44 protein-coding genes and 1 pseudogene (1 of these 45 running past the window's edge) are annotated in these 48,222 nt (G+C 58.0%); 13 read left to right on the top strand and 32 right to left on the bottom strand.

Annotated elements, in window-relative coordinates:
• Positions 1-111: 111 nt before the first annotated feature.
• Positions 112-675 (top strand): recombinase family protein, encoded by a 564-nt coding sequence (locus GO988_RS21385; protein ID WP_157569463.1) that lies wholly within the window; start codon positions 112-114, stop codon positions 673-675.
• Here GO988_RS21385 and GO988_RS21380 read toward each other — a convergent pair.
• Complete coding sequence (locus GO988_RS21380; RefSeq protein WP_317164948.1) at positions 672-1,781, bottom strand: Fic family protein; 1,110 nt, start codon at positions 1,779-1,781, stop codon at positions 672-674. The two genes, GO988_RS21385 and GO988_RS21380, sit on opposite strands and share 4 nt — an antisense overlap.
• A 971-nt stretch (positions 1,782-2,752) precedes the next feature.
• On the opposite strand from GO988_RS21380, the gene GO988_RS21375 reads away from it, so the two are divergent.
• On the top strand, positions 2,753-3,238 hold the full coding sequence (locus GO988_RS21375) for an SMI1/KNR4 family protein (protein ID WP_157569458.1): 486 nt from the start codon (positions 2,753-2,755) through the stop codon (positions 3,236-3,238).
• A gap of 73 nt (positions 3,239-3,311) precedes the next feature.
• The gene (locus GO988_RS21370; RefSeq protein WP_198172987.1) at positions 3,312-3,827 is read left to right on the top strand and encodes a GNAT family N-acetyltransferase; all 516 of its coding nucleotides are present in this window, start codon (positions 3,312-3,314) and stop codon (positions 3,825-3,827) included.
• A 262-nt stretch (positions 3,828-4,089) separates the two neighbouring features.
• On the opposite strand, the gene GO988_RS21365 is transcribed toward GO988_RS21370, so the two are convergent.
• A complete protein-coding gene (locus tag GO988_RS21365) occupies positions 4,090-4,350 on the bottom strand; it encodes a hypothetical protein (RefSeq protein ID WP_157569453.1) in 261 nt (86 codons plus the stop codon).
• A gap of 185 nt (positions 4,351-4,535) precedes the next feature.
• On the opposite strand from GO988_RS21365, the gene GO988_RS21360 reads away from it, so the two are divergent.
• Positions 4,536-4,856, top strand: a complete 321-nt coding sequence (locus GO988_RS21360) for a hypothetical protein (protein ID WP_157569451.1) — start codon at positions 4,536-4,538, stop codon at positions 4,854-4,856.
• A 115-nt stretch (positions 4,857-4,971) separates the two neighbouring features.
• On the opposite strand, the gene GO988_RS24300 is transcribed toward GO988_RS21360, so the two are convergent.
• From GO988_RS24300 to GO988_RS21335, 6 genes are all read right to left on the bottom strand, one after another.
• Complete coding sequence (locus GO988_RS24300) at positions 4,972-5,499, bottom strand: SDR family NAD(P)-dependent oxidoreductase (RefSeq protein WP_262885713.1); 528 nt, start codon at positions 5,497-5,499, stop codon at positions 4,972-4,974.
• Positions 5,439-5,585 carry an SDR family NAD(P)-dependent oxidoreductase gene (locus tag GO988_RS24505; protein WP_198172985.1) on the bottom strand — a complete coding sequence of 49 codons (147 nt, stop codon included), beginning with the start codon at positions 5,583-5,585 and terminating at the stop codon, positions 5,439-5,441. The genes GO988_RS24300 and GO988_RS24505 overlap by 61 nt, the downstream gene beginning before the upstream one ends.
• A gap of 110 nt (positions 5,586-5,695) precedes the next feature.
• Positions 5,696-6,202 carry a cupin domain-containing protein gene (locus GO988_RS21350; protein WP_157569446.1) on the bottom strand — a complete coding sequence of 169 codons (507 nt, stop codon included), beginning with the start codon at positions 6,200-6,202 and terminating at the stop codon, positions 5,696-5,698.
• A gap of 173 nt (positions 6,203-6,375) precedes the next feature.
• On the bottom strand, positions 6,376-6,855 hold the full coding sequence (locus GO988_RS21345) for a DUF1772 domain-containing protein (protein WP_157569443.1): 480 nt from the start codon (positions 6,853-6,855) through the stop codon (positions 6,376-6,378).
• Complete coding sequence (locus tag GO988_RS21340; protein ID WP_157569441.1) at positions 6,852-7,286, bottom strand: DUF4267 domain-containing protein; 435 nt, start codon at positions 7,284-7,286, stop codon at positions 6,852-6,854. Before GO988_RS21340 ends, GO988_RS21345 begins: the two co-directional genes overlap by 4 nt.
• A 161-nt stretch (positions 7,287-7,447) precedes the next feature.
• The gene (locus GO988_RS21335) at positions 7,448-7,951 is read right to left on the bottom strand and encodes a Crp/Fnr family transcriptional regulator (RefSeq protein WP_232341634.1); all 504 of its coding nucleotides are present in this window, start codon (positions 7,949-7,951) and stop codon (positions 7,448-7,450) included.
• Positions 7,952-9,366: 1,415 nt separating this feature from the next.
• Between GO988_RS21335 and GO988_RS21330 the strand changes: the two genes are divergently transcribed.
• From GO988_RS21330 to GO988_RS21320, 3 genes are all read left to right on the top strand, one after another.
• A complete protein-coding gene (locus tag GO988_RS21330; protein WP_157569439.1) occupies positions 9,367-10,128 on the top strand; it encodes a ParA family protein in 762 nt (253 codons plus the stop codon).
• Complete coding sequence (locus GO988_RS21325) at positions 10,125-10,556, top strand: hypothetical protein (protein ID WP_157569437.1); 432 nt, start codon at positions 10,125-10,127, stop codon at positions 10,554-10,556. The genes GO988_RS21330 and GO988_RS21325 overlap by 4 nt, the downstream gene beginning before the upstream one ends.
• Positions 10,557-10,886: 330 nt before the next feature.
• Positions 10,887-12,083 carry a replication initiation protein gene (locus tag GO988_RS21320; protein WP_157569434.1) on the top strand — a complete coding sequence of 399 codons (1,197 nt, stop codon included), beginning with the start codon at positions 10,887-10,889 and terminating at the stop codon, positions 12,081-12,083.
• A gap of 199 nt (positions 12,084-12,282) precedes the next feature.
• Here the strand turns inward: GO988_RS21320 and GO988_RS24500 are convergent.
• The 9 genes and pseudogenes from GO988_RS24500 to GO988_RS21275 all read right to left on the bottom strand — a co-directional run.
• Positions 12,283-12,441 (bottom strand): annotated as a pseudogene (locus GO988_RS24500) (hypothetical protein); the annotation flags it as partial.
• Positions 12,442-12,456: 15 nt separating this feature from the next.
• Positions 12,457-12,663: a hypothetical protein gene (locus GO988_RS21310; RefSeq protein WP_157569429.1), complete on the bottom strand. Its 207-nt coding sequence runs from the start codon at positions 12,661-12,663 to the stop codon at positions 12,457-12,459.
• A 344-nt stretch (positions 12,664-13,007) separates the two neighbouring features.
• Positions 13,008-14,657: a glycoside hydrolase family 32 protein gene (locus tag GO988_RS21305; RefSeq protein WP_157569427.1), complete on the bottom strand. Its 1,650-nt coding sequence runs from the start codon at positions 14,655-14,657 to the stop codon at positions 13,008-13,010.
• Between the two features lie 171 nt (positions 14,658-14,828).
• The gene (locus tag GO988_RS21300; RefSeq protein ID WP_157569425.1) at positions 14,829-16,340 is read right to left on the bottom strand and encodes a glycoside hydrolase family 32 protein; all 1,512 of its coding nucleotides are present in this window, start codon (positions 16,338-16,340) and stop codon (positions 14,829-14,831) included.
• A 25-nt stretch (positions 16,341-16,365) separates the two neighbouring features.
• The gene (locus GO988_RS21295; RefSeq protein WP_157569423.1) at positions 16,366-17,256 is read right to left on the bottom strand and encodes a carbohydrate kinase family protein; all 891 of its coding nucleotides are present in this window, start codon (positions 17,254-17,256) and stop codon (positions 16,366-16,368) included.
• Positions 17,257-17,288: 32 nt separating this feature from the next.
• Positions 17,289-18,614, bottom strand: a complete 1,326-nt coding sequence (locus GO988_RS21290; RefSeq protein ID WP_157569420.1) for a sugar porter family MFS transporter — start codon at positions 18,612-18,614, stop codon at positions 17,289-17,291.
• 83 nt (positions 18,615-18,697) lie between these two features.
• Positions 18,698-20,419: a RagB/SusD family nutrient uptake outer membrane protein gene (locus tag GO988_RS21285; RefSeq protein WP_157569418.1), complete on the bottom strand. Its 1,722-nt coding sequence runs from the start codon at positions 20,417-20,419 to the stop codon at positions 18,698-18,700.
• A gap of 22 nt (positions 20,420-20,441) precedes the next feature.
• Positions 20,442-23,645, bottom strand: coding sequence for a SusC/RagA family TonB-linked outer membrane protein (locus GO988_RS21280; protein ID WP_157569415.1), 3,204 nt, complete (start codon positions 23,643-23,645; stop codon positions 20,442-20,444).
• A gap of 317 nt (positions 23,646-23,962) precedes the next feature.
• Positions 23,963-26,740: a substrate-binding domain-containing protein gene (locus GO988_RS21275; protein ID WP_157569413.1), complete on the bottom strand. Its 2,778-nt coding sequence runs from the start codon at positions 26,738-26,740 to the stop codon at positions 23,963-23,965.
• 1,498 nt (positions 26,741-28,238) lie between these two features.
• Here GO988_RS21275 and GO988_RS21270 point away from each other — a divergent pair.
• A complete protein-coding gene (locus GO988_RS21270) occupies positions 28,239-29,216 on the top strand; it encodes a site-specific integrase (RefSeq protein ID WP_157569410.1) in 978 nt (325 codons plus the stop codon).
• A 247-nt stretch (positions 29,217-29,463) separates the two neighbouring features.
• Here GO988_RS21270 and GO988_RS21265 read toward each other — a convergent pair whose 3' ends face one another.
• Both GO988_RS21265 and GO988_RS21260 read right to left on the bottom strand, forming a co-directional pair.
• Complete coding sequence (locus GO988_RS21265; RefSeq protein WP_157569408.1) at positions 29,464-29,940, bottom strand: DUF1330 domain-containing protein; 477 nt, start codon at positions 29,938-29,940, stop codon at positions 29,464-29,466.
• Between the two features lie 81 nt (positions 29,941-30,021).
• A complete protein-coding gene (locus GO988_RS21260) occupies positions 30,022-30,618 on the bottom strand; it encodes a Crp/Fnr family transcriptional regulator (RefSeq protein WP_157569406.1) in 597 nt (198 codons plus the stop codon).
• Between the two features lie 334 nt (positions 30,619-30,952).
• On the opposite strand from GO988_RS21260, the gene GO988_RS21255 reads away from it, so the two are divergent.
• Positions 30,953-31,747 carry a 3-keto-disaccharide hydrolase gene (locus GO988_RS21255; RefSeq protein WP_157569404.1) on the top strand — a complete coding sequence of 265 codons (795 nt, stop codon included), beginning with the start codon at positions 30,953-30,955 and terminating at the stop codon, positions 31,745-31,747.
• A 192-nt stretch (positions 31,748-31,939) separates the two neighbouring features.
• Here the strand turns inward: GO988_RS21255 and GO988_RS21250 are convergent, their stop codons facing one another.
• Positions 31,940-33,241: a glycoside hydrolase family 28 protein gene (locus GO988_RS21250; protein ID WP_157569402.1), complete on the bottom strand. Its 1,302-nt coding sequence runs from the start codon at positions 33,239-33,241 to the stop codon at positions 31,940-31,942.
• 639 nt (positions 33,242-33,880) lie between these two features.
• Between GO988_RS21250 and GO988_RS24810 the strand changes: the two genes are divergently transcribed.
• Entirely contained in the window at positions 33,881-34,144 is a 264-nt protein-coding gene (locus GO988_RS24810; RefSeq protein ID WP_157569400.1) for a BLUF domain-containing protein, read from the top strand.
• A gap of 487 nt (positions 34,145-34,631) precedes the next feature.
• Here GO988_RS24810 and GO988_RS24495 read toward each other — a convergent pair whose 3' ends face one another.
• The 12 genes from GO988_RS24495 to GO988_RS21185 form a co-directional block, all read right to left on the bottom strand.
• Entirely contained in the window at positions 34,632-34,937 is a 306-nt protein-coding gene (locus GO988_RS24495; RefSeq protein WP_198172984.1) for a T9SS type A sorting domain-containing protein, read from the bottom strand.
• 28 nt (positions 34,938-34,965) lie between these two features.
• The gene (locus GO988_RS21235) at positions 34,966-35,877 is read right to left on the bottom strand and encodes an NHL repeat-containing protein (protein ID WP_157569396.1); all 912 of its coding nucleotides are present in this window, start codon (positions 35,875-35,877) and stop codon (positions 34,966-34,968) included.
• 128 nt (positions 35,878-36,005) lie between these two features.
• Complete coding sequence (locus GO988_RS24685) at positions 36,006-36,245, bottom strand: SBBP repeat-containing protein (RefSeq protein ID WP_198172983.1); 240 nt, start codon at positions 36,243-36,245, stop codon at positions 36,006-36,008.
• A 614-nt stretch (positions 36,246-36,859) separates the two neighbouring features.
• A complete protein-coding gene (locus tag GO988_RS21225) occupies positions 36,860-37,537 on the bottom strand; it encodes a potassium channel family protein (protein WP_157569392.1) in 678 nt (225 codons plus the stop codon).
• A 107-nt stretch (positions 37,538-37,644) separates the two neighbouring features.
• A complete protein-coding gene (locus GO988_RS21220; RefSeq protein ID WP_157569390.1) occupies positions 37,645-38,292 on the bottom strand; it encodes a PepSY-associated TM helix domain-containing protein in 648 nt (215 codons plus the stop codon).
• The gene (locus GO988_RS21215) at positions 38,279-39,808 is read right to left on the bottom strand and encodes a DUF2271 domain-containing protein (RefSeq protein WP_157569388.1); all 1,530 of its coding nucleotides are present in this window, start codon (positions 39,806-39,808) and stop codon (positions 38,279-38,281) included. The genes GO988_RS21220 and GO988_RS21215 overlap by 14 nt, the downstream gene beginning before the upstream one ends.
• A 71-nt stretch (positions 39,809-39,879) precedes the next feature.
• Positions 39,880-41,064 (bottom strand): HupE/UreJ family protein, encoded by a 1,185-nt coding sequence (locus GO988_RS21210; protein WP_157569386.1) that lies wholly within the window; start codon positions 41,062-41,064, stop codon positions 39,880-39,882.
• Positions 41,061-42,203 carry a DUF3500 domain-containing protein gene (locus GO988_RS21205; protein ID WP_157569384.1) on the bottom strand — a complete coding sequence of 381 codons (1,143 nt, stop codon included), beginning with the start codon at positions 42,201-42,203 and terminating at the stop codon, positions 41,061-41,063. The genes GO988_RS21210 and GO988_RS21205 overlap by 4 nt, the downstream gene beginning before the upstream one ends.
• A 198-nt stretch (positions 42,204-42,401) precedes the next feature.
• Positions 42,402-43,691, bottom strand: coding sequence for a DUF3570 domain-containing protein (locus tag GO988_RS21200; protein WP_157569382.1), 1,290 nt, complete (start codon positions 43,689-43,691; stop codon positions 42,402-42,404).
• Between the two features lie 33 nt (positions 43,692-43,724).
• Positions 43,725-43,949: a DUF4266 domain-containing protein gene (locus tag GO988_RS21195; RefSeq protein ID WP_157569380.1), complete on the bottom strand. Its 225-nt coding sequence runs from the start codon at positions 43,947-43,949 to the stop codon at positions 43,725-43,727.
• Between the two features lie 176 nt (positions 43,950-44,125).
• Positions 44,126-45,220: an FAD:protein FMN transferase gene (locus tag GO988_RS21190; protein ID WP_157569378.1), complete on the bottom strand. Its 1,095-nt coding sequence runs from the start codon at positions 45,218-45,220 to the stop codon at positions 44,126-44,128.
• Entirely contained in the window at positions 45,217-45,681 is a 465-nt protein-coding gene (locus tag GO988_RS21185; RefSeq protein WP_157569376.1) for a thioredoxin family protein, read from the bottom strand. Before GO988_RS21185 ends, GO988_RS21190 begins: the two co-directional genes overlap by 4 nt.
• 721 nt (positions 45,682-46,402) lie before the next feature.
• Here GO988_RS21185 and GO988_RS21180 point away from each other — a divergent pair.
• The 3 genes from GO988_RS21180 to GO988_RS21170 all read left to right on the top strand — a co-directional run.
• Complete coding sequence (locus GO988_RS21180; RefSeq protein ID WP_157569374.1) at positions 46,403-47,578, top strand: cytochrome-c peroxidase; 1,176 nt, start codon at positions 46,403-46,405, stop codon at positions 47,576-47,578.
• Between the two features lie 192 nt (positions 47,579-47,770).
• Positions 47,771-48,082 carry a hypothetical protein gene (locus GO988_RS21175; RefSeq protein ID WP_157569372.1) on the top strand — a complete coding sequence of 104 codons (312 nt, stop codon included), beginning with the start codon at positions 47,771-47,773 and terminating at the stop codon, positions 48,080-48,082.
• A 22-nt stretch (positions 48,083-48,104) separates the two neighbouring features.
• Positions 48,105-48,222, top strand: partial view of a T9SS type B sorting domain-containing protein gene (locus GO988_RS21170; protein WP_157569370.1) — the 5' portion only. 1,814 nt of this gene lie beyond the right edge of the window; only the first 118 of its 1,932 coding nucleotides appear in the window; it begins with the start codon at positions 48,105-48,107; its stop codon lies beyond the right edge, outside the window.

Genomic DNA, 48,222 nt, shown 5'->3' with positions numbered 1-48,222 from the left:
CACCCCCTCCCCCACCCTACTCTCCGACCAAAAAAGGCTGTTTTTAGGGGGTCAAGAAGTGGGCTCCGAAAGTTTGGGCGGGTTAGCTTTGTGACCCATACTTCCTGAGCCATGCAACATACTTTCGGCTACGCCCGCGTTTCTGCCACCGACCAGAACCTGGCCACCCAACTCGACGACCTGACCCGCGCGGGCTGCGCGCGCATTTTCCAAGAGAAAGTGTCGGGGACGCGCACGAGCAGCGCTGCCCTTAGCGAACTGCTAGCGGCCGTGCGCGCAGGCGACGTGGTCGTGGTCAACCCGCTGGCGCGACTGGGCCGCAGCACGGTGCACACAATTCAGCTGGTGGAGGAGTTCAACCGCCTAGGCGTACACTTTCGGGCCCTGGACCTGGGCATCGACTCCCGCACCCCGGCAGGCAAGATGATTATTGGCGTCTTCTCTAGCTTCAACCAGTACGAGCGCGAGAACAACCGGGAAAAGAGCTTAGCCGGCATCAACCTGGCCAAGCAGCAGGGCAAGCACTTGGGCCGGCCCGCGGGGCGCGATACCGATAAACTGGCCAAGGTGGCCAAGGCACTGGCCAAAGGCTTGTCCGTGGCTGAGATTGTCACGCTCACCGGCATCAGCCGCGCGAGCGTTAAACGCTATCGCCACGAGCTAGCGGGGGGTTAGCGCTCCCTCGTTTCCGCCAGCCGATAGCTCGTGCTGCGTCCGCCGGCCGCTTCTTTGACCAAGATAGCCTGGTCGAGTAAGGCCTGGATGTCGCGGGTGGCCGTGTCCTGCGAGCATTTAGCAATCGTGGCCCACTTGGAAGACGTCAGCTTGCCCTCGAAGCCGTCGAGCAATTGGTTAAGCAGCCGTTGTTGCCGCGCGTTGAAGGCGAAGGTGGCGTGCTGCTCCCAAAACCGCGCTTTCGTCAGCACCTGGGCTAGCGTCTGCTCCGTAGCCTGCAGCGCGCGACTCAGGCAGGCCACAAACCAGGCCAACCAGGCCGTGATGTCGAGGGCCCCTTTTTGAGCAGCCTCTAAGTGAGCATAGTAGGCGTTGCGCTCGAGGCGCATCTGGGCCGACAGGCTGTAGAAACGTTGGGCCGAGGCATCGGCGCGGGCCAGCTGCAACTCCGTCAGGGCGCGGGCCACGCGGCCATTGCCATCCTCGAAGGGGTGAATGGTGACAAACCAGAGGTGGGCAATGCCGGCTTTGAGTACGGCATCGAGGGGGGTATCCGTATTGAACCACGTAAGAAACTGGGTCATTTCTGCAGCCACGTGAGCTGCCTCAGGCGCTTCGAAGTGCACCTGCTCCCGGCCTAGCGCGCCTGACACGACCTGCATGGGACCTTTGGCGCCCGTACGCCAGGCGCCCACTTGGATGCGCTGCAAGCCGCTACGACCGGTGGGAAACAGTGCGGCCTGCCAGGCACCTAGCCGCTCGGCGGTGAGCGGTTGGGCAAAGCCCTGGGTCGCATCGAGCAGCATGTCGACCACGCCCTCCACGCGGCGCTCGGCCGGCACGAGCCCGGCCACGTCGATGCCCAAGCGGCGTGCCAGTGAGGAACGCACTTGCTCATTGGGCAAGAGCTCGCCCTCAATTTCGCTCGACTTGAGGGCTTCCAGGGTAAGTGTTTGTAGCAGGGCCTCGGCCTGCAGGGAAAAGCCCAGCCCCTCCATGTGGCCCAGCACGCGCCCTTGCTGATGGCGGACTGCGCCTAAAAGCGGTTCTAAGCGCTCGTGCTGCCACGTGAACGCCGGCCAGGTAGGCTGCTGATAAGTATACACATTAATCTCCGCTAAGTATGCGGCGAATATAACCCCTATTCTCCGCATCTCCCCTTGTCACGTTTTCGCAGGACCGTTTAAAAAAGGTGACAAAGCCCCAAAACTTGGCTGAACTCGGAAAAGGGGCCTCTCGCTTTTTAGCCCCGTCGGGTGAAAGCAGTGCCCTGCCTTTCTATTTGTTCCTCAGCGACCGCTTAGCCGCAAGCGCATCCCTCCGACTAGCCCCCGGGGGTAGGGTAAGCCTATAGGCCATACCTTGGTTGAGCCAGCGTTCGGTTGCACTTCGCGTCTCTGCCTCTAATCCCGCTTTGTCTAAATTCAACTTAATCGGCGGCCTCCTCCTGCTCGGGCTGTGTGGGGCTGTTTTCCCCGGGAAAAAGGCCGAGTATGACGTGGCTCGGACTGGGCCGTTAGTCGCTGTCCAGATTGTGCGCACTGCGTGCAATGGCTCGGCCGCCTTGCGATTCGTGCACTTTTCTTTCCAAGGTCGGGAGCACTCGATAAAGGTCGGTCAGCAGGATTGCGAACACTTGCGGTCGGGACAGACCTTGCAGCTGCAGCACTTGGCCACGCATCCCGATGTCTTCCTGTTCCCCGGCTCTTACCATCTAAGCGAGGGTGTTGCCTGGGGTGCGCTCTTTCTCTTGGGGTGCTACGCTGTCAGCAGCAGTGTATGGCGCCTGCGAAAAGAACAGCCTTAATACGGTGCAGGGAACAGCAAAAATGCATGTCCGCATTACGGTGGTGCCAGGCACTACCGATTGGTAGCGAGCCACAATTAACGGCTTGATTAGCACTAGGCAGATTCAACACGAGAACTAGACGTTTGTCACCTTTGACGAGGCTCGTTTAAAAAAGGTGACAAGCGACTGGGTGAACACTTTTTAGTCACTGTACTAGGTAATCGGTAAGCCACTGTCCACTTTGTGACCTGATGCCGAGTGGTTGGTATAACGCCTATCTTGCTGCTTATGGCAATGGACCTGACCACCTTTTGGGACGAAACGGCGACGGTACCCCCCGCTTTGACCCAGGAATTTATCCAGCAAGCTGAGCAGCAACTAGGCGTGCGCTTACCCGCGGACTTGCTTGCGCTGCTGCGGCAACAAAATGGGGGGTATACCCGCGGCTTTGTGTACCCCATGACCCGCCCCACCTCATGGGCTACAACCCACGTACCCTTCGACGAACTTTTTGGGCTGCTTCCCAGCGATACGGGGGCCACGAGTATCCTTGATAGCGGCTATCTGACGCAGGAAGGGGGAGTACCAGAGAAGCAAGTGCTGCTCAGTGGCGATGGCCACTGGTTTATTACGCTGGATTATCGCCACGGCTCGGAGCCCCGAGTAGCGTGGATTGATACCGAGATGGACGAGGATGTGCCCGTAGCGGACAGTTTTCCGGCTTTTCTAGCGGGGTTGATTGACCGCGACGATCTCCCGGACGACGAAGACTAAACACACTTTTAGCCCCCGCTTCTGCGCAAGCAGGTAAACTCTCCAACATAAGGCGATGGTCAAGCTAGCTCCTTTGCACCCAGAACAGGTTACCCCCTTCTACTCCTGGCTTCAAGACCCCGAAGTCATCGAGTATTCGCTCTCGGCTTTCCAGCAGCTGAAGACCACGGCGCAGATTGACCAATGGTTTGCCGCCACCTTAGTGCAAGCTCATACCCTGAACCTGGGCATCTACTTAGCCGAGACCAATGCCTTGATTGGCTATGCGGGGCTCACGGGTATTTCCACCACCAACCACGCGGGCGAATACTTTATCTTCCTCGGCGAGAAAACGCAGTGGGGCAAGGGCCTGGGCACGGCGGTGACCAAGCAAATCCTACAGCTGGCCTTCACTGAGCATCAGCTCAATCGGGTGATGCTCACGGTGTCGGAAGGGAATACCGGCGGCTTGCGCGCCTATGCCAAAGCAGGCTTCGTTGTGGAAGGGCGGCTGCGAGAGGCGGCGTGTCGGCAGGGCGTATTTCACGATAAAATTGTCATGTCCGTATTGAAAGCAGACTGGCAGCGGCTAGGCCTAGTGGGGTGCTAGCCACGCCTTTCGGCAGGGGTAAGGAACTTGCCACCAGCTAGCGAGCAGTTCCACAGACGCCTTAGGGAGCTGAAGTCCGTTCCCTTCTCATAGTAGCTCCTACCAGCTAATAATCAGTCAACCTGTCCGAGAACGAATGTTATGTAAAGCAGGCCGCTGCTTTGCTGGAGTCTAACACGTCAAAGGGGTATTAAAGGGTAAGGGGCGGAAAAGCTAATGCGAATGCGACCGGTTATTAGTTGCGCTCGGCTGCTGTGTTGGGCTAGTTGGTGAAGCAGTTCCGAGGTGTGGTTAATAATTCGCGGGGGACTAGCCGCCCGACGTGTTGGAGCACAATTAGGTCGATTTTCACCCATTCCAGCTCTCGAGTGGTGACGGGCCCGTAGGCCGAGGGTTCGCCGTAGCCCGGTACCGGAACGAAGAACCAGCCCCAGCCGGAAGGCAGGACGCTTCGCTTAAACTTGGGCCGCGTAGTCAGGGAGAAGCGGGTAGTGAGCGTCTCAATCACTTCGTCGACTTTCATCAGCTCAACGAAAGCAGCTTGCCTCGTTTTCCGGCTAGTCCCGAGTGGTTCCGCGCCCATTTAACTCCTATTTTAGCGGGATGAATCCGGTTTTTCGCGCTGGCTGGGTACTTAGTCTAGCCGTTGCCTGCACCCCCGCCAGCCCACCCGTTCATGTGCCGCCCAAGCTAGCCTCCTCGCAGTAGATGGCCGTCATGCAAACGAATGAACTGCTGGCTGACCATCAGCTTTTCAGCCAGGCCTTGTGGGCCCGCCCGCTGTTCGCCCAGGTACGCCCACTTTATGTGCGCTTGCATAGCCCCGCCACGCGGGAGGCCGAATTCGAGGTACTCTTGGCCGATTTACTGCACCACCCCCACCTAGTCCAGGGGCAGCGCCTGCGCTTTTTCGCGCCGCCCGATTCGAGCGTCCTGCTCACCCAACCGTATGCCGCCCCCCGGCGCTTAGATAGCACGTCGTTTGCTCCCTGCGACCTGTTAACGCCGGCGCACTACCATCAGCTATAGCAGCGGAACGTCGGGAGTCACTACCATGGGCGCATCACGTATCACCTCTTTTCACAAGTAGTTTCTCTAGCGTAGGAACAGAAAGCCTCGCTACCGAATTTTGAGTTGGTACTTACTAGGTAGTTGGGTTACGCAGCAGGTTTTCTAACAGGCTACGGTCGTGTAGGCCAAAGCAGGCACGGCACCTAGGCCCACACGGTGCAAGAACGCTGCACCCACGCCGGCTTTTGCCTTGGTTAATAGGTTGGGCACTCTCCATAAAGTCCTCAAAGGCGAATTTGGTGGCGTTGTAGAGCGGGAAAGCGATGTGCCCACCCACGGAAGTAGTGGTCAGAATAAGTCCCTGCTTCTGTTCGCGGAACTGGGGCAGCACTGCGCGCGTCACGTTCATCACCCCGTACACATATGTGTTAAACTGCTTCTGCACCTGCGCGGGGGTAATGGCTTGAAAGGCGCCGGCCAGGGCATAGCCCGCATTATTAAAGAGCACACCAGGCCGCCGAATGCGTGTTGCGCAGCCGCCACGGCGGCCGCAATGCTGGCCACGTCGAGCACGTCGAGCGGCAGCACCAGCACATTGGCCTACGTATGCAAATCGACGGGCGCCTTGCTGGGAGTGTGCATGGTGGCGACGACCTGCCAACCGCGCTGGGCAAAGTAGCGGGCGGTAGCCAGGCCAATGCAAGTGGAAGCACCGGTAATGAGAATCGTTTTGCTGGAAGTAACCATCGTATATAAAAGCAATGAGTACACGAAGCTGGCCACCCTGTTGTAAAAGACTTAACAGCCAGCGAGCTTAAGCTCGCTGGCTGTTAAGTCTAATGCTAGACAAGAGCCGCTTATTGCTCCTTTTTGGTGAGATAGTCCGGCGGAAATACTTCCTGGCCGCGTCGGGTGGCTAGGGCCTGGAGTTTTTGCAGGTCTTCTGGACTTAGGCCGGGCTTGGGCAAAAACTGGCCAGCCGCTACTGGCTGGCCGATTTCGGCAAAGCAATTGTCTAACCCCGCTGGTACGACCACGCACAGCAGATGCGCCAGCGTGTCCGATTCGTTGCGAAAGCTATGGATGGCGCCGCCCTTGGGAATCTCTACCACAGCCCCTTGGCGCGCGGTGTAGGTTTGCGTTTCCGACCGGACTACTATTTCGCCCGCTAGTACATAGAAGGTTTCCTGAATAAGTGCGTGGGCGTGGGGCCCCGGTCCACCACCGGGCGGCACCAACATGTCGATAATGGCGTACGCGCCAGCGGTCTGGGCCCCGCTAGCCACGATGCGGTACGTGTCGCCCATCACCGATAACTCGGGGCCATCTTGCGGGTCAAGGGTTTGAACGGAAGTAGGACGCATAAAAAGAGAAAAACGAAGAAAAAAGAAAGGGGAATGCGAGAGGACCTGCCTTTGCAACTAGCTCGGCAGCCGCTAACTGGAGCTAATATTACTTTCCTACTACCAGCTAGCTATGCCGACCTGCGGAGCTTGCTCGCTTTCGGGGTGGTTGGGCTGGGACGAAGACGGCGAGCTTACCGGGGCAAGTGCAGGGCGACCCCGATTAAAGCCGCTACGGCGAGCGTAAGAGCCCCGGCCCGCAAACCAATCACACTGTCCCACCGGTCTTGCAGCGCGCGGGCATCAGGTGGGGTGTGGCGGTGGATTGCCGCGGCAGTCTGGCGCTTGTTGACGGGCTGGGCGACCAGCCCATACGCGGCCAGCTGCGTCAGCAAACCGACCGGGGCCAGCAAGGCGAGGCGGCCGGCCAGCGTCGGCCAGCCCCCTGCTACGAAAAAGAGCCCGCCGGTCGTGAGCAGGGCCGTGGCGCCGAAGAGGGGCATGCGGGCATCGGCCACAGCGTGCAGGTGGCCCAGCACCTGCGTGAGACTGGCGTCGTCAACCCGCCGCAGGGCCGGGCGGGCGACGAGCGCAAAGAAGATGTCGACGCCGTACACGCCGCCGCTGCTGAGTAAGGGCACGGCCCCCAGCCCGGAAGACCAAGACAGGCTCATGATGCATGTCGGGTAAACGGCTCTGGGCGCTGAGCCCCCGCCAGGGTGGCCGGACGGGGCATGGTGAAGAAGGAGGCTGCCAGACTCAGTAGCAGGACAATTGCCAGCAAATGGGGCACTTGTAGGGCTAGCGAGGCAATGGGCTGGGCCCGCACGACGGTCAGGTCTACGCAGGGGATTATGGTGCCGAGTAGCAGCACCCAGGCCAGGGGTCGGTCGTAGCCCAAGTCGGCGAATAGCGCCAGCAGCAGGCCGGAGAAAACGTCGCGGATGCCTTTGGCGTAGTGGAAAGTATATTGCGTGTCGGTCGGGGGCAGAAACACGCCAAAGCCTTCGGCTCCCGCGCGCGGTGCCAGCAGGAAGCGCAGGCCAATGAATATCATGCCCAGGCCAAGGAGCAGACTCAGGCTGCGGGAGAGGGTGCGACGCATCGGGGAAGAGAAGATTGGTACGGCACAAAGGTCCGGTCGCCCTCCCCTCCCGGTTATTCACCCAGGTGCATAAATGCTGCGCCGGCTAACCCCGCCGCGCGGCTCCGAATCCGGCTCAGCGACTGCGGCTTGACCCCGACGTAGGAGGCAATGTAGTACTGCTACTGCGGAATACGCTGTACTAAGTCGGGGTAGGTGCGCACGAAGCGGGCATAGCGCTGCGCGGGCGGGTCTTTATAGAAGGAAGTGAGTTGACGCAACAAATCCACGAACAGGGTCTCCGCAACGAGGCGGCCCAGATGCTCGCCTTGCCGCACCTCGCGGTACAGCCGCTGGAGGTTGTCGGCAGAGATGGTCAGTAGGCAAGCCTCCTCCAGGGCCTGGATGCCGTGGGTGGCCGGTTGGGCCGAGAGGAAGCTCTCGTAGTCGCCTATAAACTCCTGCTCGCGGCTGAAGTAATACGTCAGCCGTTGGCCGTCGTCGCCTTGAAAATAGTGAAACACGCCTTGCAGCACGAAACCAATTTTGCGGCTCACCTCCCCCGGCTGCAGGAAGAAGGCGCCCTTGGGCACAGTCTCTGGTACGAACCACTGCCGGAGCAGGTCTTCCTCGGCCAGGCCCAGGGTAATAAAGCGGCGAATGGTGACAAGTAGCGAGTCGTGCATGGATGAAAGAGCTGGCTCCTGCCCAGAAGCTACTACCAGGCAGCGTGTGGGCGATGCCGAGGCAGCAAAAGGAGAGCGTCAAAAGTAGCAAATGGCTCCCGCACCGATTTGGCGAACTTGGTAGTTCAACGTGTAGCGGCCCAGCGACCCGCGCACCACTTCTAGCTTCTCCGAGTAAGAAGCCGTGACCTGGAAATGGTTGAGTTGCTAGCTAGGCCAGCTTACCGCTTCTAATTCTACAGCCTGCCAGAGGCAGTACCAATTTTAGTCGGCCGGCGCGAGATGGTGGCGCAGGTGCCAGTCGCGCACGTAGAGGCGCCAGTTCGCGTAGAGGCTGCTGCCAGCGAACCGACTAGCTATGGCCAGCCCCTGACGGTAAGTCGAACAGCCCCCGCGCACCCAGTTTTGCCGCAGGTAGGGTTCCAGATATAGCGCAAACGCCGAAAAGCCCGTGCGTAGAGTTTAATGCTTAAGGTAATACTTTATTGAAGGTTATGGATAGAATAGTGCACATAATAAGTTGAATAATTTTAGTAAGTAAAGTAATTAGAACAAGTTAAATAAGTAATTTTACTTGACTAGTCGCATTGTTCTACACCAATGGTGATACTAAAAATAGTAGTTATCTATTCACATGGAGAGTAGTTCTTTGCTTACCCCACAGTATAATAAGCTCCTTGAGTACCACTTGATAAATTGCAGCTACTTCTGGTTAGATTCATACGGGACTATCCTTACTGCCCACTGCTACGCCAACAAATCCGAATGCATGATGCACTACAGATGGTTTTGTAGCTTAGATGGTTTTGTAGCTTACCAAACTTATTTAGCTTATTAAGTTTGCTATACTTATTATAAGTTCAATCTTGGTTACCTAGCTAGTTGAGTGGTTTATCCTATACGCCACATTATAGATGTCATAGAATTTACACGAAACTTTTAAATGTGGATTTGATAAACATAATAAATTAAACTTATTAAGGTAGGCATAATGAGTTAACTGGAACAGTATTAAACAGGCCAGCCATTTTTTTTAAGTCAAGATGTTGCGCTATTAAGAGCCTTAAGAACTATTAGTTAGCACCGGTCTTTGCTGACAGAATTGGCTAGTGTAGCGCTTTGACAATGGACTAATCAGTAATGAATAGGAGTAAACGTTTTACTATAAAGCAAATAACATAGATGGCATAAGCTTAACTTATGTAAGTAATACAACTTATCATGCTTATTCAGTAATCTGAACAAACTCAGTAGACTTTTTTTTATATTTGAACCTGAGCATTAGGAAGTTACATAAAAACTTATTTTTTTCTTTTATACTGGCTCATCTAATAAGTTGAGATTGCCTAACAAACATAGCAAGCTCATTACTACTTTGTGCGTATTATTGCGAACTGCTAAGCAATTGTTTGTCTATGAAAATTATCACCTTTGCTAACCACAAGGGAGGAGTTGGTAAGACCACTTCAACCTTAAACGTGGCCCAAACACTCGTGCGGGATGGCCACCGAGTCCTGCTAGTTGATTGCGACGCGCAGGGCAATCTCACGCAGTCACTTCGCTTACCAGCGACGTATCCCGACCTTGGCCTGGTGCTGAGTAAGAAGGCTACATTATCAGAAGTAGTGGTGCCCTTGAACGATAAACTAAGCCTAGTTGCGGCTACCGCTGAGCTAGACTTTCTGGAGAAGGTGCTGGCCCAGCAGTTTGGCTACGAGCACATCCTACGTACCGGACTGGAGCCTTTACGCAGCCAGTTCGACTACTGTTTGCTCGATACGCCGCCCCGGCTCTCTGCGCTGACCTACGCTGCGCTGGTTGCCAGTGACCGGGTGTTCATCCCGTGTCAGCCCGAATTCTACGGCTACACCGGCTTAACGAACTTGCTTGACGCCTGCGCCCGAGTAAGCGAGCACTTCAATCCCCAGCTGCAGGTAGGTGGATTGTTCTTCACAAAGTACTCGCCCAAGTACCGGCGGCGGTTGCACCACGAGATAGTGGAATTGATTGGGGAACGCTACGCGGCGGAGCAGTTGGTGCTCGATACAACTATCCGTGAAAACGTTTCCTTGGCTGAAGCGCAGATTCAGCAGGAAAGCATTTACCACTGGGCCCCGGCCAGCAACGGAGCTCACGATTACGAAGCCCTCACCCGCGAAATTCTTGCCCGTCTATGAACAGCAAACCTAAGCGCCCGCCGCTGACTGCCCTGCTGCGGGAGCAGCCCCTTGCTCCTTCGCTATCACCCGAAGAGCAGCAACGCATCCAGGCCGAAAACGACCAGAAGCTGTACGGTACTCGTTTACCAATCGTACCAGTCTTACCGCCGGCTCCCTCAGCCACTACGCCGCCGGTAAGCGCAGGCAGTAGGGGAGAGCAAGGTATAGTTGGGGACCGTTGGATTCCCTTTGGTACTTACCTGCATGACCAAGTGTATCTGGCGCTTAAGCAGGCGGAATTCTGGGAGCCCGGCTTTGAGATTCGTAAATTTGTGAATAAGGTCGTCTCAACTGCCCTGGCCGAGTTACCCAATTCGCAGCAGCCTCTGCCCGACGAGGAACTAGCAGCAGTTTTGAAGAAGATAAACCGTACAAAATTCAGATAAACATAAGTATAAAAAAGTATAAAGCGCAATTTTTTTTAGTGCTTTATACTTTTTTATACTCTAAAGACTAACTAGGTTGCAACAAAAAAGACGTCCTTTTAAAAGCTAGCTTTTTATTATTATTACTTATATTATATAGTATTACAGCTGGCGTAACTGATTGATTAACAAATTAATCAAGAGACCAGCTGCAACACAATAGACGTGAGGGTGCAACAAGAAAGACGTAGGGGTGCAACAAAATAGACGTTAAGCTGCAACAAAAAAGACGTTGACTAATCATTAGGGTGCAACAGAAAAGACGTGGGTGCAACAAAAAAGACGTTAAGCATGGAAGAACCTGATAAGATTGTCGCCCAGCACAATGCACTAATTAACGCACGGTTTAGCTTTCTGCCTTTGCAGATGCGCCTGTTCCTAGCACTGCTGGCTCGCATCGAATTTGAGGACGCAGACTTCAAGGAGCACTTCGTGCCGGTCAGCGAACTGGTGTTTGACCGTCGCGGCGGGTCGGCCTACGAGCAAGTGGATGAGATGTGCGAGAAGCTAACCCAATTCACCCTATACATCGAGGACCTGGAGGATGGAACCCGGCGGCGGCGTAAAAAACCTAATTACCAGTACTTGCCCCTCATGTCCAAGGCCGAGTACCGAGGAGATTTGGGCGGGGTACTGGCAATCTTCAATCCACTCATCATGCCCTACCTGCTGCAACTGCGGCAGAGTGGCAACTTTACGACCGCGGCCCTAGCGCAGCTACGTAAACTCAAAAGTCCCTATTCACTACGTATCTACTGGCTCCTAAAGGAATATGCTGATTTTGGGCGGCGTACGATGAGCGTTGATCAACTACGCTTCGTGCTCAACATCGCTGAGCACGAGTACCCCCGGTTTAGTTCTCTCAAGGCGCGAGTACTCGACAAAGCCCAAGATGAACTAGCTGGTACTGACCTGCCCTTCACGTTCGAATTGGAAAGAGAAAGCCAGGTAGTAAAGCGTATCAAGTTCTTGCTGCATCTAACGGAGGGTGCAACAAAAAAGACGTTGACCGCCGAAAATAATGCTCCCGATGACAACCCAGCGGATTGGGGTACCTCTCTGCAACAGGTCGGAGTGAGCAAACGCAGCATTACCCAGATTGCTCGGCAGCTGGAAATAGGTGAGTACGACCTAGGGTACGTGGACTTCGTCTTAACGCGGATTCAGCGGCAGCACAGCCTGGGCAAGGTTAAAAAACTGGCCGGCGCTATTTACAAGGCCCTAATAGAAAAATACTTACTCGAAGAGTATCTGGAAAGCCAAAAACAAGCCGAGCCTAAGAAAAAGCTTCTACTAGCATCAGTAGTTGCAGAGCCGGAGATAGCCTTTAGCATGAGTGAAGTCAGAGATATCTACGACAACCCCGGCCCCTTTTTGAAAAACAGACGTCAAGGAGAAACCTTCGCGCAGCATATCGAACAAGTGTACTTAGCCGATGGCTTCGTTGTCGAACTGCGCGCTGGCGAGGAGTGGTTGATTAAAAAATAGTTAGAATGAGTTGATTGTCTAATAAGCTACTCAGCTAAGGCAACCGAAGCACTACCATTAAAAAGACCCAGTTGCACATCATCACTTACTTGCAAAACCTCAATCTTCTACTGATTCCGATAGCTTTTTCTTCGCAGCGGCCAGATTACAGCAACTCATCGACCGTGTTTTGGTACATGAGCAGGTGCACCGTGGCCGTCTAGTCGGGATTAAGGCGCAGCAGCCAGCCGATGCGCTGGGCGGCCTTGCGTTCGTTGCCGAAAGCGTGCCAGATGATGCCTACCCGCAGGTTGGGGATACTGATGCCCTCCGAGAGCTGGGCCACGCAGGCCAGGCGCTGGATGACACCAGTGTTGAACTTGTCTAGATTGGTTTAGCTGTGCTTGTTTTTGGAGTGGTACGTGTGGGCCGCCTGCTCCTCAGCCTGTTGCTGGTTGCAAGTGAAGAGCAAGCCCTTCTCCGTCTGCTGGTCGGCCAGGTAGCGCATGTAGTGGCCCTTGCCAGGATAGTTCATCAGGGCCTGCATGCGCAGGATACGCAGCGTCTCGATGAGCAGTTGGTCCTGGGCGGCGTTGGCCAAGCGCTTGCTCCAGTAGGGGTAGTTCTCACGCTCGCTGGTGGTGAACTGGCGGCCCGACTTAGTGGTGAATACGTAGTCCCGGTCAGGAGACAGGAAAGAGCAAAAGGGGTGGTTAGCAGCTTTTAATACGCTAAAGTAATTAATTATTCTATACTACGAGACGGTTACGGCTATTCATCAGCAGGCCAACCTGTTCTCGGAAGCAGAATGTCGGTGAGTTACTGAATTGATAGAGGCGTTCAAAGTTGGAGCTTTTTCCTACTTGGTACAGTAGGAAATCACGGAGTGTATCGGGTAAAGAAGGACAAAACCCTTTTTTCAACTTAGTACCGATAATTAAGGTTTTAATTCCATATAGACTTTGCGTTATATATCTCTAAGTCTTTAATCTCAATAGTATTACCCCAGAATTTAAAGCCTTCCGTATTCCTCGCATCAGGCTTTCTTTCCATTGAGTAGGAATATACCCCACCATCAATGAATACCTCAATAGAGGTACGGTCAATGTAAATGTCAGCCGTGATCGTCATACTGGTCATATCCTGCGGTGAGTAGAAAGTGCCGTTCAGTAGATTCGAGTTTAAATCATAATCGATAAGGTGCTGCCCAAATAGATTAAGTCCGGCCCTTGTCGCGTGCGAAAGCTTAATAGTTGTTTTAATACGTAGGCAATCGGCTCGGTTATATTCTGCCAGCTTCGTATCGGCGTCTTTTCCCGAGAGACTGTTCCATTGGTTAATTTTCGTAAACAGCTGGTCGGTTTCTTTCACGGGTACACTCAGTAGCCGAATACCCTCTTTCGTTGTTTTTAAGGTAAGCTCAGTTGGCATGAGCATCATACCGTTGAACGGCATGCCCGGGTGGCTCACTCTACCCCAGCCAATTTGTATCCGTCTGCCATCGGCTTCGGGCACGTTAGCGATGGTTTGAGCAGCATAAATTGTTCCCGTAACAAATTGGTGTTTGCCCGATTCAGGCGTGAAAGCTTCCCCGTCAAACGAGCCGACCATGTACGTAGCCGATGCCCCGTACATTACCCATTTTGTTTTGCTTTTATTTCCGTCTATCGGTAACTCAAACAAATCGGGGCATTCCCAAAAACTGGTTACGTGGCTTTTAAACGTCCAGTCTTTCAAGTTTTTTGAATTGTAAATGGAATGGCCATCCCGCTCATTCAATACCAATACCCAATGGTTGCCAGGCTTATACCAGAATACCCGCGGGTCCCTAGTATCGCTGCTATTCCATTTAGCTTTAGAGTCAATGAGTGGATTTTTACTGTATTTTGTCCAAGTACGGCCTTTATCTAAGCTATAGGCCATACATTGCACTTGCTTTTCCTCACTGAAGACGGTATAGGTTGCAATCATGGCGGGCGTATTACCCTTATTAAACCCGGCGGTGTTATCGTAATCAATTACTGTTGAACCTGAAAACATTGTGCCCATTTTATCCGGACTTAAGGCCGTTGGCAGTTCATTCCAGTGCAGCATATCCTTGCTAACAGCGTGCCCCCACGACATATTCTCCCATTCCTTTTCGTAGGGATTATGTTGATAAAAAAGATGGTATTCTCCCTCGTAAAAGATTAGGCCATTTGGGTCATTAATCCATCCTCGGCGGGAAGTGAAATGAAACTGCGGTCTATTTTTCTCTTTATATAGAGAATCCTGCCCAGCGATTTTATCGTCCTGATAAATCTTGCTCAGACCAATGGATTCACCATCATACGTGATGTGAATAGTTTTCCCTTTTAACGGGGTCATATCGCAAAACACCCAGTATTGGGGTTCAGCCGCAGCAAGACGTATTTTGAAAGACCGCTCCTGTTTACCCGCCACTTCAAACCGCATGGTCCCTCTAGCTTGTGCTTGGGATACTGGAAGGTTGAGATACCGTTTTGTGATTTTAAGCGTGATATCACCAGCCCATGCCGGCGCTGACCAAGCCAACACTAAAAAGGCGATAATACTTATTTTTAGTTGGGTGCTCATTGCGGCTAACCGTATTAAAGTTTTGGGTATTTAAGGGCGCTGCAGTGGATCGTGGTCACAAAGCCGGGGCTCTACAACTGACCTACTAGCGCCCAAATCTGTTTAAAAGGCCGCTAAGAAGCGTAATTGAACTGCGGGCCCGGCATGACCTAATCATTTAAAGAGCCAGAGCTATTTGGTTGCCACAGTTACTTTTGAGTAAGTCAACTCTTGGAGCGTCAAGCCATCTGTAGCTTTGAGTGTAAGCTTGGTCAGGGGCGCGGTGGGGAAGAACAGCTCGGTCATTACCGTTAGGCCGTGGTCGGCGAATACTTCCACCGAAGTAGCGTCGAAGAGCAGCCGCATATCGGCTGCGGGCACGGTGGCCAGGCGCGGCGCCGTGTGCCGCCCCGCGAACATGGGACTGAAATTCGTGAGACCAGCCTTGCGGCGGTCAATGAAGTAGTTGTTTGCGGCCTTGTCGTAGCCAATCATCAGTTCCTCACCCTTACTATTCGACACGACTAGCGAGAAACTAGCCAACTGGCGGGTGGTTAGTTTCAGCTCGTACTTATCGCCCGTATTTTTGAGCTTGGCGCTCAGGTCATAGGTGTTGCCCACGTTGAAAGCGCCTAGGGTGGTCGGTTTCGGGAAGAGCTTACTCACCTCTTTGGCCGGCTGCGAGGCCAGGTAGATTTCGGCTCCTATCCGCTGCAAGGCCAGCTCGCGGGGCACGGTTGTGGCGCTGCGCCAGGGCGAAGTGGGTGCCTGGTTGGCGTATTCCCAGTTGCTCATCCAGCCCAGGAATAGACGCCGCGTGCTGGTGTTGTCCCACGTCACACCGGCGTACTCATCGGGACCAAAGTCCGCCCATTTGGTTTGCTCATTGAGCGGGGTAAAGGCGTGTCCGTCGAAGTTGCCCACGAAGTACTGCGTGGCCGAGCCGCCGTTGGGGCCGCCGGGGTTAACGTTGACAATCAGCACGTAGTACGTTTGGCCACCTAGCATTAGCGGAAATAGGTCGGGGCACTCCCACACGCCGCCGTGCGCGCCTAGCTTCTGGCCAAACTCGCTTTCCTTCGTCCAGTCCTTGAGGTTGGGTGAGGAGTAGAAGGTAATGTGGTCGAGCGTGGCCAGCGTCATTACCCACTTCTTGGCTGCCGCGTTCCAGCTCACCTTCGGGTCGCGGAAGTCCTTGATGCCAGAGTTTTTTAGTACGGGGTTGCCGGCGTACTTGGTCCAGGTTTTGCCCGCGTCGAGGCTATAGGCCAAGCTCTGGTTTTCAAACGTGGTGAGGCCCGCCTTTTCGGCCTTGGGGTTGTGGTGAGTGAAAATGGCGACCATAGCATTCGGGCCAAAGCCCGCCGTGTTGTGGGCGTCGATGACGGCTGAGCCCGAAAAAATGTACCCTAGGCTGTCGGAATACAGCGCAATGGGCTGCTCCTGCCAGCTGACTAGGTCGGTCGTGGTGGCGTGGCCCCAGTGCATGGGTCCCCACGTCATTCCGCCGGGGAAGTACTGAAAAAACAGGTGGTAGGTGCCTTGATAGTACACCATGCCGTTGGGGTCGTTCATCCAGTGGGCAGCGGGTGTGAAGTGGTAGGCCGGGCGGTACTGGGGCGTGGCCGGTGGCACGGACGCAGTCTGGGCGTGGACTAAGGCGGTCAAAAAGAAGCTGATCGGCAGCAAGCAAGCTTTTTTCATGGGTGGGGAAGAGGAAGCCGGGGAATCAGCTAGGAATGGATTGTTGACGAAGCGCTGCCACGTCGGCGGGCCCAATGGTTGGGGTGGCCCCCTGGTAGGTAGCCACGAGCGCCCCGGTGGCGCAGGCCAGGTTCAGGCACTGCTGCGGGGGCTGGCCCGCCAGCCAGGCCGTGAGCAGCGCCGCCAGGAAAGCATCGCCGCTGCCAATCGTGTCCGTTACCTCCACTGGAATGCCGGCGCTGCGGTAAAGCTGGCCATCCTTCCAGAGCAAGGCCCCATCGGCGCCCAGCGTCACGCAGGCGGCTTGCAGGTTGTAGCGCTGGGCCAGCCACGGCAGGGCGGCTTCGTCCTCAATCACTTTGCCAAACCAACCTAATATTTCGGCTAGCTCGTGCTCGTTTACTTTCACCAGGTCGGCGTGCTGCAATAAGTACTGCACCACCTGGCGCGAGTAGTGCGGGGCGCGCATATTCACGTCGAATACCCGAAACCTGGCGTGGGGCAGCAGCCGGTACAGGGTTTCGCGGGTGGCGGGGGTGCGGGCAGCGAGGCTGCCAAACACGAGCATTTCCGCGTCGGCGACGAGCTGAGTTAGGGCTTCGCTGTACTGAATATAGTCCCAAGCCACGGGCTGCACTATCTTATACACGACCTCGTTGCGGTCGCCTACGTTGGCCTTTACCACCCCCGTCAGGTGCGTTTCGCCGCGCTGCACGTAGTCGGTACCTAAGCCCCGCTCGTGCAGAAAATCGAGCAACTCGGTACCTAGGTCGTCGCGGCCCACCCGACTGATGAGCTGGGCGGGTTGGCCCAACTGGTGCAGCTGCACGGCCACGTTGAAGGGCGCGCCACCGGGCTGCTTGCCGCTAGGTAGCACGTCCCAAAGAATTTCGCCAAAGCAAACGACGTTGTTCATAAGGAGTTATGAAATAATGAATGACAAGCACCTCAATGCAGTACCAGCGCCTTATCGGCGGCTTCGAGGGTGGTGCCCTTGGTTTCGGGCATCATCTTGAGCACGTACAGCAGCTGTAGCACCATCATGGCGGCGAAAAAAGCAAACGAGTTGCCACCGCCCAGCTTCTCGGTGAAATAGGGGAAGGTGAAGGTGATAATGACCGCCATTACCCAGTGCGTACTAGACCCTAGGGCTTGCCCCTTGGCCCGCACGGCGCTCGGGAAAATTTCGGAGATAAACACCCAGATAACCGCGCCCTGCGAGAAGGCAAAAAAGGCGATGTAGCCAAACAGCAGCAGCGGCACCAGCAACCCCCCGAATTGCTGCAGGTAGAACGCCCGCGCCACCAACGCCAGCGTGACGATGAGCCCCACCGAGCCCACCAGCATGAGCTTGCGCCGCCCAAATCGGTCGATGATATTGACCCCTAGCAGCGTGAAGATAAAGTTAACCATCCCTACCCCCGCCGACGAAAGCAGCGCCGCGCCCTGGCCGAGGCCCGTCATTTCAAAAACGCGCGGCGCGTAGTAAATGATGGCATTGATACCCGCCAGCTGGTTGAACATGGCAAACAAAATGGCCAGCACCACCGGCCGCCGGTACTGCGGCGCCCACAGCGACTCGCCGGGGCCCTGCTCGGCGGCGTTGGATACCAGGATGGTTTGCACATTTTCGGCGGCCGTGGCCGGGTCGATACGCTCAAACACGGCGCGGGCCTCGTCTACCCGCTGGCGACGCAGCAACCAGCGCGGGCTTTCGGGGATGCGAAACAACAGCAGAAAGAAGGCAATGGCCGGCACTGCTTGCACGCCCAGCATCCAGCGCCAAGCGTCGGGGCCGATGTCTCTGAGCAGATAGTTAGACAGATACGAAGCCAGAATGCCGAATACCACGTTGAACTGAAACATGCCTACCATGCGCCCCCGCGACGCGGGCGGCGACACTTCTGAGATGTAGAGCGGGGCCGTAACCGACGAGGCCCCTACCCCCAGCCCGCCCAGAAACCGGAACATCATAAACGGCACCCAGGCCGGCGACAGCGCCGCGCCGAGCGCCGACACCAGGTACAGCACGGCAATCCAGCTCAGGGTGGTGCGGCGGCCCAGCGCGTCGGACGGCACGCTGCCGAAAATAGCCCCTATCACCGTGCCAATGAGGGCGATAGAGATAGTAAAGCCGTGCTCCCAAGCACTCAGGCCCCACACCTGCTGGATGGCCTTTTCGGCCCCCGAAATCACGGCCGTATCGAAGCCGAACAGGAAGCCGCCCAGCGCCACGACAATAGACCAGAAAAAGACGTTGTTTTTCACAAGCATATAGAAATAAAGATGAATAGCAACCGGCACGGCGCCAGCGGCTACCCGGCGAATCAGGTAAGCAGCCGCTGGTGCCTAGTGAGTTACCACCCCGGATTTTGCTGATAGAGCCCTTTACTGAAGTTGATTTGGTTGAGTGGAATGGGCATGTACTCGTCGCGGCCGGCCGTGAAGTGGGCCGTAGTGAGGTACTGGCGCTTCGTTTTTTCCACGTTGAAATAGGCATTTAGGTAATCAGCCGCAATGCCCCAGCGCACGAGGTCGTAGAAGCGGAAACCTTCCATGGCAAACTCCATCCGGCGCTCGTAGCGCAGAGCTTGGCGAGCGTACTGCTGGGTAAAGCCCGCGGCGGGGTAGAGGCCAATTTTGTAATTTGAAATGGCCGTGCCCGCGCTGGTTTTCAACCGGCCCGTGCTGTTTTGGGCCCGTTGCCGAATCTGGTTGATGAGGGGTAGCGCCTCGGCTGGGCGGTTCAACTCAATCAAAGCTTCGGCCTTCCACAGCAGCACGTCGGCGTAGCGAATGAGCGCCCAGTTTTTGGAAGAGCTCATGAAAGGCGGGTTTTTCTGAAAGCTAGGGTCGCTGGGCAACACGCTCTCCTTCATGGACATGTAATTGCCATATGTGCCCTGGTCGCGCAGCCACGAAGCTTGAAACAAGAACGTGGGGCTGTACTTGTATGGGTGCCCGAAGATGGCCACCGTGTGGTCGATGCGGGGGTCAACGGTATTGGCCAGGAAATCGGCCGCCGTCGAGATGTCACTGTTGTTGAACGTAGTGAACAGAGGGAGGCCGTTGGCGTCGGTCTTGAAAGAGTTGACCAGGTTTTGGCTAGGCTGGTGAAAGCCGCAGCAGCCGTAGTCGGGGTTCATGGGGTAGTTCAGCTCATTGCCGCGGTCGGTGCGTCCCTTGGGAGTACCGTCGCTGCGCGAAAACTGAATGGCGAACACCGACTCCACGCCGTTGTCGCCGGCGGTGAGGAAGTTGGTGGCAAAGTCGGCGTGCAGCGAGTATTTGCCCGAGCTGATGACCGCGTCGCACAGCGAATTCACTTCCGCCAACTTGCCGGCATCCACACTGGTTACGGCATTGTTATCACCTTGCACATACGCCTGGTAGAGCAGGGTTTTGGCCAGGTAGGCTTGGGCCGCCGATTTGTTGGCCCGCCCGATTTCGGGCTGCGTGTCGGGCAGGTTGGCCACGGCAAAGCGAAAGTCGTCGGCAATCTTACCCCAGAGCGCATCGTTGCTGAGGGCGGTGTTCGATACGGTGGGGTAGTCGTCGGTGGCCAGCGTTTCGTCGATGTACGGCACGCGCTTAAACGTCTCCTTAAGCAGGAAGTAGAAGTGGCCCCGCAAAAAGCGAGCTTCCCCCTGGCGCACGGCCTTGTTGGGCATGTCGGCCGTGCTCACGGCATTGAGGCGGCGCAGCGCGTCGTTGGCGCGCGAAACGCCGACGTAGAGCAGGAACCACAGCTGGTCGGTATTGCCAATATCGACCCGGTTAAAAGTGAAGGTTTCGTAAAAGTGAAACGCGTCCACGTCGCCCGTGCCGTTACCGCCCTTGTAGGCATCGCCGCCGCGCACGTTGCCGTAGGGCCACATCGAGGTGTAGGGGGTCGTGTACACGTCGTTGCCGAGTTGCGAATAGGCTGCAATTACTTGCTTTTCAATGTTTGCGGGCGTGTTGAGCTGGCTGTCTTCGAGGGCGCCGGTGGGGCTCACGCTCAAGAAGTCCCGGTCGTTGCAGCTGACGGAAAGCGTGAGGAGCGAAGCGGCCAGCACGCAGAATTTGAGGATTTTCATGGGAAATAGCGCTAGCGTATCGTTAGAAAGAGACGTTGAGGCCGGTGGTGAAAATGTGCGGAATGGGGTACTGGTAGATAGTTATCTCAGGGTCGGGGCCGGTAAACTGTTTGCTCTTGACAGTGAATAAGTTCTGCCCCTGCACGTAGATGCGCACGCCTTGCAGCCTGATTTTGCTCACTAGGGCGGTCGGCAGGTTGTAGCCTAACTGCACGTTGCGCAGCTTCAGGTAAGAGGCGTTTTCGACGAAGTAGGAGGAGGAGCGGGCCTCGTTGTTGGTATTGATGAGCGTGAGGGCCGGGATGGTAGAGCCTGTGTTGGTGGGCGACCAGGCATCCAGGGTGCGGCTACCCAGGTTTTCGCCCTGCACGAAGGCGAAATCCGTCCGAAACTTCGAGTTGTTGAAGGCATAAATGCCCTGCACGCCTTGCAGGAAGATTTGCAGGTCAAAGCCCTTATAGGAACCCCCTAGATTGAGACCGTAGCTAAAATCCGGTACGGCTTCCGTTATCCACGTTTGGTCGAAGTTGTCGATTTTGCCGTCGCCATTTAGGTCCTTGTAGCGAATGCGGCCGGGGCCGGCCCCGGTTTGGGTAGGCCCAGTAGCGGCCTCAGCGGCGGTTTGGTAGAGGCCATCAGCCACGTAGCCGTATACCGCGTTCACGGAGTGACCCAGGCGCGTCACGTCCTGCCCGTTGCCGCCGTAGGCGTTAATAACCTCGTCTGGTAGAAAGGTGAGCGTGTTGCGGTACGTAGAAAGGTTGCCCGAAATGTTGTAGGTCAAGCCATTGGCCAGTCGATTCTGGTAGCTGAGTAAAAATTCCCAGCCCTTGTTCTGCACCGAAGCGCCGTTCACAAATTTGTCGCCGCCTTCGCCCACTACGCCTAGGTAGGGCAGGTTGACCAAGATGTCCTTGGTGTTCTTCACGTAGTAGTCCACTGAGCCCGTAATCTTATTGTCAAATAAGCCGAAGTCAGCGCCCACATCGGTTTGCGTAGCCGTTTCCCACTTCAGGTTGGGGTTGGCTTGCTGCACGCGCCGGTAGCCCGAGGGCAGGTTGGCGTCGTTGCCGTAGATGTCGTAAGCCGTACCCACATCGTAGGTGAAGTTGGGGTCAGCAATGCCGAGCACCGACTGGTAGAGGCCCCGCGAGGCGTAGTTGGCAATGTCCTGGTTGCCCGTCTGGCCCCAGCCGGCGCGCAGCTTCAGGTCCGAAATGGCTTTCACATTGTCCTTTAAAAAGGCTTCTTCACTCAGGCGCCAGCCGCCCGACACGGCTGGAAACAAGCCAAACTGGTTGTCGACCCCAAAGCGTGAGGAACCGTCGCGGCGCAGCGTGGCCGAGAGCAGGTAGCGGTCGGCAAAGGAGTAGTTGACTTTGGCGAAGTACGACGCCAAGCGGTAGCCCGAAGCCACGCCGCTGTTGCTGACGTTGGCCGTACCGGCGTCGAGGATGATGTAGTTGGGGTCCTCGCTGGCGAAATTGGTGCGAGAAGCCGTCGTTTCGTCGAAGTGGTAGCTGATGCGCTCGGCGCCGGCCAGGAAGTCGAGTTGGTGCTTGCTTTGGCCTAGGTCCAGGTGGTAATTTAAAGTATTCTGCCACACCCAGTTGCCAAAAAAGCGATTGGTGTTAGTAACCTGATTATTGGCATTCGACAGAAAGCCCGCCGTGTACGTTTTGTAAAGGTTAGTAAACTTGAAAATGCTGTAATCGACGCCGATGCTCGTGCGTAGGTGCAGGCCTTTGATGACCTCTAGGTCAGCAAAGGCATTGCCGAAGGCGCGCCCGGTGTTCGAGCGGTTTTGCTGGTTGTCGGTGAGCAAGCGCAGCGGGTTGTCTCGGTCGCTCATGCCAGCTACCGGGCCGCCCCAGCCTACCCCATCCACCGTGTGTACCGGCACGATGCTGAGCAACTGGCTGCTGCGGTCGCGCACGAGGTTGAGGTCAAACTCCGTCTGCTGCGACTTCACGAGGGTAAGGTTTTCGCCAATTTTGAGCTTGTCGCCAAACAAGCCGTAGTCGGAGTTGAGGCGAGCCGTCATGCGGTTGGCACCCGTGTACTTCAGCGTGCCGGTGTTGTCGTAATAGTTCAGCGAAAAGAGCACGCCGCCGTGCTCGCCGCCATTGCTCACGTTCAGGTTATACGACTGAATAAAAGCGTTTTGCTGCGTTTCCTTAAACCAGTCGGTGTCGGCCGAGCGCTGGGTTTTGCCCGCGTCGATGAACTCCGGAATCACGACTTGGTCAAGCACCGGCCGGCCATCAGGCCCTAGGTGCGACTGGAAGCTGTAATACGGCAAATTGGGGGTATTGCCGTCATTGACGGCTCCCTGCCAATACACCCGGCCATAGTCCGCAGCATTGAGCGTCTTGAGGTGCGCGCCCGGCGTCTGGAGGGTGAAGAAGGTGGAAAAGTTGACTTGCGTTACCCCTTTCTTCGCCTTCTTGGTGGTAATGATAATGACCCCGTTGCCGGCCCGAGAGCCATAAATACTGGCTGCTGACGCGTCTTTCAGCACCTGAATATTCTCGATGTCGTTCTGGTTGATTTGGTTGATACCGTCCTTGGTCGGAATGCCGTCGATGACGTAGAGCGGGTCATTATTGCCGGAGAGCAGCGTGCCGTAGCCACGAATGCGCACGGTCGCGTTGCCGGTCGGCGAGCCATCGCTGGTAATCTGCACGCCCGGTACCCGCCCTTGCAGGTTGTTGGCCACGTTTTGCGAGGTCATTTCCTGAATTTCGCTCACCTTCACCACCGATACGGCGCCGGTCAGGTCGGCCTTGCGCTGAGTTTGGTAGCCCGTCACTACTACCTCGTCGAGGTCTTGGGCCGAGGGCACGAGGGCAATGGCGATGGTGGTGCGGCCCGCGATGGCCACCTGCTGCGTGATGTAACCCACGGAGGAAACGACCAGCGTGGCTTTATCATCGGCCATGAGAGTAAACTTGCCCTCGGCGTCCGTCGTGACGCCGTTGCTCGTGCCCTGCACTAGCACCGTTACGCCAGGTAGGCCTTGGCCTTTTTCATCATTTACTTGGCCGTTGACGCGAACGTCGGCCAATACCCCGGGGGTAGGAGGCGCCTTGCGGAAGGTCGCCGACACGCGCAACCCGCTCAACGCAAGGTCAGCATCGGTGGGCCGGGCACTGGCCAGCAGGGGCCCGGTGGCTAGCAGCGTGGGCACCAAAAAGCGGTGCGCTAGCAGTACACTTGGTCGCATAGGAAGAAGGAATAGGGGTGGGAACTATGGCAGCAAACCAGCGGCTGACTGGGCGGCAAAGCGCCCACTATTTCTGACCGTAGGTCGCTCCTACACGGGTAGGGTAGCGCTACGCGGAAAACAAGTCCAGCTGGTTGTTAAGCCAAAGGTGCGGGCCGGCTAGCCCCATCTCCTATCACAATCCTTGCAAATACTATCACAATTCGTTCATGCTGAACGGATAATTTACATCCCTATTAATCAGATACTTATTACTAAATGCAGTTCTTCGCTGGCTGTTCAGCTAGCACGCATGTTACCACCCTATCACTTTTGATTCACGCGTTTGGGGTGGTGTGTAGCGCCCGAAACTCGGAGGGGGAAATGTGGTACTTGGCTCGGAAACTGGCCGAGAAGTACGAGGGCGATGCGAAGCCCAACCGGTAGCCAACCTCGGCAATCGTGAGTTCAGTATCGAGCAGCTGCTGGCGGGCTTTGGTGAGCCGGATGCCCTGGATAAAGTCGGTGACGCTGGTGCCCAGTACGGCCTTCACCTTGCGGTAAAGCTGCACCCGCGAGATACCTAGGCGCGCGGCCACGTCCTCCACACTCAGGCTCGAATTGTCGAGGTTGGCCTCCACAATGGCCAGCAGGTCGGATAGAAACTTTTGGTCTACGCGTAGCGGCGCTACGGTGGCCGTATCCACAGATAGCTCGCGGCGGAAGTGCTCGCGCTGACGCTCGCGGTTGTGGAGCAGCGTGCGCAGGTTTTCGAGCAAAAAGGTGGGGTTGAAGGGCTTGGTAAGATAAAGGTCGGCGCCAGCCTGCACGCCCTCTACTTGCTGCTCGGGCGCGTGGCGGGCCGTGAGCAGTACCACCGGAATATGCGAGGTACGCCAGTCGCCCTTAAGCCGGGCCACCACTTGCAGGCCGCTTACCTCGGGTAACATCACATCGCACACGATGAGGTCTGGGATAAGCTCGGTCGCCAGGCGCAGCCCCACCACGCCATCGGCCGCCGTTTGCACCCGAAAATGAGTGCGCAGCTTTTGCACCAGAAAGGCATTGACTTCTGGATTGTCCTCAATAACCAGCACCAGCGCCTCGTTTTCGGGACTGCCCAGCGCGCCTAGGGTGTCGGCCGAGTCGATTGGTAAGTCTTCTATTTCCTCAGCTAGGGCTAGCGCGGCAGTGGGCAGCACTGCGGCCGTGCTGTGTAGTGCGGCGGGTAGTACGGTGGGCAAGGTCACGACGAACGTGCTACCCTGGCCGGGCAGGCTCGTAAACGTGAGCTCGCCTAGGTGCAATCGCGTAAGGCCCAAGGCCAAAGCCAATCCCATACCTGAGCCATTGGACGCACCCTGCTGCCCTTGGTAAAACCACTCGAAGATGTGCGTCTGGTCGTGTAGGCTAATGCCACGGCCCGTGTCTTCGACGCTGATGCGCACGCGCTGCTCGGCGGACACTAGCTGAATACTAACGGTAATTTGGCCGTGCTCAGGAGTGAATTTCAGCGCATTTGATAGTAGGTTGAATAATACCTTGTCCAAGATATTGATGTCGAACCAGAGCGTAATAGTTGGCTCGGCCGGCAAAAACCGCAGCCGAATTCCTCGCTGCCGGGCCGGCTTCTCAAACACATCCATGATTTCGCGCACGAAAGCAACCAAGTTGCCCTCGGTGGCGCGCACGGGCATTTTACCCACGTCGATTTTGCGAAAGTCAAGCAGCTGATTCACCAGCTGCAGAAGCCGCTGCGTGTTGCGGCGCATCAAGTTCAGGTCGTGGCGCTGGCCAGCCGACAGGTCGGCCCCATTAGTAAGCAGTTCCTCTACCGGCCCCATGATGAGGGTGAGCGGCGTGCGCAGCTCGTGCGAGAAGTTGGTAAAAAAGCGCAGTTTGGCCTCCGTTTCCACGCGAGCTTGCTCGGCCAAGGCCTGCAACTGGTTGCGCTGCGAGCTGATTTCCTGGTTTTGGCTCGTCAGCTTGCCCGTGATGAGGCGATTGTGGCGCAGCGCCCGCCAGATGACAACGCCCGATGCAATGGCCCCCAGCAGCGCCAGCGCCATTACATAGAGGGCCATGCGCTGGCTGGTGTAGAGGGCCGTTTGGGCTTGCAAGAGCCGCTGCTGCCGCTCAATGTCCTGCTGCTGGCTGGCGAGCTTTTCGGTCTGCATCTTGGTCGTCAGCACGTTGGTCGAGTCGATGACCATCGTGCCCAAGGTATTTTCCTTGCTGAATGGCTGCTTCAGCAAAATCTTCATGGCGGTACGAATCGCCTCGTCGCCGCCCGGCGAGTACAAGAGGGTGGCGGCCAGTATTTTGTCCTGCACCAATTGCAAGCCACCCAGCGCGCCCGGCAAGCCATCAACGCCCATCACGCGCACGCGCTGGCTCAGGCCTAGTTGGTGGCATACTTGGTAGGCGCCCAGTGCCATGCGGTCGTTGTGGGCAAAAATCAGGTCTACCTCGGGGTGGGCACGCAGCACGGCCGGCAGCTGGCGCAATACCGATGGGCGCTCCCAATCAGTCTGGACCGTGGCGGCTAGGTGCAGGTTGGGGTAGGCGGCCAGGGCCTGCACAAATCCTAGATGCCGGTCCACCGCCGGTGAGGAGCCCGCCGTACCTAGTATCTCCAGCACGTTGCCGTTCTGGTGCAGCAGGCTACTAGCATAGTTACCGGCCGTTTGGCCTACTTCGCGGTTATTACCGCCTACGTAAGCGGTGTAAAGTTGGGAAGTAGTACGCCGGTCCAGTATTACTACCGGGATGCCCCGGTTGTACACCTCCTCTACAATGGGCGTCACCGGCCCGGCCTCGTTGGCCGATACAATCAGCAGGTCGATGCCCTCCTTCAAAAACTCCTGGATGTGCTGCTGCTGCAAGGCGCTGTTGTCACGCGCATCCTTCATGCGAAAGCTCACCTGCGGGTAAAAGCTCAGTTCCTTCTGCATGCCCGCAAGCATGGCCAGGCGCCAGGCATCGCCGTTGGTGCACTGCGAAAACCCGATGCGGTATACCGGCCGGCTCGGCGCCGCGCAGCCGCCTAGCAGCAGCCAACACAGCAGCCCAAGCACCTGGGCCGCAGAGCAGAGTCGCGCTCGCAGGGCACTCACAGTTAAGACAATATGGGTGGGAATGGAAGGCAACGCAGTCGTGTGGCGCCGCAAGCTGTCACTAGCTTAGCAGTCGCGCAGCCTTGCTAAAGTAAGCAAGCTAATTGGTATTAACCTTACCACCCAAATAAGCCTGTCCTCTGTGTGGTAGTAGCTAAGCTGCACAATAAATACAGATACGCTTCGAATCCAGCCGTACAGCTTCATTATAAATAAGAGTACCTGCCAGAAACAAATACCTGCTCAAAGTGGGTGTAAGGCTAAGCACGAGCCGTGTTGGAATGCAGAGTGAAGAGGCCGTTTAAGCCGTAGTAACGATTTAAATACTTTGAGCACACCGTATACACCTAAAGAGGCGGGTGAAACATTCTTGTCGAGCTGTCGCGGCCTCAACCAGCTACTACTTGAGTTCAATCTCTACGTTTGGCAATTGCTCTTGCTTGCCCTTTATAGCTGCTAATATGCCATCCAGTAATTTTTAAATGCTGGTGAGCTCTTTCATTAAGCTGCTAATTAACTTTTTCTTTACGAATTAAACTTTTACAAACTTCTTTCTCGTTTGCTGCCATCACCGCAGCGTGGTTTATTATACTTTGTTATTTAACTCAAATAAATTGAATTCATTACTATTACAGGATTTGCAAAGAAATAAGTGCGAAGGCAATAATACGATTATTTTATACAATGAAATAATTTATCTTTACTACTACCACAAATTACAAGTATCATCTTGTACAATCTAATTGTTTATTAGGCAATTTAATTATAATTTTATTGCGCTGTTGTCAAATAGGATAGATGTTTATGCATTGTTAAAGTTTTTAGAAAGTGATTATAAATAAAGCGGATGGGGTAATAGTAGCGCTGCTCGATGATTAATTGACTATCCTTATAGGGAATGCAGAGGCATTATGACACTAGACTATGCTCTTTGTGATACAATCCAGTTCACCCATTAATCAACCAATGCTAGCTTTTGGTATGTTCACCCTATACTCCCTGCTCCATCAATCTCACGCGTACTATGCTTAGTAACTCTCGCACTGGCAGCGCGTGCTAGTGGCTGTAAATGCGGAGTGCAGATCCAGCTACTAGCACGCGCTGCCAGTGCGTTAAAAAATAGTGAGTACGCTAATGGAATGCCTGCAAACCCGTTTTTAACTTGTTATCAATAAGTTAAGTCACTTCTTATCACTACCAAGCTACGGGAAGTGAGTAGCTCTCGAAGTAGTTGCTCTGTTGGCTGTTCGCTACTCCTATTTATTATATAAATGAGCTGACGAACTCCTCATGGTAGCTGAGTGCCAAGTTGCAAAATATAATTTAATGAATGCATAGCATAACTTTTCAAATATCATTGAACAAAATAGACAGCAGTTGCTTTTTTTAATGATTACCCTCGATAATCCTTACTTATCGAGGGTAATCATAATGTATATTTGGGGTCACTACTTGCTATTCATTCTAGGTAGCTTCCCGATTTAGCCACAGCTGCCTCATGTCCACGCTGCCGAAATTTGTCACCTCCCAGGCTATCGGCGCGGTGCGTCACATCGACGACTACGCCGAAGCCGGGGCGCGCTACCTCAACACGGGGCAACAAGGGGCCGTCAATACCCAGCGCGCCTACTCCGGCGATTGGCGGCGCTTCACTACCTGGTGCCGCGAGCACGGGCGCGAGGCGCTGCCGGCCGACGTGCCGACGCTGGCCGCCTTTGTCACCTCCCTTGCCGAGGCTGGCAAAAAGGTGGCCACCATTCAGCGCCATTGCGCCACCGTGAGCAAGGCCCACCAACTGGCGGGGTTGCCGACGCCCACTGACGACCGGCAGTTCAAGACCCTACTCGAAGGCATCAGCCGCGAGAAAGGCGTCAAGCAAAAACAAGCGCCCGCGTTTACGTTGGTCTACTTTAAGCGGGCCGTGCAAGGCATTGATACCGAGCGGCCGGATGGCGTGCGCGACCGCGCACTGCTGCTGCTCGGGCTGGCGGGGGCGTTTCGGCGCGATGAACTGGCTAGCCTCGACCTCGCGCACCTGCGCTTCGACGATGATGGGCTGGTGGTAGAACTACCCAAAAGTAAAACCAATCAAAAAGGAGAAGCGGAAGAGAAAGCTATCTTCTTCGCCCCCGACCGGCGGAGCTGTCCGGTACGGGCCGTGAAGGATTGGCTGGAGCTGCTTCACCAACACGGGCGCACTAGTGGGCCCTTATTCCTTTCCTTCCACAAGGGACAGCGCCTGAGCCGGCGGCGGCTGAGCACCTTTAGTCTGAACGAGATTGTGCAACTGCGACTGGGGGCGCCCTACACAGCGCACTCGCTGCGGGCTTCGTTCGTGACCATTGCCAAGCTCAACGGGGCCGACGATGCCGAGGTCATGAACCAGACCAAACACAAGACGACGGACATGATTCGGCGTTACACCCGCCTCGACAACATTCGCCAGCACAACGCCGCCCAAAAGCTAGGCTTATGAGGCAAATTCGATGGGACCATATAATAAGGAGTGGTTAGGGTAAAAAATAAGGTCAGATAGGTAATCAGACCGTTTCCTTAGCGCTGCCTAACTGCGTTGAGTGAAAGATGGCACCTCACCGACCAAGCAGATTTTTCTTTCATGCCAACTGGTACGCTTACTAGGTGAACGTACAGTAGGGAGCGTCATCCGTCAGTGCGACGACGTTCCCTAGCTTTGTCGCTTGCCAAGTAGGCTTCGAGCAGCCTCAATAATTCGTCTCTTGGGCCATCAGCCCGCGCAGATAGCCCGTGTCCGCCGCGCCCAGGGTGCCCGGCCGGGTGAGCAGCAGCAGGCGCCAATCGGCCAGGGCCGCCCGGCGGATGGGTGCCACCTGACTCGTGTAAATGTCGCTTTCTACCCAACGTCGAAAGACGTTTAGGTTCCGGTATTCGACCAGGGCGACCGCGTCCCACTGCTCGCCGGGTAATCCGGCTAGTTGCGCCTGGGCGGCACCCTGAAAGACGATAGTGAACTCGGCCGGGTCGTTGTACTGCAGAAAGGCTGCTATATACGCCTGATATGCTTCGTGGCCGGTACGTGGCGGCTGAGTGGTAGGGTCGTCGTAGGTGGCTTGGTCACGGTAACGCAGTAGATTGAGCATCACCACGGGCTGCTCGGCGGGCAAGGCCGCGGCGGCGGCTACTACCGCGTCAAGGCGTAAGTTGGGAGGGGTGTCCAGCATGGCAGAAAGTAGGGGGAAGAGTACTTGTAAAAGGAGGCCGCAAAGCACGCCTCCCGCCCCCTGCACCCTACTTAAACTACTTTAAGAACGCGCTTGCGATGTGTGCTTGCGGCGCAACATGCTCAGAAACTCGGGCGTGATACCGAGGTACGCCGCAATATGCTTTTGCGCCACTCGGTTCAGCAGGCGGGGGTACTGCCGATGGAAGCGGATAAAACGTGCCTCGGCCGTCAGGCGCAGCATCGCGACGAGCCGGCGCTCAAGCAACTGGTAGCCCTTTTGGGAAAGGAGTCGAAAGAAGCGCTCGAACGTAGGCACCTGGGTGCACAAGCGCTCCAAATCGGACAGGCTGAGCGAGAGCAGGCTCGTCTCTTCCAAGGCTTGCAAGGCCAGCGTGGCCCTACCCCCGTCGAAAAAGCTGGTTGAGTCGGTGCACCACCACCCTTCGGTGGAGAAGGCCAGGTTGTGTTCGCGCCCCTGCGCGTCGGTGGTATAGGTGCGCACGCAGCCGCTGACCACGAACCAGAGGCAGGTAGCGCGCTCGCCCGCCACCAGTAGGTGGTCGCCGCTCACCACCTGCTGCGTACCCAGCAGATGGGTGAAACGGGCAGCTTCCTCGGGTGTTAGGGTGATGTCGCGGGCGACATTGGCGAGTATCTGCTGGTAGATAGGGGGCATGATGGGTAAAGCGGGTTTTCGACAGGGGTAGGGCCACGAATGACCGCCACTCTAGCGTTAAAGGTGCCATACAGACTAAGCCATTAAGCTAACTCGTTTTTCAACTTACTGTCGATAAGAAGCAGCTTAATTATCGACGGTAATTATTTCTAAGTGTGGAGGAGCAAAAATAGGGTGTTATCAGTCCTTACGTTTGGGTGTGAGAAGTGAATAGCTTGCTGCCACTCGCTAGTCTTTCGTACTAGCAGGCTAGTCGTACTCCTTCACTCACGCGTCGCAGGGTCGCCCTCGCTAAGAGAGCTGCTACTTTCGTAGCCATTCCCTCCTCCGTACTATGCTGACTATAGTTTACCCCGCCCGTCACCTTACACACTACCTATTGGGGTCCATCCTCCTGCTGGGCAGTCCGAACCTACCGGCCAGGCCACAGGGGACAAGAGTCGCCGAAGACCCGGCCCCGAATACATTGACGGCGGCTGAGCGCCGCCAGGGCTGGCACTTGCTCTTCGATGGCAAAACGGCGGCCGGCTGGCGCAGCGCAAAGGGGCCAGCTTTTCCTACCCACGGCTGGCAAATAGCGAAGGGGGAGCTAACCACGCTTGCAGCTGACGGCAAGGAATCGGCCAACGGCGGGGATATTATCACGACGGCGCAGTACCGAGCTTTCGACTTCTCGTTTGAATTCCAGCTCACGCCGGGGGCCAACAGTGGGGTCATCTACTTCGTGACCCTGGCCGAGCAAACGCCCGGCTCGCCTATTGGCCTGGAATACCAACTGCTCGACGATACCCGGCATCCCGACGCTAAGCTCGGCACCAACGGCGACCGCACCCTCGCTTCGCTCTACGACCTGATTCCGGCCGTCAAGCCGGCGGTCTGTCAGCGGCCCATTGGGGCGTGGAATGTCGGGCGGGTGGTCGTCTACCCCACGAATCACGTCGAACATTACCTGAATGGGGTGAAAGTGCTCGAATACGACCGCGGTTCGCCGGCCTTCCGGACGTTGGTAGCCGGTAGCAAATACCACGTCTGGCCGCATTTCGGCGAGGCCCCGGCCGGGCATCTACTACTGCAAGAACATGGCAATCAGGTTTCCTTCCGTAGCTTGAAAATCAAGAAGTTACGCTAGTGTAGCGAGCAACTAGTTCCCTCTTGTTAAAGCAGAGTCCTCTCAAATAGGTAGCGACACTTTTATTTATCGCTACCTATTTGACCCCGCCAGTATGATGCTATAAGTGAGGGTTCGGCAAGGTGTGATGATTACAGCATAGAGTGCCTCGCTTGCAATCGAGTACTTGGTAGGGTCGCTCTTCGGCCGCAGCTAATCGGGCCGCAATGGGGTCGCTGCCGGGGCTTGTTGAATTTCCTGCGTCGCTTTCAGTGGGGTCCCGTTGAGGGTGACGTTTTCAAATTTTACGGTTGCATACTTATTGGGGAAAGCTGCTTTTTCAGCCGTGGCTTCCACCTGCTTAAAGACGATGTTCTCCACTTTATCGGTTGGATTGCCCTCTAGCACCGCGAACTGCTTGCAGTGTACCTTGACGTTGGCGATGGAAATGTTACGGATGATGCCGAAGGGTTTCTGCGCGCTGCCGGCCATGTTGAAAAACTGCGTCCAGGGCGAGAGCGTGACAAGGGTGCCGCACCGGCCGGTAACGTTTTCTACGGTGATGTTTTCGTAAAGCTGATAGGTATCGGGGCGCATCTTAAATAAGAGCAGCGGCCGATCGTTGTCGACCCGGCAGTTTCGCAGCGTGATGCGGTTGGCATGGATGCACTCGCTGCCGCAGGTCAGGGCCGCGTGTACTTCGCCGAAGGTGCAATTCTCCACCAGGACATCTTCAATGGGGCCGTTCTCCGGGAGCGACTGCGCATCCGGGCCTTTACCTCCTTTCAGGCAGATACCGTCGTCATTCACGGAGAGGTAGCAGTTGCGAATGGTGACCTTCCGGCACACGTCGATGTCCACGCCATCGGTACTCGGCGCTTTTACCGGTCGGAAGGGCGAGCGGATATCGCACCCCTCCAGCAGCACGTTGGTGCATTGGTACAAGTGCGTGGTCCAGAACCCCGCGTTGCGCAGCTTCACCTGCCGAATGGTGACCTGGTCACAGCCCCAGATGAAAAGCAGCCGGGGCCGGTGTACCTCTAGGTTAGTGGAGGCCTTACCCACTTGCTGCAGGGAGTCGCGGTGCGCCCAAAAGGCTTTCCAGAACCGCAACCCGTTGCCGTCGATAATGCCCGGGCCGGTGATGGTGAAGTTATTGACCCGGTACGCATTGACGAGCGCGGCATAATAATCCAGCTTTTGGCCCTCCATCCGGGACGGTACCAGCGGGTAGTCGACAATATTGTCGGAGCCTTTCAGCTTGGCGCCTTCCAACAGGCGTAAGTGCGTGTGAGGCTTGAAAAATAAGGCCCCACTCAGAAACACGCCTTTCGGAATGACAATTGTGCCGCCCCCACTGGCACTCGCTTTATCAATAGCACCCTGAATAACCTGGGTATTCAGCTTGGTACTGTCGGTGCTGGCGCCATACTGAGTGATAAGATACTCTTTGGCATGAGCCAACGGAACAAGTGCACCTAGGCAAATGAAAAGTAGCAGCAACATTTTAGGCATAGCGCAGGGCAAGTAAGGAGCGAGCGCACAAGGTAGAGCTTGCGCTTGAACGCAAGCTGCCTAAAGTCTTTACAATAGCAGATTCCTGCTGTTTAATGCCCCCTATTAAGTAGTAGCCTGCTGCCCGTGACACGGGCCTTAGAACCAGTGGTAAGCTTCCCGTGAAAGAAGACCAGTCTAGGCAGAAGTAAGCAACCTCAAAACCCTTGAAAGGCGCGCTTGATACCGTTAGTCACGTGGCAGGCTTAGCGCAACGTTCTTCACATGCCACCAAGGAGTTTCATTATCACTGGCAAGCCATACTTGGCTACCTGATAATCACCTAATACATAAAAAAGCTACCCCCTTCTTACGCGAGGCTCAAACGGGGTAGTCCTAGCTAAGACAAGAGGTAGCTAAACACTGTCCTAATCGTGACGGCGCCGTCCGTCGACCCCTGGCTCCTTAGCCGTGCTCGCGCCGAACAAGCTTAACGTACGAGAACCTCTTAAAACACCGCGCACCACTACTTCCGTAATCTCCAGTCGGCGCGAGGGCTACTACGTGTTAAGTCGGCTAGTTAGCGCGAGTCGCACCTAAAAAGAAGGTGATGTGGTCTAGTATCTTTGCGGTCCTGTTTTGAGTGGCTAGAAGGACTCTATGCATCACCTTATCTACCTAAGTCAGGCAACACGACCGCTGTCGGCCAAGGCCTTGACATGCTTACTAGAACAAGCCCGGCAGGCGAACGCTCGGCAGCACCTCACGGGGGCCTTGTATAATAACAAGCGCTTTATCCAGCTACTGGAGGGCGAGCAGACCGTTCTGGAAGCAGCCTATAGGCGCATCAGCCAGGACCCGCGGCATCAGCATCTGTGTAAAGTTGCCCACCACCCCATTGCGGCTCGCCGCTTCACCCAGTAACCACTGGCTTTTCAGTCCCTCTCGCCGGCCCAGTTCACTTATCTAGCTGGCTACCTAGCCCCGCCTAAATCAGGGCAGCCCTTCCTGGGCTCCGGCGCCATTACGACCTCGTTTGTGGAGGCGATGCAAGCCCTCGTGCAGGTGCCCGCGGCTCACTACTAACGGTCAACCGCTGGCTGGTCGGCCTGCCTGTTTCGTGAGCCAGTTACCAGCGGAGCTAACCAACTTATGAACTATCCTGCTAACATGGTGCGCGCGACTACTCCACTAGCGGTCAGCTAGAAAGGTCCCAAAAGTGCTTCTACGTGCTGGAGTCGCTCTTGCCAAATTATTCACTAAGGTCAAGGGCCCACTGGCAGCAGCCAAGTGTCCGATAATTGCCACATATATTAAATGAGGCTAGCGGACAGCTAGCGCCGCTTCTACGCGCGTAGCCCACCCGCCCAAGCGGGAGATTCCCTACTTATTCTCCGCTGGATCCAGCTGTTTAGCGGACCAGCAGCAGCTGGGCCCAGCGACTACTGGCCCCCAGCACCTGGACCTGATATAAGCCTGGGCTAAAGCTAGTAGTAGGCAGCTGCCACTGCGTGGTGCCGGCCGCGCTAGCTTGCCGAAAAACCAGTTGCCCGAGCGCATTTAATACGCGTAGTTCATACGCCTCCACGGGAGCTGCCGTCAGGGCAATGTCCACTCCTGCGCCCGCCGTGGGGTTCGGGTATACGCGGAGCTGGGGAGACGAAACCGGCGCAGCCGTCCCCGTGGCTAGGGCTGTGGTTGCGCCTAATTTGGCCACAAATAACGTTGGCTGCGCCGTGGCCGTGCTATCCAGCACAAAGGGCCCAAAGTCGGCTCGGCCCCCAAAGCTCCCTGTTATGTAGGTCGTCTCGTCCCCCGTCGTCGCCACGCCGTACCCCCCATTGACATTCCCTGAAAACGTGGGGTAAGCACTGCCGCCGCCCGCCCGCCCACACTACGCTTCCTTGGGGCGAGTAACGCGCTACATACAGTTGGTTGATGGCCCCGGGCGTGCCTAAGTGCAAGGCCCCAAAGTTCATCTGCTGCGTGTACATGCCCGTCAAGGTGGTGGTGCCATCCGCGGCCACGGCTAGGTCTTGGCCCCCAGAAACCAGGATCGTGTTCGGCGGCGCACTGCCGGACATCTGCGCCCACTGCATGGTGCCTTGCGGATCGTACTTGGCTAAAAAGACGTGGCCCGAGCTGGCGCTGGGCAGCGAAAAGGGTATCGCCCCGATTGTGAGACTGGGCAAAAAGCCCCCCAGCACATAGGCGTTGCCGCTGGCATCAACTCCTGCCGCGTTCGCGAAATAGTAGGTATGGAGTTGGTGAGACACTAGGGCCTGTCCCCAGAGCGGGGTGCCCTGGGCATCATACTTGAGCACATAAAGGTTATAGTTTTCGGCCCGCGGCTCGGCCCAAGCGGCCAAAGTAATGGCACCAAACCTAGCGTCAGTTGTGAAGCCGCCCACCAGAAATACATTGCCCGTGGCATCCAGGGCGAGGTCGGCCGCATAGTCGTTACCTACCCCGCCCCCCTGCCGGGCCCACTGCACTTCGCCCTGAGGCGTGTACTTGACCAGCAAGGCATCGAAAGAACCGTAGGCTGTAAAACGCGCCGCTCCTCGCTGGGTGGTGCCCCAGAACCTATTGGCGGTATACACATTACCCTGCGTATCTACCGCCACGCGCATTTCCTGGTCGGGTTGAATGGGCAAGGGATGGCTGAGGCGAAAGCGGGGGCACTGTCACTGTCCTGGTGTCCCCACAGCACAGTACCTTGGGGCCAATACTTGATTAGAAACTCGTCCTCCGCGCTGATGCTCGTCAGAACCAGGGTGCCGAGCTAGAGCGTGCCGCGAAACAGGCCCGTCACGTAGCTGTTGCCGACAGCATCGACGGCGACGTGAAATCCAACCGCCTGCCGAGAGGCGCCTAACTGGCGGGCCCACAGCACTTGTCCCTGGGGCGAGTATTTCAGCAGAAAGGCGTCGAGCGAGTCGGTGCGCAATGTCGTCGCGCCCACCGTGAGGGATTGGCGAAAATACCCCGTGACGTAGGCATTACCCTGTGCATCCACCGCCACACTGCGGCCCTCGTTGCCTAACGGCCCCTGCCCCCGTTGGACCCAGGTCCACGGGACTGAGGTGGTTTGAGCTCGCAGCAGCAGGGGGCTCAACAGGCTCCCGCCCAACAGCAGGAAAAGGCGCAGAATAAATGGCGTAGTCATAGCCCTAAAAATAAAATGAACAAGACCATATATAGTAGCCAACACGACGCTCAAGCGCGCTTTTGCTACTCCCCTACGCGCGGCTAAGAGAACATGTAGGTACGTGGCGAGAGACCAAGGAGACGCTACTAGGCGCTCGCGGCTAATACAGGCGGAGGTTGCGTCTTGCCAACAGACCTGAATAATTGTACATATGCTAGGCTGCGCAGTCTTCCCGAAGAAGTAGTCTAATAAGGGCCGGTTGAAAGCGCCCGAAGAAAGCATTGCTACGTGCTGCAAACACCCTCGGCAAATCCATCCACCAAGGGCCCGTGGCTGTTGAGAACTCAGCAAGGAACCTTATCTACTGCTAGCAGTCGTCCGCTGGGCGCTGCGGCCGGTAGCGCCGCGCTCCTCCACTGGCCACGTAGCCCCTGAATGCCGCTGCCAGCTACGGTAACTGAGTCTTCTCCGTCAGCGATTGGCCCAGTCTACTCGCGGCTGTCCCCGTTGTGCTGGCTGACCAAGCGGGCGAGCAGAATGGCCAGGAACAGTTGTCCGATGACGGCCTCCAGGTTGGCCAGGCTACGGGCCAGCGGGTGCACGGGCAGAATGTCGCCGTAACCGGTCGAGGTGAGCGTAGTCAGACTGAAATAGAGCAATTCGCCGGGGTGCGGGTGGTCGTGGGTGGGGGTGGTAAAAGCGCCCGGCCAGATTTCGCTCAGCACAATGAAGGCGCCCATAAACAGCAAGGCCAGATTGAGGTACACCACTACTGCGCCCAGCAGCTGGTGCCGGGTGATGCGCTGAGCCCGGAATACCGCCTGGCCCACTGCCACGGTAATACCCAGGGTGGTAACCATGCGCAGCAACAAGCCAATGTACGCGTTGGAGCCGGCAAACAGCACCCACACTAACGGCAGCAGGCACACCACAATCAACAGGCGCACCTTGCTGGTGACCGGCAGCGCCAGGTAGGAAATGACGAGTAGCACTAGTTGGAGCCCGTTTACCACCTGGTAGGGCAGCAGGTGAATGCTGGACAGCGGGCTAACCAGGAACAGCAGCAGCACCTGCCCCAGCAGCAGGGCGGTCAGGCTCGGCTCCCGCACCTGGTTTTGCCAGGCACGCAGCCGGGCGGATAGGCGGGTAGGAAAAGGGCGAAGCATGGGGCGGCGAGGGCCGGAGGGAACGTGGTGGAATAGCAGTCGAAGGAGGCCGCACCACTAGGCCGCGTCGTGGCGCATGCCTGGTAAGGCTACCCTCTTTTTCAGGCTCAAGGCACCCAGAGCGCGTAGAGCAGGTAGCAAAGTGCCCCACCCACTAACGCGACCAGCAGGCCATTGGCCCGCTTGTTCTTGAGAAAAAACAGCATGGCCAGCCCACTCAGCGACACCAGGGTCAGGAAACCGGCCGACACGTCAATCACCCAGCTCCACTTGGCCCCGCTGTCACGGCCTTTGTGCAGGTCGTTGAGCACGGCCACCAGACCCTGCCGCTGCTCGGTCAGCTTAATGGTGCCGTCGTGCCGGTTGATGAACGCATCGGCGCTGTAGCCCGGGCCTTTGAAAGAAACGGCGCACTGGTCATCCTCTACTATAAAGTCGCTGACGGAGCCCTGCACGTGATAGTTCTGGCGCAGCCGCTCTACAACTTGCAGCTTCTTGATGGCGGCGGTATCCGGGGTATTGACCCACGCGGCCGGCAGGGTACCAGTGGCTTTGCGCTCGGTTTGTTGGCCGTCGAACCACTCGACGTGGTTGAGGGTGAGGCCCGTCACGGCGAAGAAGAGCACCACCAGAAAGCTGAGCATCGACAGGTACAGGTGCAGCCAGCGCGACCAGGCGGCCGTGCGCTTGCGCCAGACTTTCGACTTGTCGGCTGGTCCGGCGGCGGATTTTACCGGCTCATTAGTTGGTCTCATTCGTTTTTTTGCGGTAGTCCACGGCGGCCGAAGCTACTTCTACATTGGCCGGCAGGTCGAAATGCTGGGGCTTCTTGCCGGCGAGCTCCTGCTTGAGCAACTGGTGCGTGCCGTGCTCGCGGGCCACTTCGATGAGCACGGTGTAGGTGCCCTGGCTCACCAGCTCGCCCTTGTCGTCTTTGCCGTCCCACTTCAGGGTGTATTTGCCCGGCGAGCGGGTAGCGCTGGTGGTCGAGCTGATGCTGTTATTACCCGCCGCAAACTGGTCGTAATAGGCCGCGTACCAGAAGCTCATGTCGTGCAGCCAGCGGGGCTTGTTGTACCACAAAGCCAACTGGCGCACCGGCTTCTGCTGCTTGTCCACCACCCACACGGCCACGAACGGGCGGTGCACCCGCACGCCTTCCATGGTAGCCAGTTCCAGGCTGATGGCGACTTCGTACTGCGCATCCCAGGGCTTGTCTTTGGTCACGGCTACCGGCTTTTTGGCGGCGGCCGGCGCGGCGGGCAGCGCCAGGTTTTTCCAGCCGGCACTTTCCAGGCGCCGGCCATCGGCCGTGAGCAGCAGGTATTCGGCCCCCGGCACGGCGGCCACCAGCGCCTGGCCCTCGGCCGGGGGCAGCACGTTGAGGGCCGTGGCTAGCGCGCCGGCATCGGTGGCCTGGTCAGCGACCACGGTGGCGCTGAGCACGCCGCTGGCGGGCAGCCCGGTGCGCGGGTCCACGATGTGCGAGTACCATTGGCCGCCAATGCGTTCGCCGCGCCGGTAGTTGCCGCTGGTGGCGATGGTTTTGTCGTGCACGTGCAGCTGCGCGATGGGCGGGTCGTTTTCGGCGTCGGCCCGCGGGTTGCTCACCTGCACCTGCTCCACGTGGTCACCGCGCACCAGGATATCGCCGCCGATATTGACGACCACACCCCGCACGCCGGGCGTGGCCAGCGCCGCTTCGGCGGCTTTGCTGAGGATGTAGCTTTTGGCAAAGGAGTTGAGCACTAACGGCGCATCGCTGGTGCGCTGGGCCGTGTGATTCTGCGCATTCAGCACGTAGTGCTGCTGGTGCACGGCCGCCACCGCCGCGGCAATTTCTGCCGCTGAGGGCCGCCGGTTTTGCTTGGCAGCAGTGCGCCAGAGCTGGCTGATGGTTTCGGCCGAGGCATCGAGCGCACCGTGGCTCTGTACCCGCCACTGCTCGAAAAGCGCGAGCACTTCGTACAGCTCGGGCGACACGGCCACCGGCTGCTTGCCGGCCCGGAGCCACCGGCTGAATTCGCTGGCCTGGTCGTAGCCGCTAAGAATCTTATTCAGGTGGTCTACTTCCCGCAGCGCGGCGGCTTCGGCCGCGGCAGCAGGCTGGTCGGCCTCGGCCGCCAGCTTGATTTCCAGGGAGGTGCCCAGCACGTTTTCGTAGTCGGCTACGTAGAGCTTGGTGGCGTGGTGGGGCAAGAAGGCGAGGCTGCCGAGCACCGCCAGCAGCAGGAGCGCCCGGGCCGGGCGCGGGGAAAACACGTTGGTCATGTTGAAAAATCTACTGATTAAAACGACACGGGGGCAAGTTATCTACTTTCTTCAGTGGGTGAGAAAATACCTCACAAAACAGCCACGACGGCTTGGCCGAGGTAGTACAAGCCGGCCAGGGCGATGCTTAACGACCCCACGCGCTGCCAAACCGGGGAGGGCACAAGCTGGCCAGCCCCTTGCGGCCGCTGGCTGATAAGCCGCCGCAGGCCAAACAACGGCAGCAGCACCACTTGCTGCCCGGCTTCCAGGCCCAGGCTAAAGCCGAGCAGGGCCAGCAGCAGTACTTCGCGCGGCAGCTGGTGTAGCAGCGCGAGCAGCCCGCTGGCAAATCCCAGCCCGTGCACCAGCCCAAAGGCGAAAGCCATGAGCAGGCGGCTAGGCCCCCTGGCTGCGCCGGGCCAATTCACATTTTGGACGGCCACGACCACAATGCTGGCGGCAATCAGTACCTCCACCAGCCCTGAGGGTACCCGCACCAGCTGGTAGGCCGCCAGGGTCAGCGTGAGGGTGTGCGCCAGCGTGAAGGCCGTGACCACCTTCACCAGTTCCCACAAGCTGGCGGCTCCCAGCACCAGCGCCCCCAGGAACAGCAGGTGGTCGTAACCTGTCAGAATGTGCCGCACGCCGTGCCCAAAATAGGTGGCCACCAGCGCCCGCTGGTCGGCGCGGTGCAGGCTGGCGGGCGTAGCGGCGGCCCCAGCCGTCATTACGCTAGCGGTGCTGAACGTCAGCTCGTAGCGCGACTGCAAGTAGTTGCGATTTTGGCTTACTACCTGCAAGCCGGCTTGGCGCGGCAGCAGGCAATTGACGAGATAGGCGGCCAGGGCCGGCTGGTGCTGATTGACGAAGACGAGGTGATGCGGGGAGTGGCCGGCCGGCACCGTGGCCTCGAAGGTGAGCTGCATATCGCCCAGCCCGGCTACGAGCTGCTGGGGTGATGGAAAAGCCGCATCTACCAGCCGCAGCGAGGCGGGCTGGCCGTCGAGCGTGAGCGCGAGGTCGTGCTGCACGCGGGCGGCGTAGGCGCGCTGCTCGGCGGGCGAGAGCTGGCCGTCGTGGTTGGCATCGAGGCCGGCCAGCACCTGCGGGGCCACATCGGTGCCCGGCGTCAGGCGCAGGTGCAGCGTGAGGTGGTCGGGGGCCAGCGCAATGGTCGTGGCTTGCAAATACTCGTTGAGCCGGTGCGCGCTGGCCGGCGGGGCTAGCCCCGCCAGCATAGCTACCAGCAACAGGAGCAGCCAGCGCGCGTTCATCGGCTCGTGTAGGCGTGGCCGTACTCGTTGGTGGGGTCGCGGTAGATGGTGTGCACATGCATGCTGGGGTCGCCGCCCACACCCTGGGGTGAGAACTCAATCACCACCTTCGGCCCCTGAATGCGGTAGTACGAAGTGCCGTTGCGGCCCGGCGCGTGCGAGAGCGGGCCGCTCCAGGCAAAGTAGGTATCGTTCAGCCCGGCCTTCAGCTCGGTAAGGCGCGCCTGCTGGTAGCTCTCCTGGATGATGCCGGCCCACTCGCCCATCAGGTCGAACAGCAGGGCTCGCTGCGGGGCCGTCATGTCGGAGCCTTTCAGGCCTTCGGGCACGATGGTTTCGCCGTCGTGGCCGGGCCCGAGCACGAGGTCGCGCACCTCGTAGGTCAGGAGGGCTTTTTTGCGCTGCGTCGCATCGAGCGCGTCGAGCAGGGCAAAGGCCTTGTCGTTTTCTTGGGCCAGCACGCGCACCGTTTTGCCCTCGCTTTGGTACACAGCGGGCTGCGCGCCGGTTAGCGTAGGCGTGAGCACGCCGTGCGTGCCGGCAATCAGCACATTAAGCCCCAGGTGGTGCCCGCCAAACTGCACCAGCCAGGGGGCGGTGGCGCTCGGCGTTCCAAATAGCCCCAGCGTGTACACGTCCTTGCCGGAGGCATAATTGGTGCCCCCGTCGGCCAACGCTTGGTCGGAGCCCATGATGGCCAGCACCTTCTGATAGCCCATCGGGCTGAGGAGCACTTGCAGCAGGTGCATGGCCGCCGCGCGCTGCGGGGCACTGAGGCTACCGAGCTGCACCCCCGGCCGCGCCACGTCGCTAACGGGGAAATTTGACCACACGGCCTGCCCGTACTGCTCTCCCAGGAAAGTCATGCGCCCGCCCATGCCGCCCTTGAACTTGGCGGCCGAGGCTGTTGCTTGCGGCGCAAAGGCAAACTGCACTTTCCCCCGCTGCTCGGTGCTGAGCGTGTTCAGAAAAGCTATGGCCGCTGCCACGGTGGCTTTCGTCTGGGTTTCCGGGGAGGGTGGCGTGGGGGCCACCGTGTCGGGCGAATGCCGCGGCGGCGCGGGGTGGGCTGAGGTCAGGGTGAGCCATCCGGCAGCGGCGCAGGCTAGGCCTAGGGGGAAGTAGAAGATTTTATTCATACTAACGGAGCGCAAGACAGTAGGTAAGTGGGTGGGCTTTCAGCACGCAGCTGATGGAGGTATTCTTGCTGGCAGCGAATAAAACTATGGGGTATTCTTACCCTCCCCGCGTGCTTCTCGACTAATCCCGACTAATTGCCGCCGTAGCCTGCCATTCATCGTATTACGCCCAATGCGCTGCACTAGGAAAAAGCCAGCCTAGGGCATGGTGAAGCCCAGGTCGACGCTCACGATATTGGCCGTGAGGCCCGTCGTTTGCCAGTAGTGGCCGTAGCGCAAATCCAGCGACTTGAACTTGGCGACCCGGCCGCCGAAAGGCGTTTTAAACCGGCCCAGCCCATAAAGCGGCGCGTAGCGAAAGCCGAGCCCCAGCTTCTGGGCCGTGAAGGCCGACAGGTCGTAGTCGGAGGTGTAGTACTCATCCGTAATTGAATGGGTGAGGTAGGGCGCGAAGTAGGTCGAGGCCGTCTGGGTATGGTAGCGGTAGAAAGGGTAGAGCGTGAAAAACGGCGACACCTTCACCGGCGCTTCCAGCTCGAAGGTGTGGGCCCGGATGCCAAAATTGTCGTTGTAGAAGCGGTAGAAGCCGCGCACCTGCACCAGGTCGGTGGCGTAGTAGTTCAGGCGTAGGCCCACGGGATACTTGTTGCGCAGGCGGGGCAGCAGCTCGGTTTTGGCGGTGCCCAGCGTGCCGGGTGTGCCCAGCGCAGGGCTGCTGTTGTAGAAATAGACCCGGTGAAACGGCGTGCTCAGCAGCCCTTGCTGGCTCACCAGCTCGGTGCTCACGGCCAGCTGCAGGCGCTTGCTGATGACCTGGGAGTACACGATGTTCAGGTTGTAGCTCTGGCGGTTGTCGAAGCCCGAGCCGTGGGCCTGATTGCCGGTGCCCGTGGCGCTGGTGCGCAGCTCGACGGGCAAAATCAGCGTCACCTGGTCGAGGTACACCTGCCCCGAGACGCTCAGCTCGCGGTTGCCGTCGCGCGAGCCGTGGGTCCAGGAGCCGGCGATATTAAACGACTGGTAGTCATATTCCTTGGAAGCCCCGCCGCCGATGCTCAGAATGGTGCGCTTGTCCTTTAGGGTGCGCGCATAGCCCAGGTCGAGATGGTAGCGCACATCGTGCGACGAGGGCGAGGACAACACCTGGTCGATGCGGTCGGTCGAGGCCGAGGCGTAGTAGTCGAAGCCTACGTTGGCGGTAAGGCGGGCCACCGAATCGAGGGGCACGTTCAGGATGATGGTGGGCGCCACGTCGGTGAGGTGCTGCGTGCCAACGCCGCCCTCCACGGCCCCGTGGTCGCCGTTTTGCTGGTAGTAGCTGCTAATGAAATCCACGTCGGTTTCGCCCACCGAGGCGGGGGTAGGGTGCGCCGCCAGGGTCGTGGCGGGCAGGCCCGAGCCGTCGAGGCGATTGGGGGTGGGCGTGCCCTGGGCCAGGGCCGCCACGGGTAGCGCCAGCGCGAGGCCAGCGGCTAGTAAAAATCTCATGAATAAGCGAGTAGTGGTCTGATAAACAAAAGGCTAGTTGCAGCCGCAGCCCCCGCCCACCTTGCCCCCGTTGGCCCCGCCGGCCCCTTCGCGGTAGCTCTCAAAGTTGACTTCCGGGGTTTCGACTTTCTTGGTGGCCAGCTTCATGTCCTCGTCGTTGAGGTAGGCTTTTTGGTAGGCGGCCACCGACACGCAGCCGGGTAAGGCGGCCACGCTGGCTAGCAGTAGCGGGCGGCGCAGGAAAAGGGGAAGAGTCATGACTAAGTGGCGAAAATGGCCGCGCTCACTGACGCGGCAACGAGGTGAGCAATGAGGAAAATTGGGTAGCCCGTGGGCAGCCGGTAACCGGTCCTGGGCAGGGCCAAAACTCACGCGCGGCCAGTGCGCGCCCCATTCGTCCGCCAGGTGGGCGTGGAGTAGTCCAGATAAGAAACTCATGGCTTGGCAGCAGTAACGGGCGCGCCAACGGGGGCGGCGCTGTGGTACGGATTGAGCTGCATTCCCTTGGAAACCAGCGTTTGGCCATCGTCAGTAATTACGGTGGCGTCCACGCCCTTGAGGCGGTTTATCATCGCTAGCCCTTCTGCCGGGCCCAGCACGAACACGGCATCGTCGAGGGCATCGGCCAGCTCCACGTCGGGGCAAATGACGGTGACCGAGCGCAGCCCGGTGGCCGGGTAGCCGGTGTGCGGGTTGATGATGTGGCCGTAGTACTTACCCGCCACCGTGAAGTACTGCTCGTAGTTGCCGGCCGTCACCACGGCCAGGTCGCTCACCGTCAGCCACGACGACACGCTGTGCGGCCGGGCCGGGTCGCCGATGGCGATGCGCCAGGCGCTGCCGTCGGCCTGCTTGCCCCAGCAGTACACATCGCCCGAGCCGTTGATGAGGCCCCCGGCAATGCCCATCTGCTTCATAAGCTGCTCGGCCCGGCGCACGCCGTAGCCCTGCAGGATGCCCGCCAAGTTGATGCGCATGCCTTTTTCGGGCAAATACACCGAGTGCGTGGCCACGTCTAACTGCACCTTTTGCCAGCCAATGCGTCGCACCGAATTGCGCACCGTGGCCGAATCGGGCAGGCGGGCATGGTCTTGCCTATCAAACTGATAAATCTTGTCGCTGCTGGCAAACGTGATATCAAACGCCCCGCCGCTGAGCTGCGAAATCTTGAGTGTTCGTTCGATGAGGTCGTACACTTCCTGGTCGACCACCACCGGCCGGATACCCGCCAGCCGGTTGATTTTGACCACCTGCGAGGTCGAATCCCAGTAGGAAAAGAGGTGGTCGATGCGCTGGGTTTCGCGCAGGCCGGCACGCAGGGCCTGCCAGGCCAGCGAGTCGTCGTCGGACACGGCCGTGAACGTGAAGTGCGAGCCCATCAGGTGGGCGCTACGCGTGTAGGCGCGGGTGGGACGCGGGGCGTGGGGCTGCGCCGCCAGCCGGGTGGTCCCCAGCAGCATCAGCAGGGCTAGCAGCAGGGCCGCGCCCAGCAGCCGGGGCAGCCAACCAGAGGCAGAAGTACGGTTCATCGGCCCTTATTTTTAGCGAGCAGCTCGCTCAGGTAGGCGTCGTAAGCGGTGACGCCGCCGGGGCGGTAGCCGGTGCGCGCCAGCACCTTACCCTCGGGCGAGAGCAGCACCACGGCCGGAAACGCGCCCTCCCGGTTGAGTTGGGCAGCGGCTTCCTCGTTGCGCTTGGTTTGGGCCGGGTCGAGGCGGTTTTTCTTGTTGCGCGGGAAGTCGAAGCGGGCCAGTACGAACTTATCCTGAGCGTACTGCGCAAATTCGGGCTGGTCGAACACCTCCTGTTTGAGCATCATGCAGGGCTTGCACCAGTCGGAGCCCGAAAACACGGCCAGCACCGGTTTTTGGATGGCTTTGGCCTGCGCCAGGGCGGCAGCGAGGTCCGCGGTCCAGACCGGGGTGGGGGCTGGCGCCACCACGCGGCCAGCGAACAACAGCGCTAGGAGAGGAAGGGCAAATACGCGCATAATTACCAAAGAAAAAGAAAGTAAATTTTTTATTTCCAGCTACTTACTTACGCTAGCCAACAGGCCCAATGATGCAGCGGCCTCGGCCCGGCGCAAGCCAATGCCTAGCCGGATGAATATTCGGTTGGCGGCCATTTTCGGGGATGTGCAGGGCAAGCGAAGCCAGTATGAAAGCCGCGCCGCGCCCAAAGAGTTGCAGGAATCCTTTCCGATTCATTTCCGAGTTAGTCGCCATTGCCAAAGGAAGGAAGAAGAGTGAAATCGTGAAATGCTCCCGATGGGCTCTGCCGGTTGAGCACGACGCCGAATCGCACGAGTGACGGTGCGGAATGAAGAGACGTGAGGCGGCCGCTACCCCCACGTCACGCTTTATAATCCTCTTCAAGATTTGTTTATTAACAAATAATGTGTTGACAGCCAAGCAATTGTTCTCAATCGCAATTGCTGCTTGGCGTCTTTAAAAAGACGACTTCTCTCGCCTTAGAATAAAATATTCCACTGCGTGGGGGTAGCGGCGGCCTGGGGTATCTACCTCCTACCGGGGGCAGATGGCGAGCTCACGCGCTGATTTGGCCGCCCATCCATTCAAGCGCGTGGTCAGCCTCATCCCCCTTCGGCTACGACGCCAACAGATGCTGCTCATTCGGCCCCGCGCCAAGTCGATTCGTGCTTACTGGTCCGCTGCTTATTAGTCTACTTTCCCACTACTACTACTTCATCAATGCCTGCTTCTCCTACTTTCCAGCTGACGGGTGTACTAGCCTCGGCAATGCTGCTGATTGCGGCGGTGGCCTGCCAAAAGCAGAACACCACCCCCACACCGACGAGCACCCAAACGGTGCAAGGGCTGGCGGCCCTGCCCTTATCGGCCGCGGCCCCCGCCGACAACCCGACGAACCCGGCCAAGGTTGACCTGGGCCGCGCCCTGTTCTGGGACCCGGTGCTCTCGGGTGGGCGCGACGTGAGCTGCGCGACTTGCCACCACCCGGCCGTCGGCTACGCCGACGGGATTGACCTGGCCATCGGTGAAAACGGCCAGGGTTTCGGGACTACGCGCCGCTTTCGCACCCCCAATACCATTCCTTTCGGGCAGCGCAACAGCTCGACGGTGCTCAACTCAGCCTTTAATGGCCTGACTACTAACGGTGCTGTGGACCCCGCCCTGGCCCCGATGTTCTGGGACAGCCGGGCCCAGTCGCTGGAAACTCAGGCGCTTCGGCCAGTCATCACGCTGGAGGAGATGCGCGGCCACCAGTATGCCGAATTGGCTGCCCCCGACTCGGTAGTGGCGCGGCTGCGGGCCATTCCGGCCTACGCGGCGCTGTTTCGCACGGCCTTTGCCGAGGCTACCCCCCTTACGGCGGCCAACGTGGGCAAAGCCCTGGCCTGCTTCGAGCGCACTCTCATTGCTACCGACTCACCCTTCGACCAGTACATGCGCGGCACTACGTCGGCGCTGACGGCGCAGCAGGTGCAGGGGCTCCAGGCCTTTGTGCAGAGCGGCTGCGCCAACTGCCACAGCGGCCCCATGCTCAGCGACTACCAGCTGCACGTGATGGGCGTGGCCGACAACAGCAAGAATGCCACGTCGGATACGGGTGCCAACGGCACCTACGCGTTCCGCACGCCGAGCCTGCGCAACGTGGCCCTCACGGCGCCCTACATGCACAGCGGCACCCTGCGGACGCTGAACGACGTGCTCAATTTTTATGATAATGGCCGCAACACGGCCAACCCGCACGTGAGCACTGCCCAGCGCGACCCGCAGTTTCCGGGCCGGGTGAACAACGAGCAGGCCATCATTGCCTTTCTCAATTCGCTCACAGCCACTACCTACGACCGCACCGTGCCCGCCACGGTGCCCAGCGGCCTGGCCGTGGGCGGCAACATTCGCTGAGCCATCCGCCAGCCAGCGGGCTGCTAGCAAGCAGGTTGGCTGAGCCAGCCGGAAATAATTAGAATAAAAGCGCGGGCTGCGTAGGGGTAGGCCGGCCTCCAGGTCTCTACTAGCTGAACCACGCGAAGGGCCGCCGCACTACTGCCTACGAACTGCTACTGTAGCTGGCTTAACCGCTTACGCACCCTTGCTATGCGCACCGCTTACTTCTCCGATTACCTGCTGCCGGGCCAGGCCGGTAGGTGGCTAGTACCTAGGTCGGCCGCTGAGCCCCAGGCTACTCAGGGCCAAACTCCGCACTGGCCGGATGAACTCACGCGGCACCAGGCCATCTACGAGGAATTGCTGGCCAGCCCCGATTGGGCGGGCCAGCCTACGCCGCCGCCGGCCCCCCGCCAGCGCACTCCTTCGGTGCGCGACCTTACCCGCGACCTGGCGGGCTGGAGCCTGCCGCAGCCGGGCCGGCGGCCGGCCGCCAAGTCATCCTCTTCTTCGAAACTATAGGCTTTATCGCTGCACCGAACTCGTGTATTACCTGGCATCCGCTCTGCCCGCCCGCGTGCCATTGCGGGCTCTCCTCAGCCTGTGGCTGCTGCTGCTGGCGGCCACGCCGGCCCGGGCGACGCACATCGTGGGCGGCGAGC

Source organism: Hymenobacter ginkgonis, assembly GCF_009755225.1.
In the GTDB taxonomy this organism is placed as follows: Bacteria; Bacteroidota; Bacteroidia; order Cytophagales; family Hymenobacteraceae; genus Hymenobacter; species Hymenobacter ginkgonis.
The sequence above is the reverse complement of the archived record's forward strand: the minus strand, read 5'-3'. Positions and strand labels throughout refer to the sequence as shown.

Bases quoted from the DNA above. Each gene is read 5' to 3' on its own strand.
- GO988_RS21175 (WP_157569372.1), top strand. From the start codon at position 47,771: ATGCGCACCGCTTACTTCTCCGATTACCTGCTGCCGGGCCAGGCCGGT.
- GO988_RS21225 (WP_157569392.1), bottom strand. From the start codon at position 37,537: ATGCTTCGCCCTTTTCCTACCCGCCTATCCGCCCGGCTGCGTGCCTGG.
- GO988_RS21200 (WP_157569382.1), bottom strand. From the start codon at position 43,691: ATGAGATTTTTACTAGCCGCTGGCCTCGCGCTGGCGCTACCCGTGGCG.
- GO988_RS21345 (WP_157569443.1), bottom strand. From the start codon at position 6,855: ATGAGCCTGTCTTGGTCTTCCGGGCTGGGGGCCGTGCCCTTACTCAGC.
- GO988_RS21385 (WP_157569463.1), top strand. From the start codon at position 112: ATGCAACATACTTTCGGCTACGCCCGCGTTTCTGCCACCGACCAGAAC.
- GO988_RS21195 (WP_157569380.1), bottom strand. From the start codon at position 43,949: ATGACTCTTCCCCTTTTCCTGCGCCGCCCGCTACTGCTAGCCAGCGTG.
- GO988_RS21210 (WP_157569386.1), bottom strand. From the start codon at position 41,064: ATGAACGCGCGCTGGCTGCTCCTGTTGCTGGTAGCTATGCTGGCGGGG.
- GO988_RS21180 (WP_157569374.1), top strand. From the start codon at position 46,403: ATGCCTGCTTCTCCTACTTTCCAGCTGACGGGTGTACTAGCCTCGGCA.
- GO988_RS21250 (WP_157569402.1), bottom strand. From the start codon at position 33,241: ATGCCTAAAATGTTGCTGCTACTTTTCATTTGCCTAGGTGCACTTGTT.
- GO988_RS21255 (WP_157569404.1), top strand. From the start codon at position 30,953: ATGCTGACTATAGTTTACCCCGCCCGTCACCTTACACACTACCTATTG.
- GO988_RS21360 (WP_157569451.1), top strand. From the start codon at position 4,536: ATGGCCGTCATGCAAACGAATGAACTGCTGGCTGACCATCAGCTTTTC.
- GO988_RS21215 (WP_157569388.1), bottom strand. From the start codon at position 39,808: ATGACCAACGTGTTTTCCCCGCGCCCGGCCCGGGCGCTCCTGCTGCTG.
- GO988_RS21190 (WP_157569378.1), bottom strand. From the start codon at position 45,220: ATGAACCGTACTTCTGCCTCTGGTTGGCTGCCCCGGCTGCTGGGCGCG.
- GO988_RS21335 (WP_232341634.1), bottom strand. From the start codon at position 7,951: ATGCACGACTCGCTACTTGTCACCATTCGCCGCTTTATTACCCTGGGC.
- GO988_RS21185 (WP_157569376.1), bottom strand. From the start codon at position 45,681: ATGCGCGTATTTGCCCTTCCTCTCCTAGCGCTGTTGTTCGCTGGCCGC.
- GO988_RS21340 (WP_157569441.1), bottom strand. From the start codon at position 7,286: ATGCGTCGCACCCTCTCCCGCAGCCTGAGTCTGCTCCTTGGCCTGGGC.
- GO988_RS21290 (WP_157569420.1), bottom strand. From the start codon at position 18,614: ATGCTTGTGAAAAACAACGTCTTTTTCTGGTCTATTGTCGTGGCGCTG.
- GO988_RS21305 (WP_157569427.1), bottom strand. From the start codon at position 14,657: ATGAGCACCCAACTAAAAATAAGTATTATCGCCTTTTTAGTGTTGGCT.
- GO988_RS21260 (WP_157569406.1), bottom strand. From the start codon at position 30,618: ATGCCCCCTATCTACCAGCAGATACTCGCCAATGTCGCCCGCGACATC.
- GO988_RS21375 (WP_157569458.1), top strand. From the start codon at position 2,753: ATGGCAATGGACCTGACCACCTTTTGGGACGAAACGGCGACGGTACCC.
- GO988_RS21265 (WP_157569408.1), bottom strand. From the start codon at position 29,940: ATGCTGGACACCCCTCCCAACTTACGCCTTGACGCGGTAGTAGCCGCC.
- GO988_RS21325 (WP_157569437.1), top strand. From the start codon at position 10,125: ATGAACAGCAAACCTAAGCGCCCGCCGCTGACTGCCCTGCTGCGGGAG.
- GO988_RS21205 (WP_157569384.1), bottom strand. From the start codon at position 42,203: ATGAATAAAATCTTCTACTTCCCCCTAGGCCTAGCCTGCGCCGCTGCC.
- GO988_RS21300 (WP_157569425.1), bottom strand. From the start codon at position 16,340: ATGAAAAAAGCTTGCTTGCTGCCGATCAGCTTCTTTTTGACCGCCTTA.
- GO988_RS21280 (WP_157569415.1), bottom strand. From the start codon at position 23,645: ATGCGACCAAGTGTACTGCTAGCGCACCGCTTTTTGGTGCCCACGCTG.
- GO988_RS21365 (WP_157569453.1), bottom strand. From the start codon at position 4,350: ATGAAAGTCGACGAAGTGATTGAGACGCTCACTACCCGCTTCTCCCTG.
- GO988_RS21350 (WP_157569446.1), bottom strand. From the start codon at position 6,202: ATGCGTCCTACTTCCGTTCAAACCCTTGACCCGCAAGATGGCCCCGAG.
- GO988_RS21270 (WP_157569410.1), top strand. From the start codon at position 28,239: ATGTCCACGCTGCCGAAATTTGTCACCTCCCAGGCTATCGGCGCGGTG.
- GO988_RS21320 (WP_157569434.1), top strand. From the start codon at position 10,887: ATGGAAGAACCTGATAAGATTGTCGCCCAGCACAATGCACTAATTAAC.
- GO988_RS24810 (WP_157569400.1), top strand. From the start codon at position 33,881: ATGCATCACCTTATCTACCTAAGTCAGGCAACACGACCGCTGTCGGCC.
- GO988_RS21220 (WP_157569390.1), bottom strand. From the start codon at position 38,292: ATGAGACCAACTAATGAGCCGGTAAAATCCGCCGCCGGACCAGCCGAC.
- GO988_RS21330 (WP_157569439.1), top strand. From the start codon at position 9,367: ATGAAAATTATCACCTTTGCTAACCACAAGGGAGGAGTTGGTAAGACC.
- GO988_RS21295 (WP_157569423.1), bottom strand. From the start codon at position 17,256: ATGAACAACGTCGTTTGCTTTGGCGAAATTCTTTGGGACGTGCTACCT.
- GO988_RS21285 (WP_157569418.1), bottom strand. From the start codon at position 20,419: ATGAAAATCCTCAAATTCTGCGTGCTGGCCGCTTCGCTCCTCACGCTT.
- GO988_RS24505 (WP_198172985.1), bottom strand. From the start codon at position 5,585: ATGGTTACTTCCAGCAAAACGATTCTCATTACCGGTGCTTCCACTTGC.